The sequence below is a fragment of the Capnocytophaga sp. H2931 genome (assembly GCF_002302535.1).
Taxonomy (GTDB): Bacteria; Bacteroidota; Bacteroidia; order Flavobacteriales; family Flavobacteriaceae; genus Capnocytophaga; species Capnocytophaga canis.
This window is the reverse complement of record NZ_CP022381.1, coordinates 2513709-2571379: the sequence shown is the minus strand read 5'-3', so window position 1 is coordinate 2571379 and position 57671 is coordinate 2513709. Positions and strand designations below refer to the sequence as shown.

Below are 57671 nucleotides of genomic sequence, written 5' to 3'. Positions count from 1 at the left end.
CGCGGTCACCTGCATTGAGCATAAAAGCTACCTCTTCAAATAAATATTCTCCTTGAAATGAGACAGATAAATCATGGACATTCAACATAGTAGTTTTTGTTAAATAGTTATCTTTCAGTGAATGCAAAGATAAAAAAAATTGACGAACCTATCTTGACTTTTTGAAAACAAACAAGGAATTATGATTTTTGTGGTGTGAAACATAAAAACCTAAGACCTTGTTTGTAGTACTGGACAAAGATACGATAGTAGAAGAAATTATCCCACATTTACCTAAAAGAAAAAGAGGGTTTAAACCAAAATCACCTATTAGTGAGATAATTAACTGTATTTTATACAAATTGAAAACAGGTATTCAATGGGCACTTTTACCAATGGAACAATTGTTTTCAGAGGTAGTTCCGAGCTATAAAACCGTGTTTGGGCATTACCGAAAATGGTGTGAAGAAGGTGCTTGGCAGACTTGTTGGGTAGAAATTTTGAAGAAAAACAAATCGAAAATAGATTGTTCAAGTTGCGATTTTGACGGTAGCCAAACACCCGCAAAAAAAGGCGGCGAAGAAGTCGGTTATCAAGCTCGTAAAAAAGCAAAAACAACGAATAGTTTGTTCTTGTCCGACAGGCAAGGTTTGATGTTAGCAATGTCTCAGCCTATATCCGGAGAACATCACGACTTGTATAATATAGAGACTCATTTTCAAGAAATTACATCCGTTTTGAAAAAAGCTGAAATCTCCACAGAGGGTTTATTTGTGAATTTTGATGCAGGTTTTGACAGTGAAAATCTTCGGAAAATAACCGCCTCAGAAGGTATCATAGCCAATATTTGTGAAAACAAAAGAAACCAAAAATCACCCTCTGAAACGGAACATTATTTCGATAAAAAACTCTATAAAGAGCGTTACGCCATTGAAAGAAGCAACGCTTGGATGGATAGTTTTCGTTCGGTTTTAAATCGTTTTGATACTACCGTAAGTAGTTGGATAGGTTTCAATTACCTTGCATTTATCGTCTTAGGACTCAGAAAATTTAAACAAAAGAGAAAGTCGAGATGAGTTCGACGTATAAAAAAGCTCTTAAAAATTAATTAGAAAGAATCGTCTCAGGTTTTTAAATAATAAAAAAAACGATACGTTATGAAACATTTTTGTACCTAAAAATCCCTAAATGTCATTTAGTTACAAAATAAGTTTGGATTTTACCCGTGTAACAAAAGTATTTTGAGAACAAATTTACTGATCATTAATCAAACTCAAAATAAGCTCTACCTGGACAATGACAGTATTTTTCGGATAGACATCCTGTTATAGTCCTTTCTGTATCTTGCACTTTAACTTTATTGTGATTGACTATTTCTGGTAGTATGGATTACTTTCTCAAACGGGGTGAATTTTGAGTTTTATATTAATTATCAATAATTTAAATGGAGTAAATTGAAAATCTAAAAAATTAAACTCAATCCTATGCGTTTACGCTGTTCATCTACTTCAACTACTTTTACCGAAAGATGCTGATGCATTTTAACCACCTCGTTTACATCTGAAACGTACCCATCCTTAAGTTGGGAAATATGAATCAATCCACTTTCTTTAATACCTATATCTACAAAGCAACCGAATGCAGTAATATTGTTGACTATCCCAGGGAGAATCATTCCTACCTTAACATCATTAAAAGACTTTACATTCGGGTCGAATTCAAATATTTTTGCTGATTTTCGAGGATCTATACCAGGTTTTTCCAGTTCTTTGAGTATATCTTTCAAATAAATAACTCCAATTTCTTCGGTAATGTATTTTTGTATATCAATCTTGGCAATAGCCTCCTTATTTCCGATTAATTTTTCGGAAGAAAGTCCCAAGTCTGTCGCCATTTTTTCTACTATGGGATAGGCTTCAGGATGAACGGCAGAATTATCCAACGGATTTTTACCTTCATGGATTCGTAAAAAAGCTACTGCTTGTTGATAAACCTTTTCCCCTAATCGAGGGACTTTCAATAAATCTTTACGCTGAGTAAAGGTTCCATTTTCAGAACGATAGGTAACTATGTTTTCTGCCATCTTCTCTCCTACTCCAGAAATATAAGACAACAACGCCTTTCCTGCTGTATTGAGGTTTACACCTACAGAGTTCACACAACGAACAACCACATTGTCCAATTCTTCTTTAAGCTTACTTTGGTTAACATCGTGTTGATACTGCCCTACTCCGATTGCCTTGGGTTCAATTTTCACTAATTCCGCCAAAGGGTCGGCTAAACGTCTTCCGATAGAAACCGCTCCTCGTACTGTAACATCATAATTCGGGAATTCTTCTCGTGCAATTTTAGATGCGGAATATACCGATGCTCCTGCTTCATTCACAACAAACACTTGTACAGGTCGGTCGAACCCTATTTGTTTGATGAACAATTCTGTTTCGCGAGAAGCCGTTCCGTTACCGATGGCAATAGCTTCTATTTTATAAGAATTAACTAATGACTTAATTTTCTTACTTGCAATGTGTAACTCCTTTTGAGGCGGATGCGGGAAAATAGTTTCGTTATAAAGCAAATCACCTTTCTCGTCTAAACAAACAACTTTACATCCGGTTCTAAATCCTGGATCTATGGCTAAAATACGTTTTTCACCCAAAGGAGAAGCTAATAACAATTGCTTTAAATTTTCAGCAAAAATACTGATTGCTTTTGCATCCGCCTGTTCTTTAGCCTCTTGTAATGTTTCATTGGCAATGGAAGGAGCTAATAATCTTTTGTAACTGTCAGTGATAGTATCTTTGAGAAAATCAGCCACTTCTCCCTTGGAATTAATAATTGTTTTTTCTATAAATTCGAGAGCTTCTTCAGTATCTATTTCTACTTTCAATCGTATGATTCCCTCGTTTTCAGCCCGAAGTATTGCCAACAATCGGTGCGAAGGTGCTTTCATCAAATTCTCTTGCCAGTCGAAATACATATTGAACTTTTGAGCCTCTTGCTCGTCTTCCTTAGTTTTAATGACTTGTGAAACGATGGTAGATTTACGTTGGAACATACGCCGTAAAGTCTTTCGAATAAAAATATGTTCGCTAATCCACTCGGCTATAATATCAGATGCTCCTTGTAAAGCCTCTTTTTCATCGGAAACATCTTTAGTAATATATTTTGAAGCCGCATGTTGTAAATCACTCACCCGTTGAGACATAATAATTTTAGCCAAGGGTTCTAATCCTTTCTCTTTTGCTAAATCAGCTCGTGTTTTCTTCCGTTTCTTATAAGGTAAGTACAAATCTTCTAATTCGGTGATAACAAAACAACTAGCTATTTTATTTTTGAGTTCATCCGTAAGTCTGCCTTGTTGCTCAATGGCACTAAGGATAGTTTCCTTTCGTTTGATAATATTCTCATAATCAGTTTGTGATTTAGCAATTTGCTCAATACTCAGTTCATCCAAATTCTGAGTTTTATCCTTTCGATAACGAGCAATAAAAGGAATGGTACACCCTTCCGCAAGTAGTTGCAAAGTATTTTGAATTTGGTTAGCTTGTAAAGTTGCATTTTGATTTTGAATGTACTGAATGTTTGTCATCGTGATAAAATATGTTTAATGAACTGAAGTATATCATAAAAACGAAAAAGGCTACCCTTTTATGGATAGCCTCGTTCTGAGCCGATAGAGGGATTCGAACCCACGACCCCGAGATTACAAATCACGTGCTCTGGCCAACTGAGCTATATCGGCGATTTTGCGGTTGCAAAGGTAAAACTTTTTTTTAAATCTGCAAATCTTTTCGAAAAAAAATTACAATTGATTTAACTTTACAATAAACTCACCCGCTTTTTGTTCAAACTCTTTTCTAACTTGCTTTAAGTGAACTGCTCTATTCTCCACTTTCTTATCAGAAATTTTATCCATTACTCCGTCATAAGTACTTATAATTTCTTTGATGAGCTCTGAACCTTTTTGTGATTCGGTATTGTCTGTTGCATATTCCCAATGCAAAACTGCATCTATGATATCACCAAAAACATAGTTGACATCCTTCTTTAAATTTCTAATACTTGCCATATCTAATTATATTTGGGGCAAAGATACGATAATATGCCGTAATTACAAAATTCTTTTTCCGTTTATCAAAAGATGGCTAAAACTGCCCATTACATAACTAATTATTTCAAATAATTTTTTAAAATATCTGTCCACAACCAATAACCTCGGGTATTGATATGTAAGTTATCACTTTCAAAACAATCATCCTTAATATTCCCGTTTTCGTCAAAAAGAATCTGAGCAACATCCACAAACTGTACGATACGTTTAGTTTGTGCAAATTGATAAAGAAGTGCATTAGCTTTATCAAACTCTATGGAAAAATGACTACGTGCTTTAGATTTTTTAATTGATAAAATTATGATAGGAGTACCGGGTAAATGTATTTCCACCAAACGGACAAAGGTTTTGATATCATCCAAAAATTGCTCTGCCGTTTGTCCAAAAGTAATGTCGTTATCTCCTTCATAAAGAACAATTTGTGATGGACGATAAGGAGTTACTATCCGATTGAAATAGAAAATTACATCTCGCAATTCAGAGCCTCCAAAACCACGATTCAGTACATTTTTATCGGGAAAATAAATGTGTAAGTTCTTCCAATTAGTAATAGATGAGCTACCAATAAATAAGATGGGATTGGAACGAGGAGGTTTTCGTTGGTCTTCTTTTTCAAAACTGCGAATAGTTTCTCGCCATATCGCGTCACGATGATAGATACTATCTTTGTACTGTGCATAAAATTGGAAGACAACAAAAAATAAAATAAAGGTAATAATACTTTCTTTCATACAACTAATAACATTCTAAAGATTAGTCCGCAAAGCTACAAAATAAAAAACATACCGAATAACTTTATTAAAATATTTTGTAGTTCAGAAAAAAGGTGTACCTTTGCGACTCTAAAAAACGGTCTTTATGAGTTTACAAACAAAAGTAATGGAGGCGTTGAAAGACGCTATGAAATCTAAGGACAGCGTAGCTTTGGAATCGTTACGAGCAATCAAGTCTGCTATTTTATTAGCTAAGACGGAATCGGGAGCTTCTGAGGAGCTATCTGAAAGTCAGGAGCTTGTTTTGCTTCAGAAATTGATAAAACAGCGTAGAGACAGTGCTACCCTGTACGCTTCTCAAGGGCGTAACGATTTAGCCGAACCTGAATTAGCTCAAATTAAGGTAATTGAACGTTTTTTACCAGAACTTCCTTCTGAAGAAGAGATTGAGGCTATCATTAAAAAAATCATCTCAGAAACAGGAGCTTCGGGCATGAAAGATATGGGCAAAGTGATGGGAGTTGCCTCGACAGAGTTGACAGGAAAAGCTGATAACAGAGTCGTATCAACAATTGTGAAGAAATTATTATCATAAAAAATAAAAAGGCTGCGTAGTTCAACTGGATAGAATATCAGATTTCGGCTCTGAGGGTTGGGGGTTCGAATCCCTCCGCGGTCACAAGAAACATATTTTTAACTCAATAAATTGGTAATTACTAGTTTATTGAGTTTTTTTGTAAGGAATATGTAGGATTTTTAATAGTAAAACATACAAAATTAATTTTTTATCATTGATATCATATTTATTACTGACGCAATGCATACTGATTATAATCATTAAACCTTATTTTATTCATATCAAGCATTGAAAAAAGCACCTTTTGGATTTCTTTTTCTTCAAATGGAAGAAGTAAAAGTAAGTCATTAAGATTTCGGCTCCCTTGGTGGAGTACTTTTATTATTTGCTCCTCAACTTGCTTATAATCAATTGATTTTTGATTATTCTGTGTTTTGCAAACTGAACAAATCCCACAAGTGGCAGTATCTTTTTCTCCAAAATAACGCAACAACTGTACGCTTTTACATTCACCGTTATTTATAATATACTCAAAAACAGACTTTTGTAAATTTATTTTTGTTTGGTTGTATTCCTTTATATTTTTTGCAACGAAAGCAATGGTTCGATTATCTTCACGAGGCATATTGAAAGTGATTTCTATATCACTTGTATCATCTTGGTAAGTAATGATACCATCTTCTTGTAGGACAGATAATTGCTGTCTAATATCCTCTGTATCCTTATGAATTTTGTTTGCAATTTTTTCTATTCTGACGGAAATTGCCTGTGTGTGAATCCCTGGATAATTACGCAATAGATAAAACACTATATCCTTAAACATCTGTTTATGTTGTAAATATTGAATAATCTCATAATTCGATGCGACAAAAAATATACTTGCTTTTTTTTGAAAATTTTGACTAAGAGAAATGACAGAAAGTCGGTCTAAAAGTTGCAGACCATTGTAAGTTTTTTGTATTTGTAAATTGTATTTTTTACAAAAATCAGCCAGCTGAAAACTCCGAGTAATCCCTACTCCTTCTCCATAAGCTATTAAGAAATAAGAATTTAGCTTCGCATATAGCAACTTAAGATCTTCGGAGGTTACTAAATTAGAAATAAATTGTTTTTTGGTAGTTTCTATATCCAAATCATTAAACAATAAAAGAGCAAGTGATTTTTGACCATCTCGACCCGCTCTCCCTGCTTCTTGAAAGTAGTCTTCCAGCGTAGGGGGAATTTCCCAGTGTATAACAGTCCGCACGTCAGGTTTATCAATCCCCATACCGAAAGCATTGGTAGCTACCATCACCTGAACATCATCCATTAACCACATACTCAGTTTTTTATTTTTCTCTTCGGAAGATAATCCTCCATGAAAGAAAGTAGCTGAAATACCAATATCTTGCAAATATTCAGCCATTCGGACAGTTCCATTACGACTGCGAATATAAACAATTGAAGTACCCGTATTTTTTTTCAAAACACGTTCCAATTGTAACCATTTATTGTCTGTTTTATGGGTAATATAGGCAATATTCGGACGTTTCAATGAAGTAGCTATAATTTCTGCCTTTGGGATACCTAATTGCTGTAAAATATCCTGTTGTACATTTGGAGTCGCCGATGCGGTCAAAGCTAAAATTGGCACTTGGGAAAAATTCTCTTTCAGCCATTTACACTCCAAGTAGGCAGGACGAAAATCTTTCCCCCAATGCGATACACAATGAGCTTCATCAATAGCTATTAAATTAATTTTCATTAACTTAATAAAATAACGAACCGTTTCTTGCTGCAATCGTTCGGGAGACAAATACAGAAATTTATAATCTCCCAAAACAGCATTGTTCAGTAATCGTTCTAAATCATCCTGAACCATACTTCCCGCTAAGGAAATTGCTCTAATACCTCGATTTTTAAGGTTCTCAACTTGGTCTGAAATTAACGCAATAAGGGGAGACACTACCAGACAAATACCCTCATTAACCAATGCGGGTACTTGAAAAGTGATTGATTTTCCACCTCCTGTAGGCATCAGCGCCAACACATCATTCCCTTGCAGAACGGACTCAATAATAGCATCTTGCGGATGACGAAATGAATCATATCCCCAATGTTTTTTTAGTATGTGAAAAACCGATGCATCCATTAGTTGTAGGAACTAAAAAGGAAGTATATTATCTTATTTCATTTTTTCAATAATCAGCGAAGCTAACTCCAAACTGATTCTATCTTGTGCCTCTTGGGTTGCAGCTCCAATATGGGGAGTTAAAGAAATATCAGGATGCATCAAAATTTGGATAGATGGAGTTGGTTCATTCTCAAATACATCCAAACCTGCAAAACTCACTTTTCCTGATTCCAATGCGTTAAACAAAGCAACTTCACTGATAACACCTCCTCGTGCTAAATTTAAAATAGCAACACCTTCTTTCATCATCTCAATTTCCTTTTCATCGATGATATATTCCTTCTGAGCTGGTGTATGTACCGTAATAAAGTCCGAGTTTTTCAATACTTCTTCTTTGCTTACCATATCAATTTGGAAAGAAACCGACGTACCGTCGAAGAAGGAAAGTTCAATATTAGTATTCTTAACAAATAAATCACAAGCTAAAACTCGCATTCCCAAAGCAATCCCCATTTTTGCCACTGCTTTACCGATGCGACCAAAACCTATAATTCCTAAGGTTTTACCTCTCAATTCAGAGCCTTTCGCATAGTTCTTTTTCAGTTGATTGAACTGAGTATCACCATCTAAAGGCATGTTTCTGTTGGCATCATGTAAAAACCGTATTCCTGAAAGTAGGTGAGCAAATACCAACTCCGCCACCGCATTTGAAGAGGCTTCAGGAGTGTTTATGACGTGAATATTACGTTTTTCTGCTTCTTCTACATCAATGTTGTCCATCCCTACACCACCTCGCCCAATGAGTTTCAATGACGGACACGCTTCAATTAATTCTTTACGTACCTCAGTGGATGAACGCACCAAAAGTATCGGAATCTGATGCTCATTAATATAGTTGACAAGCTGATTCTGAGCTACTTTTATTGTAAGTACCTCAAAACCATGAGCCTCTAATTGACGTTTTCCTAACTCGGAAATACCATCATTTGCAAGTATTTTCATTCGTTTTAAGTATATCTTAATTTCCCGACAAAGATACAAAAAACCTTGATTTTATACTCCTATCTCAACATTTTATAACAAAAAAAACTTTGATAAAGCACTTTACACCTTATCAAAGTTTTTATATCAGAAGTTGAAAATCCTACCAGAACACTACGTACAAAGTAGCCGTAATCAATAAAATAGCATATGCTGCTGTATTAAACGTTGCATTAGTTGCAAAGGTTTCCTGCGTAAGAGGAATACCTTTCTCGTCATCGTCACCTTTTCCTGTTACTAATGACACTCCCATAATCACTACAATAGTGACTAATAAGGTGTAAAGCATTTGATCCATAAAAGGTAATTCCACACCAGGCAAAAACTTAAGCCCCAAAGCTACTGGAATTGAAAGCAAAACACCAACTACAGCTCCTGTCGGATTGGTTTTTTTCCAAAATAATCCCATTAAAAATACTGCCAAAATTCCTGGGCTTACCAAGCCTGTCCACTCTTGAATGTATTGGAACATCTGTGGCAAAGCTCCCAAAAATTGAGCAAAATAAGTCGCTACAGCTAAAGCCACTAATACAGTAATACGCCCCACTGTAACTAATTTAGAATCTGACGCTTTTGGATTAATAAACGGTTTATAAATATCCATCGTAAAGATTGTTGAAGTAGAGTTCAGCATGGAAGCTAATGAAGAAACAATCGCAGCAGATAGGGCGGCAATCACCAATCCTTTCAATCCTGCTGGGACAAACTGGTTAATCAGCCAAGGGTAAGAACGATCAAAATCGATACTACCATCTGCTTTAGTAAATGCCTCTTTTACTCCTTCAATAGCTACCGTTCCTGCAGGTTCGTAGTACATCACGTAAGCTATAATTCCAGGTATTACAACAATCAAAGGCACTATCAATTTCAAAAATCCTGCAAAAGCAATCCCTTTTTGAGCTTCAGCTAATGATTTTGCAGCCAAAGCACGTTGAATAATATACTGATTGAATCCCCAATAGTACAAGTTTGCTACCCAAAGTCCACCAATAAGTACAGCAATGCCCGGTAAATTATTAAATTGAGGATTATCCTTATCAAGAATCATCTTAAACTTATCTCCTGCTACGTCATAGATATGCTGTAATCCATGGAGAGCTCCTCCTTGTGGAGTTACATTGTCCAACGCTATATAGGTTGTAATTAACCCTCCAACAACAAGCAATACCACCTGAATCACATCCGTCCAAGCAACCGCTGAAAGTCCTCCCCAAACAGAATAAGCCGCTGAAAACAAAGCTAATCCAATCATAAACAACATCAGATTTTCACCCGTAGCACCACCCAAAACAGTGTCTAATGCTTTAGCTCCTAAAAACAAAACTGATGTTAGGTTTACGAAAACAAACAAAGCTATCCAGAAAACAGCTAAAATGGTCTTCAAAGAAGTATTGAACCGTTTTTCAATGAATTGAGGAATGGTATAAAGACCTTGTTTAATGAAAACAGGCAAGAAAAATTTACCAACGATTATAAGAGTAATAGCGGCCATCCATTCGTAGGAAGCTATGGCAAGTCCAATAGCAAAGCCGGAACCTGACATCCCGATAAATTGTTCCGCAGAAATGTTTGCTGCAATTAGCGATGAACCTATTGCCCACCACGGTAAAGTTTTTCCAGCCAAAAAATAATCTTCGGCAGTTTTTTGAGTGTCTTTCTTGCCTCTGGAAACAAAAAGACCTACCGACAAAATGACAACCGCGTATATCACAAATACGACGATGTCCAGCGTTGTAAATGAATTCATATTGTTTTATTTTTTATAAAATCGGTTAGTTTATTTTTGAATAAATTAAGATTTTTGAGGTGCTAAGATACGAAATAAAACATTACGAATACGTTTTTTTAAGATATTTTTTTGATTACAAAAAGCGATTATGCCAACTTTCTTCCATAGGAATTTCCCAATCGGTTTCATATTCAGATTTTGTATTTACTAAATTATTGAAAACGATTGTTTTAGCAGATACAGCCTTTTCTTTTACCATTTTTTTGAAATCGGCTAATTTTTTATAAGCTATATGTTCTCCTTGACGATAACTTACGTTCATCCGATCGAATAAATCTACTTGATAATTCCTTTCCAATTCTTGAATAAAACGTGCTAAATCATCCAACGAACAGCCTGAAACAGGGTGAATTTCTTGATTTACACCTATAACAATGAAACGGTTGTAACGAATTTCAAACGAGGTAGTTAGTCCAATTCCGTGAGCTGACCACTGATCTAAATAGACTTTAATTTTTTGTTCTAAATCTACTAATTCCTCTGGAGTGAAACTACGGTTACTTTGGTATATCCAAATCCGAGAGGTTTCTGGCAATTCGTTAAAAGGTATGTACATTATTGTTTATTATTTTGTAATTATTTTTAAAAATCAAATTTTGTGAGACTACCTCACTTTGTAAATCTATTGTAAATACATAGATCTGCAAACTGAGGTAGGCTAATGAAACGAATTTTATGAATTCATTCCTAAAAATATAACAACGAAATTGAACTACAACAACGATTTAATTTCGTTTACGATTTGTAGCTCTTCATTGGTTGGAATGACCAATATTTTTACTTTACTACTATCTTTCTGTATTTCAACAGTTTGTTTGGGTCTATTTCGAGTTTTGTTTTTCTCTTCGTCTATTTCAATACCCAAAAACTCTAAATTTTGACATACTAACAAACGAATTAAATCGTCATTTTCGCCCAAACCTGCTGTGAAAGTAATACTGTCAAGTCCATTGAGAACTGCGGCATAAGCACCTATAAATTTCTTGATACGATAGGCGTATAATTCGTAGCACAAAACGGCATTAGGGTCGTTTGCGAAATATTTATCGGATACGTCACGAGCGTCTGAACTTCCCGTAAGTCCCAACATCCCGCTTTTTTTATTCAAGACGGTATTGATTTCATCAGTAGTCATTTGCAGTTGATTCGCTAAATAAAAAATGACTCCTGCATCAATCGTTCCACAACGGGTCCCCATCACTAATCCATCAAGTGGCGTAAGTCCCATCGTAGTATCCATACATCGACCTTCCTCATTTACTGCTGCCATACTGGAACCATTACCCAAGTGAATCGTTATATTCTTTATATTGTTATTTTTCAAATAATTACGAGCTTGAGAGTCTACATATTTATGACTTGTCCCATGGAAGCCATACACACGAACTCCATGTTTCTCATAGTACTCATTTGGAATGGCATAACGAAACGCCTTAGCAGGTAGTGTTTGATGAAAAGCAGTATCGAAAATAGCAACATGTTTTGCTTTTTTAAACATTTTCTCAGCACTGCGAATACCTTCCAAACATGCTGGGTTATGAAGAGGTGAAAGGGGAATTAATTTCTCTATTTGCTGCTTCACTTCTTCGGTTACAATGGTTGGCTGTACAAATTTTTCACCTCCATGTACCACACGATGCCCAATCACTTGAATAGCATCCGCATCAGAAATAACACCAATTTCGGCATCTGAAAGCACATCTGTTACCTGTTTCATTGCCTCCTCATGGTTGCGAATTGGCACTTGTTTCTTAGTTTCGTATTCTTTCCCGTCTTTAAATGCTACATATTTTATTAAACTGCCTTCGATCCCAATACGGTCAACAAGTCCTTTGGCAATTGAATCACCTGTTTCTGAATTTATCAGTTGATATTTTAACGATGAACTTCCTGAGTTAATTATTAATATTTCCATTTTTGTATATTGATAAAATTATTCTTCCATAACGGATTGAATAGCTGTAATTAGCACTGTGTTGTAAATATCTGGAATCGTAGCTCCACGACTTAAATCATTTACGGGCTTTTTCAATCCTTGCAACATCGGGCCAATAGCTAAAGCTCCTGTTTCGCGTTGCACCGCTTTGTAAGTATTGTTTCCTGTATTCAAATCTGGAAAAATCAATACATTTGCCTGACCTGCTACCTTTGAATTTGGCATTTTACTTTTTCCAACCTTTGGATCAACAGCTGCATCGTACTGAATAGGGCCTTCGACCAAAAGGTCTGGACATTGGGATTTGACGATTTCTGTAGCAGTACGAACCTTATCCACATCGGCACCTGTACCTGAACTTCCTGAAGAATAGGACAACAACGCTACTCTCGGTTCAATACCAAAGGCCTTAGCCGATTCTGCTGAGGAAATTGCTATCTCTGCCAATTGCTCTGCGGTTGGATTAGGAACAATTGCACAATCTCCATAAACTAAAACTCTGTCATTCAACAACATAAAAAACACAGATGAAACTGTATTGACATTAGGTTTGGTTTTCACGAACTGCAATGACGGACGAATAGTGTGTGCCGTAGTGTTCACCGCTCCTGAAACCATTCCGTCAGCATCTCCCACAAAAACCATCATCGTTCCGAAGTAGGATACGTCCAGCATCAAATCTCTGGCCTGTGAAAGCTCCAACCCTTTTGACTTTCGAATGTCGTAAAGTTTCTGCACATATTCCTCGTACTTAGGGCTTTCAACGGGGTTTACGATAAAAATACGCCGTTCATCCCATTTTAAACCTAATTCATTAACACGTGACATGATTTTTTCAGCATCACCCAAAACAGTCAGATACACCAATTCATCAACTGCTAATTGAGAAGCTGCTGTTAGAATTCTATCGTCTGTTCCTTCAGGTAAAACAATATGTCTCTGTGCTTTACGTGCTTTCTGAACCATATTGTATTGGAACATACGTGGTGTAATAGCATCCGATTTGAATGATGAAATACGAGCATTCAAACTACTCACATCAGCATATTTTTCAAATAATTGAATTGATAATTTTATTTTCTCTGCACTTTCAGGATATATCTTAGATTTGATATTTCCAATACGAGTAGCCGTTTCAAAAGTACCTGATTTTGAAAGCATTATTGGAATAATCTTTTGTGTTCCATCCAAAATTTTGATTATTGAACGCTCAGGAACAATGCCTCCAGAAAGTACCAAACCAGCAATGCGAGGGTAGTTGGACGATATGTGAGCTGTTAAACTACCAACAATCAAATCCGATCTATCGGCTGGGATTACCGCCAAACAACTTTCTGAAACGTGATTCAAGAAATTATGCAATTGCATTGCTCCGATGATTGTTTTTTTAGTAATCATGTTGACATCGTCCCCTTTGTAAAGGAATTTAGCTCCCAACTCATCAGCAATTTCTTTCAACGTAGGACGACTCAAATCTTCCTCTCGTGGAATAAACGTAAAATGAATGTCTTTAAATTCCTTTTCGAGTCTTTGTTTCACGCTGTCATTATAATTCTTAACTTTGTTAACAAACACTCCCAAAATTTGTACCTCTTGTTCCAAAAGGGTGTTTACCTCAATTTGAATTTGATTTACAAGTTCATCCTCTGACAAAAAGCTGTCTTTTAAAACTACCAATGCAGGAATATTTAAGTTTTGAGCCAACGAAGCATTAAACTTAATATCGAAAACATTACTGTCTTCTAATAAATCTGTCCCCTCAACTAACACAAAATCAAACTTATTTTCCAATGCTTTGTAACGCTTGATGATCGTATCGTACACCTCTCCGATTTTTCCTTTATTTTGGAGATTTGTCACCTCGCTACGTGTATAGACATAAGCATCTTCATAGTCCATATCTAACTGAAAATGAGAAAGTACAGTTGTAATATGATTATCTTTTTGAGTTTTGCTCTCCAAAATAGGTTTAAAGTATCCCACTTTGGCCGTATTTCGCATAATCATCTGCATCACTCCTAAGGTTACCAACGATTTACCACTGTAGGCATCAGAAGTGATGATATAAACCGATTTGTTCATAAATTGTTATTTTGTTGTTTGGAATTATTTTTTGTCTTTTGGGTATAAATCTAACCATTCATCATGAATATGTCCCAATCCTTGAAGGTGATGAACATACTGCTGAAAAAGTTATGCAAAGGTACGGATTTTCATGGAAAGAACAATACTTAAATTTTCGATATTTTTTCCGTTCTCTTTTCATTTTAAGCTTCGGTACGATTTCTTGAACGCTCTGCCCTCTTATTTTTGTTTTGAAAATAAAACTAAACGGCAAAATTAAGCAAAAAGCTGTAATATACACATTATAAGGGGCTTTATTTTTTATCAGAGAAATGTTGGAAAGTAAGGCATAGGGTAATTTGACGGGTAAAAACAAAGATAGATTTCTAATCGTTACCTAATGGTAGCTTCAAATATTTTAAATAAAAGACTATATTTCAGTATTTTGCACTTGTTTTCATAGCGTGTGGTAACTCAATAGAAATTAATTTTGGGTCATGTTTTCCAAAAATGATGATTAAATATGTCCGAAATTGATGTAAAAAAGGCAATTTCAAAGGCTTTAAAATGATTTTCAAGTTTCTTTGAAATCAAAACATTTTGGTAAATCATTGATAAACAAGCTTTACAGGTCAAATTATGGTCGCCGATGAATTGGTGATGACAATCTTTGCAAAATATTTTTGCTTTCCATAAGATTTTTCCCGTTTTTCACTATCTTCGTGCTTTGACAATCAGGGCGATACAGTATAATTCTTATTTGCATTCAACAAAATAACTACATTTCCCTGATTATCATTTTTTATATCATCATACTTTTTACAATACGACCAAAAGGAAATGTGTCTTACCGTATTTTTTTGATTCTATCCAGATTACGCTTATTGTCACGCTCTTTAATTGTTTCGCGTTTATCATATAGCTTTTTACCGCGAACCAAAGCAATCTCCACCTTTGCTAATCCTTTGTCATTGATAAACATACGCAAAGGAACAATGGTAAGACCTGTATTTCGAACTTCTTTGTTTAGTTTTTTTAATTCACGTTTTTGAAGAAGTAATTTGCGTTCACTCTTTGGTTTGTGGTTGTAATGTGTTCCGTAGGCATATTCTTCAATATTCATGTTGATGACAAAAAGTTCATTTTTGTCGTTAAATTCACAAAAACTTTCAGCAATGGACGCCTTGCCCAAACGAATAGATTTAATTTCGGTACCTACAAGCACTATTCCTGCTAGATATTTATCCAATATCTCGTATTCAAATTTGGCTCTTTTGTTAAGTATGTTGATGACTTTCTGCACAATTTCTATTTCTTTTGTTTTTTTCTTCGGTCGTATTCACGCTTAAGGAGCGTCAATTCGCGTCCTGTTTGTCCTGCGACTGAAGTATTTTCTTGAGCACGACGAATCAGATAAGGCATTACCTCACGTACAGGGCCAAATGGTAGGTATTTTGCTACGTTATATCCCATTTTAGCTGCATTGAAACTGATATGGTCGCTCATTCCGTAAAGTTGAGCCAACCAAATGCGTTTGTCATTATGTTTTAAGCCTTTTTCCTCTACCAAATCCATTACTAATCCCGTACTTTTCTCATTATGAGTTCCTGCAAACAGAGAAATTCGGTCAATATGCTCTAAAATGTAGACAATTGCAGAGTTGTAATTGTCGTCTGTTGCTTGTTTTGAAATACAGATGGGTGAAATATATCCTTTTTCTTGAGCTCTTGCATTTTCCTTTTCCATATAAGCACCACGAACCACTTTCACTCCGATGTAAAAACCGTTTTCAATTGCACGTTGGTGTAGCCCTTTCAGGTAATCCAATCGGTCATGTCTGTACATTTGCAGAGTGTTGTAAACGACAGCCTCCTCCTTATTGTATTTTTGCATCATTTGTTCAATGAGCTGATCGGCAGCATCTTGCATCCAACTTTCTTCAGCATCAATCATTATTGGTAGTTTGTAGCTGGCTGCTTTTCCACAGGCTTGGTCAAAACGCTCTACGATACGCTCCCATGCTTGTTGCTCTTCATCTGTAAGTTGTTGTTTTTCGGATATTTTTTGATATATATCAATTTTTCCAAATCCTGTTGGTTTGAATACAGCGAATGGAGTTCCTTGTTTTCTGTTTTCGTGTACAAAATCAATGATTTCCATTGTTTTCTTAAATGTAGCTTCGAACGAAGCCTCGTCTTCTTTACCTTCAACAGAATAGTCTAAGATGGAACTAACTCCCTTTTCATACATTTTTTGAATAACTGGTTTGCAATTTTCTTCAGAAACACCTCCACAGAATTGGTTAAAGACTGTTTTTCGGATGAGCCACTCCACTGGAAGACGTAATTTTAAAGACAAATTAGTCATAGTTGTACCGATACCAATAAGGCTATTATTCCCAATAAAACGAAAAAGCCAATAAGCTCTTCCTAATTCAAAATTATCTTTCAGTGCGAATGCAGTTTGAGTGTCGCTAAAACGTGTAGCCATTTTTTCTTTAAAGTATTTTAAATAGTTGATTTTTAATAAATAGATGAAAGGTTTAATGATTTTAGATCATTTTTTCCACCGAGGGCAAAGGTATGATTTTTTTTTTGTCTTTTACTCATTTTTAGTCGTGTTTTTTTTATTTATAGTAAAGTTTGTTTTACTTAAATTTTAAGAGTATATTTGTCCTCTTCATACAAAGTTAATGTATCAAAAACGAGAAATGAATATACAATCACAAGGTTATTCTGTTTATTTTAGCGAAAGTAGTTTTTATTTTCTGAATAAACTTTTGCAAGAGAAAAAATATTCTAAAATTTTTATTTTAGTAGATAGTAATACCAACACTTATTGTTTGCCGTTGTTTTTAGCGGATATGGCAACAGAAACACCGATTGAAATCATTGAGATTGAGGCGGGTGAGGAGTTTAAAAATATAGATACTTGTTCTCAAGTGTGGTTTGCACTGTCGGAATTGGAAGCTGATCGCAAAAGTTTACTCATCAATTTAGGCGGAGGTGTTGTTACGGATTTAGGCGGTTTTGTAGCATCGACCTATATGAGGGGAATTGATTTTGTGAATGTTCCAACGAGTTTATTAGCGATGGTAGATGCTTCCGTAGGCGGAAAAACAGGAGTGGATTTAGGAGCTTTAAAAAATCAAATAGGAGTGATTAACAATCCGAAGGGAGTGATGATTGATACCCGATTTTTGGCAACGCTTCCCGCTGATCAGTTGCGTAGTGGCATGGCTGAAATGTTTAAACATGGCCTTATTCAGTCCGAAACGTATTGGAAAAAAATGCTTAAACTGGATGAATTAACGATAGAGGATTTGGAGCAACTCATCTACGAATCAGTCGAAATTAAAAATAATATTGTCAAGCAAGATCCAACTGAAAAAGGTTTGCGAAAAACTCTCAATTTTGGACATACATTAGGACATGCTATCGAATCGTATTGTTTGCAAAATTCGTCTCGACAAGCACTTTTGCATGGAGAAGCAATTGCTATTGGTATGATTTTAGCCACATATCTATCCTCCGAGTTGTTGTATTTTCCAAAGGAAAAGGCTCTAGAAATCAAAAATGTATTCAATCAATATTTTGAAAAACATACGTTTAAAAAAGAAGAAATAGATCAAATAATAGATTTGTTAAAATTTGACAAAAAGAATTCATATGGCAATATTAATTTCGTGCTGTTAGAACAAATTTCACAACCAAAATTGGATTGTAAGGTAAGTAATGAATTGATTTACAAAGCATTTGAATACTATCGTTCATGAAAATTGTGGTGAGAAATATAATCTATATGTTCTTTATTTTGTTCTTTGGTAGTCTTAATGCACAAAGCTATTGGCAACCCAATAATACCACAGGAAAACAGGAACAAAAAGAAGGGAAATTTTATTATAGGCTTGATAAAGAGGCTTTTGCAAAAGCTATTTTAAAAAATGTAAGACAAACCAGTAAATCAATAGCGGAGGTTTATATACCCAATGGAGAGGGAGATATTGAATCTTTTCGTTTGCAGGAAACACAGGTACTTTCGTCCGTTTTACAGGAAAAATATCCTCATATAAAAACTTTTGCGGGGGTTTCAGTAACTAATCCTTTGAGGAGCATCCGAATTACTTGGTCGCCTCGTGGGTTAAATGCAATCATGGAAGAAAATTTTCACTACTCTTTCATCGAATCTACTGACGATGAAGGTTTTCTTTATGAAGTATATCACCGTGACATGACCGAGAAAAATCCCATAAAATGTACTACTCAAGCATTTGCCTCAGAAAAAAAACTTACAAAAAGAGCTACGTATAGCACTGAAAATAAGGTACGTACCTTTCGGATTGCCATAGCAGCGACACATGAGTACACACAATATTTTGGAGGAAAATCCAATGCTTTGATTCAGGTTGTAAACACCATCAATCGGGTTAATCAAGTTTATGGTTCGCAAATGTCAATTCAGTTTCAATTGGTTTCCGACCAAAATATTCTGTTTGATACAGAAGCTGCGGATCCTTTAAAAAATATCAATTATGACCAATGGTTGAATGAACAGGGCAATCTAAAAGAAGCTAAGATTCTACAAGAATTATTTGATAATCAGGTGGGTTCTGTGAATTATGACGTAGGACATCTGTTTCATCATGAGAATGTAGGTGGAAATGCAGGTTGTATAGGTTGTGTGTGTGAAAGTGGTAAAAAAGGAGCAGGCTTTTCGGCGATTAATTTTTCTAAAGTTTCTCCAGATTATTTCGAAATAGATCTTTTTTGTCATGAATTGGGACATCAAATGGGAGCATACCATACCTTTTCGTATGATAATGAAGGTACAGATTCACAAGTTGAGCCAGGGAGTGGTTCAACAATTATGGGATATGCAGGGGTGTTGATGAGCCAAAATTTACAACAACGGTCAGATGCCTATTTTCATCATCGGAGTATTTATGACATCATGCAAAACGTCAAAGAAAAACGATGTGCTATTATTACAGATTCTGGAAATACTGTTCCTGAAATTCACGATATTTTGAGTTATACAATCCCCAAAGGAACAGCTTATTTGTTAGAAGGAACAGCTTCTGATGCCGATGAAGATACTTTGCTTTACAGATGGGAACAAGCCGATAGTCGAACAAATTCGTATAGTTTTTCGCCTAATGCAAAGACCGGTGCAATAGCACGTTCGCTACCTCCTTCAATAAATTCAAAACGCTATATTCCGCGATTGAGTCGCATCGTTTCGGGAGAGCTAACTCAAACGCACCCTGCCCAAAATAGTGCTTGGGAAACTGTTACTAATGTGGGACGTACCTTGAACTGGTCATTTGTGGTTTCCGATAGGAATACTTCGGCAACCACTGTTGGGAATACAACTTACAAAACGATACAAGTAGTGGTGAATGACAAAGCTGGGCCTTTTTCGGTACTTTCTCATACTACTCCATCAAATTGGTACGTAGGGCAAACCGAAACTATCCGTTGGGACGTGGCCAATACTGATAGTGATAACATCAACGTAAAAACAATATCAGTTCTGTTTTCCGAAGATGGAGGAGCTACTTTTTCTCATACTTTAGCTACAGGTATTCCTAATAATGGAACTGCAAAAATTACAATTCCGAATATTCCGATAACAAATCAAGGGAAATTTATGATTAAAGCCGAAGGGAATATATTTTTGGCTGTTAATAAAAGTACGATTACCATCAAGGAAAACGATGATGTTGATGGAGATGGCATTATGTCAAATGCAGATAATTGCCCTGAATTGGCAAATCCGAATCAAGAAGACTTGGACAGAGATGGAATAGGAGATGCTTGTGATGATGATTGGGATGGAGATGGGGTTCATAACGATAATGATAACTGTCCACGACAATCCAACTCCAATCAATTGGATTTGGATAGAGACGGTATTGGTGATGTTTGTGATGATGATTTGGATGGAGATGGTGTGCCGAACGACAGTGATAATTGTCCAGAAATCTACAATCCGAATCAAGCAGATCTGGATAACGATGGCATAGGGGATCTGTGCGACAATGACATAGATGGTGATGGCATAGCTAATGATATTGACACGTTTTTGGATTATGTTTTGATTTCCAATGCTTTTTCGCCTAATAATGATGGTATACACGACTATTTTTCGATTCTCAGGGCAGAGGAATATCCGAATAGTACCCTACGCATCTACAATCAATTAGGACAATTGGTTTATGAAACTAAAGGTTATAAAAATCAATGGAGTGGCATGGGAAGCAATGGAAAGAAAGTACCTCAGGGGTCTTATTTTTACATTTTTACATTAGATAATACAGAAATGTATACCCGCAAAGGTTGGATATTTATAAATTACTAAATACGATGAAAAAACAAATATATTACATAATACTAATTGGATTTATATCGGTGATAAACATATATGCACAAAATCCTACACACATATTTTATAATCAACATAAAAACTTGGTAAATCCTGCGGCTACAGGCCAAGAGAAAGGACATACCATTTCAGTGGACATACGCAATCAGTGGCAAGGAGATACTGAAGCGCCTCAAAGTCAGACTCTTTTGACTACACACCGAATCAATGAGCGTGTAAGTGTCGGTTTTTCAATTCAAAATAATAAAGTTTTTATCCAAAAACAAGCAGGATTATATGCCGATTTTGCATATGCCATACCCATAAGTGAATACAGCAAATTGTACGGAGGATTAAAATTTGGAGGTGATTTTTTTAATATAGACGGAAGTCGGATCAGAACTTATACCTCTCCTCATAACACCTACTACGATCCTTATTTACAGACTATATCAGGGAAATTCCAAATAAATATAGGGACAGGAGTTTACTATGAGCATCGTGATTTTTATGTTGGATTATCTGTTCCCAATCTATTGGCATCGGAAGAAGTTAAAGTAAAAGAAGACGTAATGACTTCAGTAGCCCAACGTTTTCATATCTATGGTTTGGCAGGATATTTTTGGAAACTCTCTCCAGAATTTACTCTAAAGCCAATGTTGCAGACTCGTTTTGTGAAAGATGTCAGTCCGTCATTTGATCTGACTTTAGCAGGAGTTTACCTGAAAAACAGTGAATTAGGATTGACCTACAGAACGGATAAAGCGTTTAATGCCTATATTATGTTCCACATACCAAAGTATTATGTAGTTGTGGGATATGGCTACGAAAACAATTCACAGCCACAGCTGAACATCTATGCACGAAGCTCTCATGAATTTTTGGTACAATTCAAATGGTAAATCAATAAAATTAGAAAAGTAGTCTGACTATCAGCATATAGCCTTGAAAAGCTATCTTCGATATGTCACACAAAAAAAGAGTTATGTTCGAAAAAGGGTCTCTAGACAGGAGCAAATAATGAAAAAACACACTAAAAACCTTTGTAAAACGAATAAAAAGATTTACATTTGCACGTTCAAATTTTTGAGATGATTCAAAGAGTACAAACAATTTATATGCTATTTGTCTTCATAATTGGAGGCATTCTGCCGTTTATATTTTCGTTATATGTGCAAAATCAGCAGTCTGTTTATGCATACTTAGACGATGTTTTGAGTGGTATCTTTTTTGGAATATCAGCTGTTTTAGCTGTATATGCCATATTTAAATATAAAACAAGGCAACTTCAGTTTGTTTTGAATAGACTGAATATCCTTATAAATCTTACTTTACTAGGAATATTTGTATATCGAGTGCTAAGTTCATCCGGAGAAAGTGGAATTTCTGAGAAGGGTGTTGGGATTTTCTTACCCGTCCTTTCTATCGTTTTTTTGTTTTTAGCTAATAAAGCTATCCGACGGGACGAAGATCTGGTAAAATCAGCAGATCGATTGCGATAAAGCCTATAATCTTAGTAGTGTTAGTGCGTTAAGAGAACCTAAGTTTTTACTTAGGTTTTTTTATTGATAAAGTTTTTTTAGAGGCAATTTCTAATTTTTCGCCTTTTTCTGAACAGAAAAAAGATAGAACATGTTCCATAATAAAAAAATTAGCCCCAATTAAGGGTGTTTGAAATTATGACTGAACAGGCAATGTCATTTTTTCAATTTCTTTAATTTCAATCATAAACTCATCTCCTAATTGTAAGTTTTTTTTACACCAATATTTTGTTATATCTCCATTATTGGAGTGATTAGTTGCTAAAAAATCTAAATCAATTTCTGTTTTTTCTTCTTTATTCAACACAGTTACAATTAAATGAATACTTCCTTTTTCAACTACTGCCGATAGTTTCTCTTCTTTTAAAGTTAGTTCAACACCAATGTTCTTAGGATGCTCAAAAAAATGACTTTCAATTTCTGGAGCTCGTTGTATTATTGGAGAATTTACAGTGATTTCTTCTACCTTTACAGTAAATTTAGCCCCTAAAAATAATTTTTGAAGAAGCCAAAGTGGATAAGTTTCCGTTTGCATATCATATCCACCAAAATTTACGCTGACACAATTTCGTGTATCTCGTATCATTCTACTGATAATTAATCCAATAGAACCTTCTTTGAGAGAGGCAAAGAAAGTTTTATTATCTGTTGTTAATTTTAATCCTATCATATTTTTGCATTATTAGTAATCCAAACATCTTTGGGCTCTACAAAAATGTAGGCAGTCATCGTATTTTTTATATTTCAAAGTTATTTTTTCTTGAGGAATCTATACGTTCTTCGCATCTTCGTATGATTTTAAAAGAGTCATAATATCCAACAACAACAACAATTCTTCTATAATGTCCGAGACAGATTTTTCTGAGTGGGTTAGCTCTGCAATAGCTATTGCCTAAATTGTTCCTAATAAAGTCTGGTTATTACATCAACTTCATCAGTTACTACATTTTCCGAATTCTCATCTTTATCAATTTACCATAATAAATCTTTTTCTAAACGAGCAAGTGTAAGTCTATTTCCAACTCCTTTTGGTCTTCATATAATTAGCTCTTCTTTTACCTTCTCATTTATTTCTCTTAATGCCATTAGTATAAAACAGAAGTAATATACAATAAATCGTTTTGTTCGGACTTAATAAGGGTTAAAATTTCTTTATTGATTTCGGTTGTTTTACAACAAAAAATCAACACGCCTTTTTGGCTTTTAATTTTTCCTTTTTGAGTCCTCTTTTGAAGTAGTTTTTTTAACAACTTTCTTTTTTGTTATTTTTTTTCGTTTGGCAGGTTCACCCTTGTAATAATACATGCTCTTTTCAATATACAAATCACCTTGATTACGGAGCATTCCCGCTGTATTATCATCATACCAAATTTCAGCTAAACTTGCTTTCAGATATTTGGATATATCATCTCTATTTTTTTTGAAGTCAATAAATATTTTTCGTTTAGACAGAAATTTAGAGAATGCATTCAGCATTTCTTTGGAGATTTTGTAATCCTTAATAAAGCTGCTCTTCTCGGGTTTTACGTTAACTTTCGGATAAGTATCCAAATACTCAAATAAAAAGAAATTTGTCAATCCTGAATTAAGTAATTCATTGACCAAATAGGTTTCAGGCTTGATGTCAGAATGCAGATACACATCTGGATATATCCCTCCTCCTCCGTAAACTACCTTACCTTTAGGCGTAGTAAACTTCAGTGAATCAGGCATTTTAGAGCTATTTAGTTGGAAATTACGAATTTGTTTTCTGCTGTAAGGCTTTTGAATAGACCTTCCTGTTGGAGTGTAGTAACGAGCTGTGGTCAATCGTATGGCAGACCCGTCAGGTAGAGGCATTTCACTCTGTACTAACCCTTTACCAAAAGTGCGTCGTCCGATAATTACACCGCGATCGTTATCCTGCAAAGCTCCTGAAACAATCTCACTTGCCGAGGCTGTTTGCTCATTTACCAATACAAAAACAGGCTGTTCTTCAAACATACCTCCATCAGTTGCATAGGTTTCATCAATTTCCTGACGATTGTTTTTAGTGAAAACAATCATCTTATCTTCTTTTAAAAATTCATCACTAATATCGATTCCTACATTCAGTAGTCCTCCGGTATTATTTCTTAAATCTAAAATTAAGCTGTTAATTCCTTTATCTATAAGTGTTTGTAAAGCAGACCTAAACTCTTGATGAGTAGTTTCAGCAAAGCGATTCATACGAATATACCCCAAGGTATCGTTCACTTTATAAAAGCAATCTACACTTTTAATAGGAATATGTTTTCGAACTATTGGGAGCGTAAAAATACTATCATTGGATTTACGATAGATGGTTAAAAGTACTTCTGAATCCTTTTCTCCCTTGAACGTATTGCGAACCATCTCTGAAGTTAATTTTTTACCAAAAAGAGTGTCATTGTCAGCTTTTAAGATACGATCGCCTAATTGAATGTTTTTACTGAAAGCGTCACTCTCCTCGATAGGTTTCATTACCGCAATAGTGTCTTTATACATATAAAAACTAATGCCTACACCTACAAATTTACCACTGATGTTTTCTGAAATTTCTTGAATATTTCTCTTTGAGATATAACTTGAATGTGGATCCAATTTTGATAAAATCCCATTAACAGTCAACTCAACAATACTGTCAGGATTTATTTTATCTACATAATCATTTTCTATGTAATCAATCAGTGTCCCAAGTTTTTTTTTACTTGGACTTTCAACAATAGAGTCAATATCTACCACAGGAGTTGGTGTGGGAAGAGGTTCTTGGATATAAAAATCGGACAGAACGCGCCCAAGAAAAATGCCTATTCCCAAAATGACACTTATGATAATGGGCAATATGTATGTTTTTATTCTCATATACTAAAAGAGGTTGTCTGAAAAGTGGTTCTTACATGATTTTGGGATTCCATCGCACGAAAAAGGAACTCCTACACACGATTTCTCAGAATTTTAAATACGAAGGAAAACTAACAGGCAAAGTCATGATGCCAAACTCAACTTCTCGGACAACCCTTTATCTATATACAAATTTCATTGTTCCGAGTGGCTATTTGAAAGCCCCCACTCCTTTCGTTAACCATTGATGAAACTCATCAACATCAGGCGTGTAGCCAATCGGATCAATAAGGTTACTTTCATCGTGGTTCATCAGCACGTAAAAAGGTTGTGAATTAGCTTTATAACGAACTGTTTGAAACTCACTCCATTTTTGACCTATGTATTTAATTTGCTTACCTGGTTTTAACTTTGATTCAACTATTTGATTTTCAGGAAGTGGTCGTTTATCATCCACGTAAAGGGAGATTAACACCACATCGTTTTTCAATATGTCAAGTATATGCGGTTTAGCCCATACGTTTTGTTCCATTTTACGACAATTTACGCATGTCCAACCTGTGAAGTCTAACAAAATAGGTTTATTCACTTTTTTTGCATATGCTATTCCTGTTTCATAATCGTCAAAAGCTAAAATATTGTGAGGTTCCAACAGATGAGCTCCTTCGGGTAGCCTGTCCTCTTGACTTGATACGATGCCTCCTGTTTTAGTATATCCTACTCCATAGGGCGACTCACTATAGTGTTGTGGTGGAGGAAATGCACTAATTAAGTTCAGTGGAGCTCCCCAAAGTCCAGGTATCATATAAATCGTGAAAGTTAAGGATAATAGACCCAAACTCAAACGTCCTACCGAAATTTTGTCTACGGGAGAATCGTGAGGTAATCTGATTTTTCCGAATAAATACAAGGCTAATGTTCCAAAAACAGCTATCCAAATCGCTATAAACACCTCTCTCTCAAGCCAATGATATTGATAAGCTAAATCTGCGTTCGACAAAAATTTGAAAGCTAAAGCCAATTCTAAAAATCCTAAAACGACTTTTACAGTATTCAACCATCCGCCTGATTTTGGCAATGAATTCAACCATCCTGGGAAAGCTGCGAAAATAGCAAATGGCAATGCAATGGCTAATGAGAAACCAAGCATACCAATAATAGGAGCTATACCACCCTTGGAAGCTGCTTCTACCAATAATGTACCTACGATAGGCCCTGTACAAGAGAATGAAACAATAGCCAATGCCAAAGCCATAAAGAAGATACCCACCAAACCACTACGGTCGGCTTGCGCATCCACTTTTGTACTCCACGAACTGGGTAAGGTTAATTCAAACGCTCCTAAAAAAGAAGCTGCAAAGAAGATCAATATCAAGAAAAATATAATATTAAACCAGAAATTACTCGCCAAAGCGTTCAAAGCATCTGCACCGAAAATTGCAGTTACTACTGACCCCAACACAACGTAAATTACGATAATTGATAGTCCGTAGAAAATAGCATTTCTGATACCTTTGATTTTCGATTTACTTTGCTTTGTAAAATAACTTACAGTCATTGGAATCATCGGAAATACACACGGAGTGAGCAAAGCAGCGAACCCAGAAAGGAACGAAATAAAGAAAATACTCCAAAGTCCCTTGTTTGCAACATTTTTATTGTCATTTTCTTCCACTTTTTGTGTTTCCTCCTTAACTGTTTTGTCGTTTGGAGTTTTATCATCTCCTTCTAAAGAAAAAATGCCTGCGTTGGAATTGTCCACAGATTGCGTTTGGTTAGCCTCGGTTGAACCTGTGTTTTCACTAAAGATAAACATCAAATCAACCGTATCAGGAGGCAAACAGTTAGCATCATCACATACCATAAACTCCACACCAGCTTTAATGGAAGATAAAGGTTTTAAGATTTTTATACGCTGTTTGAAAGTTGCATTTTTATAGAAAAAGCCGATTTCCATATCAAAAACAGCATCGTGCTTCACTACCGAACCCGTTTCAACTGTTTTACCAACCAATTCAAAAGTACCATCGTTGATGTATTCAAAAGTTGTAGGAACAGGACCATTTGGTGGAATTGTTTGTGAATAAAGTTTCCATCCTTGGTCGATTGTAGCAGTAGTTACCAAGTCATATTCTTGGTCATTAATTTTTTCTACTTTGGTATCCCATTTGACAGGATCAAAAATTTGAGCATTTACCAAAATAAAACTAACTGATAATAAGAAAGTTAATATTTTTTTCATCGTATCACAAAAGTTTTTTTAATAACAAACGACAAAATTAGTTTTTTTGTGGAAAAAAACAAAAATATTCTTTATTTTATTGAAGTGGCTACCACTTAACAAAATAAAGTTTTGATTTGTTTCGAAAAATTTTTACATTTGCTCCAATGAATAGTTTCTTTTTGAAAGAAATTAATTAGATTCTATGGATAATCAAACTCACAAAAATTGCGTATTTAACGAATAGTCATATAATTACTGTCGTAAAACTTTTTTTACGGCAGTTTTGATTTTATATTATGAAAAAGAATATTTTTATACTTTTTTGTTTAGTTTTTTTCTCTTGCCAACAGAGTAAAAAAGGAACAGTTGTAGTCTGGAATAACGAAGGGGCAGAAACGTTTGTAATAGATGCTGTGAATAAAAAAAGTAATCAAACGACTGATTTGAATGATTACATTGAAAGTTGTAGAGTTGTTCCCTTAGAAACAAGGAGAGATGCTTTGGTAAATAAAATTGAGAAAGTAATTGTAGCCAACAATAAGGTTTATCTACATTGTGATAGAGATAAGATATTAATATTTGAAGCAGATACAGGGAAGTTTATAAACAAGATTCATGCCGTTGGTCAAGGTCCAGAAGAATATACAGAGATTACTGATTTTGCAATAGAAAAAAGAACAAACAACATTTGTACATACGATGAACGCAAGCACAAAGTGATTAAATATACAGCAGATGGACGGTTTATCAATGCAGTTAGGACAAAATTTCATGGGTTGAACATTTATAGCGTTAATGATTCCATCTATGCGGTATATGATGATATTAATATTTTGACATCTGAGAAGAGTGACTTGCTGTTGGTAAATAATGATTTTTCAAAACTTGAAGAACTATATTTTCCACACCAAGAAAAATTTTACAACAGAGCTCCTGAAAAATCTAATTATTCAAAACATCACTACTTTAACACGTATGATGATAGAACTTACATAACCCCTTCAATTTATCATTATACGTACGAAATCATTGGAACAAAATTGAAACCTAAATATAATTTTGATTTTGGAGATAAAAATATAGAGCCTACTGACGATATATTTTTCACAGAGGATTTGGTTGACTCAGGAAAGGTTTTTGGTGTTAACTATTACGAAAATAGTCGTACTCTTTTTGTTGAATATGGTCTAAATATGACCAGGCATTTTCTATATATTGATAAAGAAACAAAAAATCAAGTCTTTATGTTGGGTAAAGATTGGAAAAATATGCCTTTGCTGTACTACATTTTTACAGGCAAAATAGTAAGAGCTGTAAATGAAGATGAGGATACATTTATGACTTTAACTTGGTTTGGGGAAGATGATTTTATAAAAAATAACGAACATTTTCTAAATGCAACAGACAGTCTGTACCTACCCGAAATTGATAAATTGAGAAAAGTTAAAAGTGACGATAATCCTGTATTGATTTTTTTTAGAATGAAAAAGTTTTAACATTATGAAAAGTCACGAACACATGTTTTTATCGTTATATCAATCTATTTTCAGAAATCCAAAAAAAATGAAGAAAATAATACTATCTACCATCGGTTTAATTTTTTTATTATCTTGTAAAACAGATACTACGAACGCAAAAGAAGAAAACGTACAGCAGTTGCTTCCCGAATCGCCTACAGAAGTAACCGTTATGCCATTACAATCTAAGCCATTTACGCACGAACTTGTTAGCAACGGTAAAATACACGCCTCGCAAATGGTAGGTCTCAAATTCAAAGCTAACGAAAAGATTGCTCGTATTTTGGTTAAGAATGGTGATAACGTAACCCAAGGTCAGATAATCGCTGCTTTGGATGGATTTTCTTTTGAAAACAAATTACAACAAGCCCAAGACGATGTGAGTCGTGCCCGTTTGGAGTTACAAGATATGCTTATCGGTCAAGGGTTTAAGCTGAAAGATTCCGCAAATGTCCCTCTGCAAACAATGGAACTTCTCAAAGTAAAAAGCGGTTACAACAAAGCATTAAGCCACTACAAAATGGCTAAAAACGAACTTCAAGGTGTTACTTTGTACGCACCCATCAGCGGAACAATCGCCAACCTGAATAGTAAGCCCAACACATATCCTGATATGTCAAAAGACTTCTGTAATATCGTGAATCTACACAGTATGGAAGTCAGCTTTCCTATTATGGAAAGTGAATTAGGGTTTGTACAAAAAGGCGGCGAGGTGGAAGTGATACCTTTTTCAATCCCTGATGTAAAAATCAAAGGAAAAATCACCGAAATCAATCCGTGGATTGACCAAAACGGAATGGTACAACTGAAAGCCTCTGTGGCATATCATCCGAAAATGGTGGAAGGAATGAGCGTTCGTGTAAGTATTTTCCGAGCATTGGAAAAACAGTGGGTAGTTCCCAAATCGGCAGTCGTTCTGCGTACCAATCGAAAAGTTCTTTTCACATTGAAAGACGGAAAAGCCTTTTGGAACTACGTTCAAACAGGTTTGGAGAATGCCACCGAGTACACCATAACAGGCGAAACCCTCAAAGAAGGCGACCCGATTATCGTTTCAGGAAATATTAATTTGGCTCACGAATCGCCTGTGGTGGTGAAAAAATAAGTTAAGATATTGGCATTTTTAAAGTTACGCTTTAAAAATGCCTGAAAATTAAATACGAGAATCTTGTATATATTTGTGGAATATATTATTTTTGGACAAAATTAAAGTTGTGCTTTAAAAATGTCGAATATTAATATACATATTAGAAGAGAATTATCCAGTGAGCTCATAAGATTGAGTGATTTTTACTCAGTTTTGGTAGTTACAGGGCCGAGGCAGTCGGGAAAAACAACCCTTTGTAAGGTGAATTTTCCTTCCTATCACTATGTGAATATGGAAGATATTGCTTTACGAGAACAAATTATGCTCAATCCGAAAGCATTTTTGAAACAATTTCCAAAAGGGTTAATCATTGATGAGGTTCAAAATGTTCCTGAATTGCTTTCGTATATTCAAGTAGTTGTAGATGAGGATAATTCACGAAAATTTGTTCTCACGGGGAGCAACAATTTTTCATTGATGCAAGGTATCACACAATCTTTGGCAGGTAGAGTTTCCGTTTTTACGCTGTTGCCTCTTTCGCTACAAGAATTAGGAGATATTCCATATAGAACAGACACTAACACATTGATTATCAATGGTGGGTATCCAGCTGTTTGGGCGAAGAAAATCCCTGTCCAAGACGTTAGCCGAAATTATTACAACACTTACATAGAGCGAGATGTGAGGCAATTGATGAAAGTCAAAAACTTGTCTAACTTTCAAACTTTTATGAAGTTATGTGCTGGACGCATAGGCACAGAATTGAACATAAATGCTTTATCGAACGAAATAGGGATTTCATCGCCTACACTTAAAGAATGGTTTAGCATTTTGGAAGCATCGTACATTGTTTTCCGTTTGCCTCCATTCTTCAAAAATATAGGTAAAAGATTGGTGAAATCACCTAAAATATATTTTTACGATACAGGGTTGGCGTGTTTTCTTTTGGGAATAGAAACACCACAACAATTGGCGGTGCATCCGTTACGGGGAGTATTGTTTGAAAATATGGTAGTTTTAGAGTTTTTTAAAAATAAGTTTAATAAAGGGGTTTTACCAAACTATTATTTCTATCGGGATAAAAACCAAAAAGAAGTGGATTTGATAGAAGAAAAAGCCAATGAAATCAAGGCTTATGAAATAAAATCAGCACAGCTTTTCAATAAGAATTTTATAAAGAATTTAGACTATATCAAGAATCTATTAGGAGAAGAAGTGATTTCTACCCAAGTGATTTACGATGGAGAATTAACAGTCCATTCATCTGAAAACGGAATGGTTAATTTTAGAAATATTCATTTTTGAAAATAGGATAAAAACCAATAAATTACAGAAACATGACAAAAAGAATTTTACCAATGTTGTTGTTTGCAATCGGATTGTTTTCTTGTAAAGACAAAGAGCAAGATCAAACAAATGGAATACGTATTTTAAAAATTCAAGATTCTGAAAAACAAGAAGTTATTGATAAAATAACGTATCTTCCTATTCAAGAAGATGAACAATTTTTGTTTTCTGAATTATCGAAGGTAATCATTAAAAACGATTGTATTTATATCTTGGATTTACATCAATCCAACTCGCTTCTATGTTTCTCAAAATCAGGGAATTTTATAAGAAAAATAGGCAATCAAGGACAAGCATCGGATGAGTATATTCGTTTACAAGATTTTGATGTAGATGATTCGCATGTATATTTATACGATAGAAGACAAAAGAAAATGTTGACTTATGATTTGGAGGGAAATTTTATCGAAAGTAAAAAAACTCCTTTTGTAGGTAAAAATTTTAAGGTATTGCCAAATCAACAATTTCTTTTTGCTTTGGCGAAAGGGGATGGAAAAGAGCCTTTACTTGTGCAGACATCCGCTGATTTTGCAGATCAGAAAAATATACTAAATTTCCAAAAAGAATACGTTGACGACAACGGAACGCCTACCGTTTTTCAGCCTTCACAAGAGCATATTTTATTTAACAGAGCGGTCAATGACTCTGTATTTGTGTTGAATAAAACTGGTGCGATAGCTTCTACTTATGTCTTTGATTTTGGAACTAAAAAAGTACCTAATGACTTAAAAAACAGCTATGAGACCTTGGTGGAAGTTAGAAAAGAAAATGATTTTGCTTATCTGATAGGTGCACCATTGCTGATTCATAATAGATATTTGGTAAGTGAAATTTTTTATGAGGGTAGTAAAGCTACTTTACTATATGATTTGAACGAAGATAAATGTGAAATAACTCAATGGTTGCCTGAAAAAATGTATTCAACAGACATCATTCTACCAACAGTTGCTTTTGATAATGGGGTTGTTGGCTGGATGGATATCGATGTTTACGATGTTTTGAAAGAAAAACCAACACTTTCTGGTGATTTGATGAAGCATTTAGAAGAAGGGGGTAAAATACTTACGTTTTACCATTTTAAAAAATAAATAGGAATAATCTGTCAGAAAAAGTAACATGATAAAATTCTTACTTACGCGTCCGATAGCAGTACTGATGAGCTTTTTAGGGCTTATCATCGTAGGAGCCATTACTTTTGGTTCGTTGCCTGTTTCTTTGTTGCCTGATATTCCCATTCCCGAAATTACGGTACAGGTTACGGGCGAAAATGTATCGGCACGTGAGTTAGAAAACACAGTCGTTACTCCCATTCGTCAGCAACTGCTACAAGTGGGAAAGTTGCGTGATATTACAAGCGAAACCCGTGACGGAAACGCCATTATTCGTCTGAAATTTGATTATGGCACGAATACCGATTTGGCATTTATTGAAGTGAATGAAAAAATCGACGGTTCTATGAGTCGTTTGCCACGCAATACCAAGCGTCCGCAAGTGGTGAAAGCGAGTGCTACCGATATTCCTGTCTTTTACCTAAACCTTTCTCTTAAAGACGAAAAAAGTTATTCCGAACCCGATGAACAGCGTTTTTTGGAACTGTCGGAATTTTCTCAAAACATAGTAAAACGCCGTGTTGAGCAACTTCCTGAGGTGGCAATGGCGGACATCACGGGATATATGCAACAACATATCCGTATCACCCCCAATATGGATTTTTTGGAAACCATTGGATTGCAACTTTCGGATATTGAAAATACACTACAAGCCAACAACGTAGAGCCTGGTAGTATGGTGGTTCGTGATGGCTATTACGAATATAATATCAAATTTTCATCGGTGCTTCGCACCATAGAAGATGTTAAAAACATTTATTTCAGAAAGGGTGACCGACTTTTGCAACTCAAAGATTTTGCCCAAGTAGAATTATCCAAAAAAGGGGAAACGGGTCTTTCAGTTACAGATGGCAAACGCAGTGTAACATTGGCAATCATCAAACAGTCCGATGAGACAATGCAAAATCTCAAAGAAAGCCTGTACCAAACTCTTGACAATCTTGAAAAATCATATCCCGATGTTCAGTTTTCAATTAATCGAAATCAAACAGAATTACTTGACTACACTATCAGTAATCTGAATCAAAACCTGTTTTTAGGCTTTGTTTTGGTGTTTTTGGTGGCTATCTTCTTTTTGGGAGATGCCAAATCGCCTATGATCATCGGGCTGAGTATGTTTTCGGCTTTGATTATTTCCTTTGTCTTTTTCTATTTGTTTGACAAATCGCTCAATATCATATCTTTATCAGGAATGATATTAGCTTTGGGAATGATGATTGACAGTGCCATTATCGTTACGGATATCATCACCCAACATCGAGAAAAAGGCGAAACTTTGTTTGATGCTTGCGTAAAAGGGACTAATGAGGTAATTACGCCCATTTTGAGTTCTACTTTTACCACCATTGCCGTTTTTTTACCTCTGATTTTTTTAAGCGGAATTTCGGGAGCCATCTTTTTAGACCAAGCCTTTGCCGTAAGTGTGGGGCTGTTAGTTTCGTATTTCACGGGAATTATTCTGCTTCCGATTTTGTATCATACTTTTTATCACAAAAAATGGCTTTCCAAAATTACTATTTTCCAAAAAACTCAACAAAAAATCGATAAAATATTGTTTTCGTGCTATGATAAAGGCTTCAAATTTATATTTTCATACAAAAAACCATTGTTTTTGACAATTATTTTGATGATTCCGTTATGCGTTTTGTTGTTTAGGATAGTTCCGAAGACCAATATGCCTCATTTAGACCACATCGAACTCATCGCTAAGGTAGAATGGAATGAAAATATCCATATTGACGAAAATAAAAAACGAACTGACAAACTATTTCAGTCTGTGGATGAGTGGACAGTAGAAAGTGCTGGATATATAGGTAATAAACAGTATTTGTTAGAGAAAGAAAACAACCTATCCATCACGGAATCAGAGGTATATTTCAAAGCAAATTCTCCAAAAGAAATAGAAAAAATCAAAGAAAATCTAAGCCAATGGATGCACGAAAACTATCCGCAGGCAGTGTTGACTTTTGCTCCTCCAAAAAATATTTTTGAAAAGATTTTCGATACCAATGAAGCAGACATAATAGCTCAGTTGTATTCAAAAAATCGACAAAAAACTCCTTCCATTGCCGATATTAAGCAAGTACAGACACGCATCAAACAGAGTTCGGGTGTCTCTTCAGTAGATATTGCCTTTGAAGAGCAGTTTGTCATCACGGTAGATAAAGAAAAACTGTTACGTTACAAAGTAGATTACAGCGAGGTACATCGTGAGCTTAAAACAGCCTTTAAGAACAACGAAATAGCTACCCTGCGTTCATACCAACAATATTTACCCATAACCCTTTCAGGAAACTTACAAACCATCAATCAGGTACTTCAAAACACAATGGTTCGCACCAACTTACGAGACGAAAACGAACAATTTATAAAAATCCCGTTACAATCTTTGCTCAGTATTTCGAAAGGACAAGATTTAAAAACAATCGTTTCGGGTAAAAACGGGGAGTATATTCCGCTTGTATATCCAAGTTTGGAAAATGCAGAAAACTTTATACAAGCCACTGAAAACGAACTTAAAAACGATTCACAGTGGGAAGTACAATTTGCAGGTGGGTTCTTTTCGAGCCAAAAAATGCTCGGTGAATTAGTCGTTGTGCTTATTATTTCCGTACTGCTGATGTATTTTATATTAGCTGCTCAATTTGAGAGTTTTACCCAACCCCTTATTGTCCTTGCCGAATTGCCTGTTGATATTGCTTTTGCACTGTTGCTTCTGTGGGGTACAGGGCATACACTTAACTTGATGAGTGCCATCGGGATTGTAGTTTCGTGCGGAATTATTATCAACGACAGTATTTTAAAAATCGATATGATTAACGAACTTCGCAAAGCCAATGTACCTTTGATGGAAGCCATACACACCGCCGGACAAAGGCGTTTGCGTTCCATTATGATGACTTCTTTAACCACAATTTTGGCAATGACACCGCTTTTATTTTCGTTTGATATGGGTTCAGAATTGCAAAAACCTCTTGCCGTGGCAATGATAGGTACAATGATGATGGGAACATTGGTAAGTTTGTTTATTATTCCGCTGATTTATTGGTTGATTTATAGAGATAAAAACAAATAGTTCACTCAGTCGAAAATTAAAGACAATGTGGTAAAAAATGGTGCTTAAAAACCTTGTAAAGTATTGTTTTTTTTAAGACTTATAAGGGTTATAATGAAATCACTTCGATTATAACTCCTGCAAATATATAAAAATAAGCAACTATGATTTTTAAAAGACTTTTTTACCACATTGCCAAAAATAAAAGAAGCTGTCTAAAAAACATAGAACAGCTTCTTTATTATAAATTATTTCCCTATAAATTACAAACTAACGCGTTTGAATGTAGTGATTTCAACTCCTTTTGAAGCCACATACTGAGACACTTTCTTAGTTTCATCAGAGATATATACTTGATCTAATAAAGCCTTCTCTTGGTCTAATGAAGTGTTATCACTAATGAAGCGTTGCAATTTTCCAGGAAGGATTTTGTCCCAAATTTGCTCTGGTTTTCCTTCTGCTTTCAATTCAGCTTTCGCATCTTCTTCCGCTTGTTTCAACACTTCGTCCGTAAGTTGAGCATACGATACATATTTAGGAACATTTTTCAAAGGTTTCCCTAAACGCACTAATTCCTCATTCTCTTTTTCAATAACAGCGATACGAGCCTCTGTTTCTTTCGCAATATAGTCAGCAGAAAAATCTTTGTAAGACAATGTTTCGGCACCCATAGCAGCGATTTGCATAGCCAAGTTTTTAGAAACATCATTAGCGTCAGCGACATTAGCTGACAAACCTACCAAAGCAGCAATCTTATTACCGTGGTGTATATACGCACCTACAAAAGGAGCCTCTATTTTTTCGAAAGCCCCTACTTCGATTTTCTCACCAATAACTCCTGTTTGTTCAGTCAATTTTTCAGCAACTGTTATTCCCTTATAGTCAGCTGCCAACAATTCCTCTTTTGAATTCACAGAAAGAGCCATCTCAGCCAAATCTTTTGCCAAAGCAACAAAGGATTCATTTTTAGCTACGAAATCCGTCTCACAATTCAATGAAACGATAGCTCCTTTAGTGTTATCTCCGTTTACTTTTGCAATAACAGCTCCCTCGCTTGAATCACGGTCAGCTCTTTTTGCAGCAACTTTTTGTCCCTTTTTACGTAGGATTTCAATAGCTTTGTCGAAATCTCCTTCTGCTTCAATCAAAGCACCTTTACAATCCATCATACCAGCTCCTGTGGCTTGTCTCAATTTGTTTACATCTGCGGCTGTAATATTTGCCATAATTTTGTGTTGTATTTTATATTAATGAATTCGTTAAAAAAGAAGAAGTAATTACGTTTTGAAAGGCATATTTCGCAAACATAATTACTTCGTTATCTGATTTTAGAGAGTATCTGAAATATTAAAACTTGAAAAACTCTGTCATTGTTTCCCTATTTGGTCAGAATGGCGTTGAACGAGAGAAAAGAATCTTTGACAAATAAAAAAATCAAATTCTCAATGACTCCGTTACACTACACTCTGAATGACATTCAAACAATCTCTCAAATAGTGTAATAATTATTCAGCAGTTTCTGCCTCTTTATTGTCTGACGTTTTTCCTGCAAGACCTTCGTTAATAGCCTCTGTCACGTACGAGAGAATTTTTTCGATAGATTTTGAAGCATCGTCATTTGCTGGGATAACATAGTCCACCTCACGAGGGTCTGAATTGGTATCCACCATAGCAAAAATAGGAATGTTTAATTTTTGAGCTTCTTTAACTGCAATATGCTCACGCATTGTGTCCACAACAAACAACGCTCCTGGAAGGCGAGACATGTCAGCGATAGAACCTAAGTTCTTCTCTAATTTTTCTCTTAAACGTTCGATTTGTAGTTTTTCTCTCTTTGAAAGGGTTTCAAAAGTGCCATCTTTTTTCATTTTATCAATTGAAGACATCTTTTTAACCGCTTTGCGAATAGTAACAAAGTTAGTTAACATACCTCCTGGCCATCTTTCAGTGATGTAAGGCATCTTAACTGATGCTGCTTTTTCTGCAACAACATCTTTTGCTTGCTTTTTAGTTGCAACAAAAAGAATTTTTTTACCTGATGCTGCAATTTTCTTCAAAGCCTCATTAGCTTCTTCAATTTTAGCTGCAGTTTTGTATAAATTAATTACGTGGATTCCGTTACGCTCCATATAGATATATGGTGCCATATTAGGGTTCCATTTTCTAGTCAAATGCCCAAAGTGAACACCTGCATCTAGTAAATCTTTAATTTCTATGTTATTTGCCATTTTTTTAATAGTTTACGTTCCGTTGAAATTTAGCAATACTGAAGTGGAAACCATAACGTTTGCCAACAATATTTGGATGCTAAACTAAATTCCTTCTGAAAAGGAACAACGACAACAATGTTTTTAAATTCTTTAATAAGTCTAACGTATTAACGTTTAGAGAATTGGAATCTCTTACGAGCTTTTTTCTGACCGAACTTCTTACGTTCCACCATACGAGGATCTCTCGTTAATAGCCCTTCCGGTTTCAATGTAGCTCTATTTTCAACATCAACTTCGCATAAAGCTCTTGATATTGCCAAACGAATAGCCTCAGCTTGTCCTGTTACTCCACCTCCGTAAACATTCACTTTCACATCATAAGTATCCTCTGTTCCTGTTAAAGCGAAAGGTTGTCTTACTTTGTACTGAAGTGTTGAGGTTGTAAAGTAATCATTTAATTCTCTTTTATTTACACTAATTGCACCATTACCTGGTTTCAAATAAACACGTGCAACCGCTGTTTTTCTTCTTCCAATTTTGTGAATTACTTCCATTATTTCAAATCGTTTAAGTTAACGGCTGTAGGTTGTTGTGCTTCGTGTTTGTGCTCTGTACCTACATACACTTTTAAATTACGTAAAATCGCCACACCCAATTTATTTTTTGGCAACATACCTTTAACTGCTTTTTCAATTAAACGTTCAGGGTGTTTCGCTAAGACGTCCTTAGCTGTTTGCACTCTCTGCCCTCCTGGATAACCTGTGTAACGAAGATATTCTTTATCGTTCCATTTGTTACCAGTTAAGTTGATTTTTTCAGCATTGATAACAATCACGTTATCTCCGCAATCAACGTGTGGTGTAAACTCGGGCTTGTACTTACCTCGTAGCAATTTTGCCACTTTTGAAGCAAGACGACCCAATGTCTGTCCTTCAGCATCTACCAAAACCCACTTTTTGTTAGCAGTGTTTTTATTTACTGAAATTGTTTTGTAGCTTAATGTGTCCACATTTCTAATTTTAAATTAAACATTCCTTTTCCTTATCAAAATACATACGTATCTGAAATTGGGGTGCAAAGTTACAATTATTTACGTAATATGCAAATTTATTGATGCTTTTTTATTTCAGGAAATCATTTCTACTAACACTTTGTAATAGCAAAACTAAATTTAAGGAAGAAAGACTTTCTAACGTAACACACTAAACACTTCCTTAACAAAGAAAGTTATCTATGTTTATTCTAATTTTATCTATTTTGCTAAAAATCAACTCTCATAGGCAAACATTTTTTTTCGGTATTCACTCCTAAAAACTTGGGGAATAAGCAACGTCTTTGTGCAGTAGTAAGAAAAACTCAAGAGTAATTCAAAATACTATCGCTATGATGGGATATCATACTTTGATTAACATAGATTTTAGAATGTTTCTAAAAACAGAAAAAAAACTCTTCGAAAAAACTATATATTTTTGAGAGTAATTATGGTTGTCATATTCAAATTGACTCAGGATTTGTTTGCCACTAAACCTGATACATTTGAGTAATATTTTTGAGTACTAAAGTCTAGCTTTAATTGTTTTTTTTCCTGAAAAATTAACTATATACTACCAATTACCACGCAGCATTTGATCTGTTTTGGTTACTTACCCATTCTTTTTATTTGGTGTGGATTTTCACGACCTTTAAATTATTCAATGGTACCGCTTAAAAGAAAAATCTTTTGGAATGCAATTTGTGTTTTATCTCCTCTAATATTGAAAAAAAATAGAAGGTTGTTTAAAAAGCGTTTTTCTATATATTACTCTGAGTGTAGAAATGTTTTTTAATAACTCATTGTTAGATTTTGCTTCTTATCTACAAAAGATAAGGATTATAGATTAAATCTTTTTAAACAACCTTATTGTATTCTGCTTAAGAGTTATGACTCTTTTTCTTATCCGTTCCTGATTTTCCGTTGTTATCTCTTGGTGGACGAGGTAATAAAGCCTTACGAGACACACGTGTCTTTTTTGTTTTAGTATCAACGCCTAAGTATTTCACTTCGATGATATCACCCTCTTTCAATGCATCAGAAACTTTTTCAATGCGTTCCCAAGCGATTTCAGAAATGTGGATAAAAGAATCCTTACCTGGCATAAATTCAACAATCGCACCAATTTCCAACAATCGGATTACTTTCACTTTGTAAGTTTCTCCTTCTACGGGTTCGAACGAAACAGCATGAACAGCATTAATTACTTCTTCAATACCTTCAGAATCAGTCCCTAATATTTCAACTATGCCCAATTCCCCCACTTCCTCAATAACGATGGTGGTGTTAGTACGAGATTGTAGGTCTTGGATATTTTTTCCTCCCGAACCGATGAACGCACCGATATATTCTTTCGGCATTTCCATTTTAACAATTTTCGGAGCATGAGCTTTAACTTCCGACTTAGGTTCGGCAATCGTATCAGTAATTTTGTTTAAAATATGCATACGTCCCTCACGAGCTTGTTCCAAGGCTTTCTCTAAAATTTCATAGGTCAAACCTTTTATTTTGATATCCATTTGACAAGCAGTAATTCCATCTTTGGTTCCTGTAACTTTAAAGTCCATGTCTCCCAAGTGGTCTTCATCACCTAAAATATCCGAAAGTACAGCATATTTATCCCCTTCGGTAATCAATCCCATTGCAATACCCGAAACAGGTTTAATCATCTGAACTCCTGCGTCCATTAACGCCAAAGTACCAGCACAAACAGTCGCCATTGACGATGAACCATTCGATTCTAAAATTTCGGAAACTACCCGAACAGTGTAAGGACAATCAGCTGGAATCATACGCTTCAAAGCACGTTGAGCTAAGTTTCCATGTCCAATTTCTCTTCGTGAAGTCCCTCTAAGTGGACGAGCCTCACCAGTAGAGAACGGTGGGAAGTTATAATGCAGGTAAAAACGTTCTTCACCTTGTTCTGTTGGAAGGTCAATAACGTTTGCTTCACGTGATGTTCCCAAAGTAACCGTTGTCAATGACTGAGTTTCACCACGAGTAAAAATAGATGATCCGTGAGCAGATGGTAGATAATCAATTTCGCACCAGATTGGACGAATTTGAGTTGTATTTCTTCCATCCAAACGGATATTTTCATTTAAAATAAGGTTTCTAACAGCTTCTTTATGAGCCTTTCCAAAATATTTGCTGATTAAAACAGCATATTCTTCCTGCTCTTCTTCCGTAAACAGAGCCATACATTCCTCTTTTACAGCAGCAAATTTGTCGCTACGCTCATGCTTTCCTGTATCTTCTTTAGCAATGGCGTAGCATTTTGGGTAAGCATAGTTATATACTTTATCCTTAATTTCCTCATTTTCAGATTCAGGTTCGTAACTACGTTTTTCAGTTTTTCCAACTTTTTCTGCCAAACGAATTTGAGCATCAATTTGTACTTTGATAGCTTCGTGAGCAAATTTGATGGCTTCGGTCATTTCTTTTTCAGAAACTTCGTCCATCTCTCCTTCCACCATAGCAACGAAATCTTTGGAAGCTCCTACCATAATGTCTATATCCGACTGAGCCAATTGCTCTTTGTTCGGATTTATGATGAATTTTCCATCAACACGACCTACCCGCACTTCGGAAATTGGCCCATCGAACGGAATGTCGGATACAGCAATACAAGCAGATGCTGCTAAACCCGCTAAAGCGTCAGGCATTACACTTTCATCGTGTGACATTAATTGAATCATTACCTGAGTTTCAGCATGATAGTCTTTTGGGAATAAAGGACGTAACACACGGTCAACCAATCGCATGGTTAATACCTCTTGGTCGCTTGGACGTGCCTCACGTTTGAAAAAACCACCGGGGAAACGTCCTGCAGCGGCAAATTTTTCACGATAATCCACCGTTAAAGGTAAAAAATCCGTATCTGGGTTAATTTCTTTGGCAGAAACTACTGTTGCAAGCAACATCGCATTGCCCATCCTAACAACAACAGAACCATCTGCTTGTTTAGCTAATTTTCCCGTTTCGATGGATATTTCTCTACCATCTTCAAGGGTAATAATTTCCTTTTTTACTTCTGGAATCATAAATTCTTTTTTTAATTAAACAATGGGTTGTGTTGTTGTTTATGTTATAATCCCAATGGCCAGTTATGCACCGACAGGCTTAAAAAGATTAATAGAATCTATAGTTGTATGTGTATTTTTCTGTTTTTCTTAGTTTTAAAAAATCTGTCCATGGAAAGACAAAAACACAAAAAGTAAAACACAAAAATATTTTGTCATTTTAAAGGAGAATATAAAAAACGTTTAAAAAAAAAGAGGCAAAAAGCCCCTTTTTGATTATTTTCTAATACCAAGTTCTTTGATTATATTACGATATCTTTCGATGTCGTTGTTTTTCAAGTAGTCAAGCAAACTTCTTCTTTTACCTACCAATTTAACCAACGCACGCTCTGTGTTATAATCTTTACGATTTGCTTTTAAGTGTTGCGTTAAGTGGTTGATTCTGTGTGTAAAAAGAGCTATTTGCCCTTCTGATGAACCTGTGTTCGTTTCTGAACCTGCGTACTTTTTGAAAATTTCCGCTTTAATTTCCTTTGTTAAATACATTCCAATATTGTTTTAAATGATTATTATGTACTGATTTTTAGGTGGCAAAGATACATAAAAATATGTAACCTCCAAATTTTTTATAATTTATTTTTCATCGTTCTGAATTGTAGGAGAAGCCATGCATAACAGTTCCACTACGTCTAAAATTTCGATAACATCCTCTTTTTTCTTACTTTTTATACCGTCTGTGAGCATTGTGTTACAAAAGGGACAAGCTGTAGCAATTACCTCTGGTTGTACTTCCAGAGCTTGTTCTGTGCGTAAAGCGTAGATCTCTTTATCGCCTCTTTCGGATTCTTTGAACATTTGGGCTCCACCCGCACCACAGCACATTGAGCGACTTTTACTTTTTTTCATTTCAACTAATTCGACACCCAATTTTTTTAACAAGTTGCGTGGAGCATCATAAACATTATTGCCTCTCCCTAAATAACAAGGATCGTGAAATGTCACACGTTTACCTTTAAAAAAATCTTTGTCAATATGTAGTTGATTCGATTTGATGAGCTTCTCAATATATTCTGTATGATGCCAAACCTCATAAACACCCCCCAATGCAGGATATTCATTTTTGAGAGTATTAAACACATGTGGACATGTAGTTACGATTTTTTTGACGTTATAAGCTTCCAAAAGCTGAATATTACTCATAGCTTGGATTTGGAAAAGAAACTCATTTCCAGCTCGTTTAGCAGGGTCTCCAGTATCACTTTCTTCAGCTCCGAGTACTGCAAAATCTACGTTAGCTTGATTTAGTAGCTGAACAAACGCCCGAACGATTCGTTTAGCTCGGTCATCGTAACTGCCTGCACTTCCTACCCAAAATAAAATTTCAGGAGATTTACCTTGTGCCATAAGTTCGGCCATCGTAGGTACGTAAAGCGTATTTCTGGTCATAGTCATATGCCGTTAGTAATCTTCAAAGACTTCAATAGAACGTTGTTTCGTCTAATCAGAAAAATATGTTGTACTTTTATTTTTAATCGTTTTATTATTAGGTTTTTAACTGTTTTGTAAAAATGTTTTTTTGAGACTTGAAATTGTAATTTTTCTACCTTTATCTAGCTCACCCTCTTTAGCTTACGCAACTTAAAAATGATTCTTTTTCCTACAGCTTTTAAACCCAAGATGTTTTTATACCTTCTAGAATTAAGATTCATTCACCCAATTCAGGCGGTCAGCTTGGCTATATGCCCATGGAGCTCCGTTATTTTCGATGTTGGTCATCATTGTATTTAACTCGGCAGGAGCTGCCGATTCTTCCATTACTAGGTATTGACGCATATCCATAATTATTGACAAAGGGTTGATACTAACCGGACACGCTTCCACACATGCATTACAGGATGTACACGCCCAAAGTTCTTCGGGAGTGATGTAATCATTCAACAGTTGTTTGTTATCATTCTGAAATTTACCTTTATTGGTATCAATATTTTTACTAACCTCCTCCAGTCGATCGCGTGTTTTCATCATTATGTTTCGTGGCGATAGTTTTTTCCCCGTTAAATTTGCAGGACATTCATCGGTGCATCGTCCACATTCGGTACAGGTGTATGCATTCATGAGTTGTACCCATGTTAGGTCAAAAATGTCCGAAGCACCAAATTTTTCAGGAGGTGTAGCGCTTTCAACAGGTACAGCAAAAGGATCAGCCGTAGGGTCGAGCATTAGTTTTACTTCCTCCAAAACCCGTTGGTTAACTTTTAATGCTCCTTGCGGACGCGTTGAAGCAAAATACGTATTGGGGAATGCTAAAACTATATGTAAATGTTTCGAATAGTACAGATAATTCAAAAAGAATAGTACTCCAATAATGTGTAACCACCAGCAACAACGCTCAATGGCTATTAGTGTTACAGCTGAAAAATTGGTAAAAAGTTTTGATATCCAACTGCTTATAGGGAAACTCCCTGCCTGGATATAGCCTTCAACTCCTAAATCCTGTAGTCGTAGATCCGCAGCATTCATTGTTAGGAAAAGAAGCATTAAAATGGTTTCGATGTAAAGAATATTATTACCGTCTTTTTTAGCCCAATTTTGAAGCTCTTCTTTTTTGAATCGACTTATATTCAACAGATTACGACGAATCCAAAAAACACCTACCGAAATGAGAACTAACAACGCTAACACTTCAAATGAAGCAATTAAAACATCATAAAAACTGCCTAAAAAAGCAAACACACGGTGCGTACCAAAGATGCCATCTATCACAATTTCAAGCATTTCGATATTTATGATAATAAATCCAAGGTATACCAGAATATGCAGAATTCCCGATATGGGACGAACGGTCATTTTTTGCTGTCCAAGTGCAATCCAAAGCATGTTTTTCCACCGCTGTGCTTTGTTGTCAGTCGTATTTTCGTCCTTTCCTAAACGGATATTCCGAACGAGTTTACGAACATTTTTTACAAAAAAAACGATAGCAATCGCAAATAGTAAACAGAATAGTATGTTAGGTAATATACTCATAATCATTTCTTTACTCTATAATAGAGTTCTATTCATTCGTGTAGGACTGGAAAACGCTAATAGAACTCTATCAAAACCAATCTTATATGTAACTTAGTAGAGATACCAATTTCATTTCTGAAAATTAGTAAAATCTGCGAAGAGTAGATTGATAGAAGCTAATTTTTAGGATTAGCTTATTCTTTTTCAGAAGATTTATTTTCTTGGTAAGGTTGCTGTTTTTTCCCAAAAACTGAAAAATGCATGTAGCGTTTTGGATTTAGCCGTAAATCTTCTAATAATAATTCCAATTGCTTACTGCTGTTGCTCAAATTGTTATACAAAATTTCGTCTTTCATCAGTTTCCCTAAACTACCATTACCTTTTTCCATATTAGCAAGTACCGCATTGAGATTTGCTATAGCTGATTGTGTTTCTTTAATAGTTTTATCTATGTCAGCGTTTGCTAAATTATTTGAGACTTTAGCTAAATCAGCGGTAATTTTATTAGTATTTTGTAGACTTGCGTTCAAATGCTCTTGATTGGTTGCTAACATTTTATTCAACATTATGGTTGATTTGTTCAAATGTTGCATTGTACTACTTAAATCCGAAATAGCTTTTTTTAAATCAGCTACTGTTTTTTCGTCTAATAGCGTATTTATGGAATTGATTGTTGCGTTAGAATCCGTGAGTAAACGGTTGATTTTCTCTTGTGTAGGGTCAATTTTTGAAGATAAGGATGTCATCATGTCTTCTTTAATTGAGCTTGTAAGTACTTCGCCCGATTCGGCAAGTGGAGCATCGTCAAATACAGGTACAATCTGCATTGAAGTTCCCCCTAAAAGACTGCTATAAATTTCAGCTTTACTATTTTTTGAGAAAAGAAAATCCTTTGAACAAGATAGAGTTACTTTAATTTTGGCCGTTTTTTCTTCCAAAGTTACAGCATCAACATTACCGATTTTAACCCCATTGACTGTTACAGGTGTTCCTGATTTTAATCCATTGGAATGATCAAAATAAGCATAGTAAGTATTAGTTCTGCTGAACATTGTTTTGGATTTCAAAAAGTTAAATCCAATGAAAAAACAAGCAATACCTGCAATGACGATGACAGCAGCTTTAAATTCTTTTGATAATTTCATTATGTACTTTTTACGATTTTATGTTTAGTTTCTAAATGTGCAAAGGTACGGATAAAAAAATGAAACTATCTTAAAAAAATATCAAAATCATTCATTTTTTTCAGCTACACTTAATTGTACGGGTTTTCCATCCAAATATGCAATTATGTAAGCATCCTTGTATCCAACTTTTTTTGCATTGGCTAACAGTACGTTAGCCTCTGAGCGTTTGGAGGCTGCTCCATAGAGATAACAGTATAAGTTTCCACATTTTACGGATGAAATTGGAGACAATTTTTTGAAGTTGTAAGGTTTAGCCTCTATTTTTTTGGCACTGGATGACAACTGTATTTTATAGACAACCTTTGATTTTTTGATATTTCCTTTTTTCTGAGTGGTACTATTATTCTTTTTGGTTGTATTACTGCTTTTGGAGGTCGTTTTGGCTGTTTTTTTTATATTATTTGTCTTTTTAGGGCTTGATGCTTTCTTTTCTGATGACTTAGCAGGTGTTTCTTCTATAAAATTTTCTGGAACAATATGCGAACTACGTGATTGTACCCATGTTTTATAAGACAGAATAGCATCGGCGATGTTTTCTGCAAAATCTGTTTGTCCCTTTTTGGAGGCTAAAAATTTCAACTCATCATTATTTGACAAAAAACCAGTTTCAACCAGTATACTAGGCATATAGGTTTGGTGTAACACAATAAACGGTGCTTGTTTTACCCCTCGATTGTTACGTTGCATCACATTTGTGAAATTATCCTGTACATATTTTGCCAACTGAATACTCTGCTCTAAAAACTCCTCCTGCATGATCGATAAACCGATGAACGATTCAGGTGAGTTTATGTTGTAGGCAGCATATTTGGTTTTGTAGTTATCTTCCAAATAGATTACGGCGTTCTCGGTTTTTGCGACTTCCATGTTTCGGTCGTTAGCACTCAAACCTAACACAAAGGTTTCAGAACCAGCGGCTTGTGTGTGATGGGCATTGCAATGTACCGAAACGAACAAATCGGCTTTAGCTCTATTAGCGATGGCTCCACGCTCATACAAATCGACAAAAACGTCTTTTTTTCGTGTGTAAATAACCTGAATATCAGAGTGTTGTTCTAGTATTTTTCCTACTTCTAAAACAATATTTAGTGCCACATCTTTTTCGTATATCTTTCCTTTCCCAATTTTCCCCGGGTCTTTACCACCATGCCCAGCGTCTAAAACAACGTTGAAAGTAGGAGTTTTTTGTGAAAAAATTAAATTCGACACTAAAAGTGCTAAAAATAATAAGATGTTTTTCATTTCTGTTATGATGTTTTTTTAGTAAGAGATTGTGATTGAATTTTTTATTTATGCTGATTAGTGTATTTAGACATTTTCGAAAATCTCGGGTATATTTTTTTGATATGATGAAATTCTAAAGGTAAAGTTTATTACAATTAGAAATCAATGCTTTTGAACGTCATTAGGTTACTCCTCTTTTTCGATTTCTTTCACGACAACAAATTGAGCCTTTGAGCCTGTTGCCAAATTCCACTGATTCTGAGCAATTATCTTTCCTTTGTCGTCTAATACTTTGAAATCGGCTGTATTGGGCCCGGATTCTCCTTGGTTGAGTGCTAAAAATTCGATTTTATTAAATCCTGGTTTAAGTTGAATTTGAAATCCTTTGTAATCTCCTACTAAAAGAATATCGTGAATTTCGACTTTGTCATTGACCAAAATACTTACTCTGTCTCCGTCAATTGCTTGAAAGTCACGGCAGTATACGTTTACATGCCCTCCATTACTCAAAAAATCACCAAAAAATTGATTACCTTTTGGAGCATCATACTCTTCTTTTTGTTGGTAATTATTCAAATAAGAACGATTTTCCGTGAATTTTTTGTGTACTAAGTTACTTTTTCGCGTGAAATCAATCTGTTTTTCAGGCGTTTTCATAAATGGATTTTCTTTTGTTTCCACTCCCATCGGTAGGGTGTAAGTATCACTCGGAAGTTCCAAAGTAGGAGCTTTCTCCAATGGAATCACCACAGGTAATTCCCTCTTTTTGTTTTCAAAAGGCTGTGCATTTGCAAAGAAAACAAATCCGAAAAGAGATATTATTAAATAATGTACTTTCATAGTCGTAAAATTTTAAAGATAAGCCAAGAGCAATAAAAAGGCTATTTTTCGTTACACAAATAGTATGCCTTACATAAAAACTTACTCAAAATTTTTAGAGAATCTACTGAAATATAATTTTTTACAGATAAATTATCATCGTATGAATTCATAAATTTTTTCTTCAGGTCGCCCGATGATGGCTTTATTACCTTGCACTACAATAGGACGCTCAATGAGTTGAGGATGTGTAACTAATAAATCTATTATTTCGTTATCTGTCAATGCTTTATTTTGATAGTTTTCCTTCCATATACCTTCGTTTTTACGAACCAACTCCATGGGAGGAATCCCTAATTTTTCAAGTAGAGTGATAATTTCTTTTTTCGTCAGCGGATTTTTCAAATATTCCACCACCTCAAATTGTTTTTCTGAATTTTTGAGTATGTCCAGACCACATCTTGATTTGGAACATCTTGGATTGTGATAAATCGTAATCATTTAATCATGTTTTTGATTTGTTATAACTATATAATAAGTCCAGAAAGATGCTGTTTTTCCTATAATGGATTCGTAGTCTTGATTTATGTCTATCAACTTATATTATTTGCGAATAACAAATCCATAAAAGAGATGACATCCTTTGTAAATCAATTCATTGTGTTTTTTGAACTATTCGTTTCATAAGTCTGAGTTTGTGGGTATAATTTCGTAGTTCGGAATTGAAAATACCGATATGGTCTAACCTATCAATACGTACTTTGCCGTATGAATGGATGATATGATTATCACCCAACAGAATTCCAACATGAATTATATTTCCCTCTTCATCATCGAAAAAAGCCAAATCGCCTGGTATAGTTTCCTCAATGAAATCGACCAAAATCCCTTGAGAGGCTTGTTTTTCAGGAGTTCGTAAAAGCTTGATTCCATTAAGTTTATAAACAATTTGAGTGAATCCAGCAGCATCAATCCCAAACGGAGTGCGTCCACCAGCCAAAAAGGGAACGTTTAGATAGTCTAACGCAAGAGCAACAATACCTTTTTCAGTAGGTTTTTGTGTTGATTGAGAGGTGTTTATAAGGTGATTGTGTGAAAAAGTAGCTCCACGAGGAATTTGTAAAAACACGTTATTTGCATTTTTTACTCGCAGTTTTGTTATCCAACGATGGGCGTATTTTTCCTTTTTTTTCAAGCATTTACGATATTCTTTGTCGGAAATCAGCTGAATTTGATTTGCTAAAATCCAACCTTCACTGCCGTCATATAGGACAAGTATTTGATACCAATCTTCTTGTTTATCAATTACTTGCAATAATTCACCAAATAGCAACTGTGTTACCATTCCTGCTTCTTCACACGGATGTAGACGAACAGGCACCACACTCAAATGGCATATCCCATAAGGCATATTTATAATTTTCATATATAACTACTTGCAGCGTACGTATTTAAGCTACAAAAATAGCAACTATTTTTTAGTAAATCACAAAAAAAGTTATGTTTATTTTGAAAATAATCGGATTAACAGGATAATTATTTTTTATTTCACTGATTATCAGTAGTTTATTTATTCATGAGTTTTGTTATATAGTTTCACAGAAATCTTTATTATATCAGTCTGTAACATAAAGATTTTACTCATGAATCATTATTTTAAGTCGTATTATTTCCTTTGTAGAGCCATTTTATTAGGTTGGGTGATATGCTTTAAAGCTCTCTAATGCAGTTTTTTAGAATATGGAATACAAACAAAATCCGACTTAATAGAAATCAAGTCGGATTTATTTATGTTTCTAATATACAGTGTATTAAATTAGAATTTTACGTTTAAAACGGCTGAAAATCTGATAATAGGTTCATTAGAACTTATGTTTGAATTCCAAGATGTTGCAATACCTGTTTCAATATTATTGAAGCAGTACAGGAAATCAACTGCGATTTCTGGCTGAACAATACCTAAGAAAATCCCACTCGTTTTTTTGTTATCGATAATATATACTACTTCCTCTCTTTTATTTTCTCTCTCATAGGCAGCTGTAATACTTTGATTTTTAATTTCATACAAAGGAATGTACATACCTACTCTGATTTTAAAATATTCACGATCTAACAGAGAATAAAATATGCTACCTCTAAACAGTTTAACATCCGTGTGCGAAGAAAAATCTTTTCTGACTAATCCGATGCGTTGTAAAGATAAACTGTAAGGATTAATCTTATTAAACGCATTAAATCCATAGAAATCAACTCCTAATAAGAAACGAGAGCTTATTTTTCTTTGATAAGAAATATTATAATCCGAGTATGTTTCGTTAAATAGATGTGATGTTGGTTTTGATTGGTCAAAAATAGAGCTATCACCATCTTCGAGCAACAGGGTATTCAAAACACCTTTTTTAAAACTGATAAAATTTTTACTTTCCGCGTCTTGTGAGTAAAGCTGATGGGTTATTCCTATCACCAAAAGTAGCGATAAAACTTTGATTTTTTTCATGTTATTCTAATAAATTGATTAAACGGCGCTAATGTATTTTTTTTTTTTTGAATATCAAAATAATTTGTTTTTTTATTGAATTCGTTTCTTAATAGTTACATTTTTAAAGGCTCTACTTCGGCATGAGGTTGAAAGACATAAACCTTTTTGGTATTTATTTCAATACATTCAAAACATTTAACACGTTTGCGTCCTTTTTGAAACACACGTCCGTCTGCGATACGAAAAATGCTGCCTAACGGTAGCTCAAAAATAAAACATATATCCTGATTTTCATCATATTTTTTAAGAGTAACCGCTAATAGAGAATCAATATCACTGCTGGATTTTGGGTTTCTGAAATGATTGGCAACCACTTTTAGCAAATCCGTAGGAAAGATAGAGGGAGAAATGAATGGAATCATCAGTTGTTGGAAAGTGTATTTCCATTCGTTCCCGTGAGGTTTTATGTTTCTACCAAATTTTTCAAACGCCACTAAATGAGCAATTTCGTGGATAAGTGTGATTAAAAAGCGGTATTTATTTTCACCAGCATTTACTGTGATAAGATGTTGTCCATCAAGCAGTTGCCTGTAATCCCCATGTCTTGTTTTTCGTTCATTGACAATTTTAAGATGAACATTATTCCGTTTGATAAGTTCAAAACAGGGCATGACAGCATTTTCAGGTATGTATTTTGCGAGTATGCGTTCCATTCGGCAAATATAAGAAATTTATTTTCTCCTAAAATAGTTTAATTGTCCATGTTTATTGTTGTGAATAACTTTAATTTTAATAAAAGTTTAACATTTTTAAAGGGATATTATTCTCTTTATTTTCCGTACTTTTGTCGAGAAATAACCAATACAGATTTTTGCATATGATTAAGGATTATCGAGACATCGAATTGACAGTTGAAAGACCCACTCCTATTGATAAAGAAGTGGTTTGGGATAAATCAAAAGTTATTATAAGTGAGACAGATGTGTACGGTCGTATTACCAACGTGAACGACATTTTCTGTACGGTTGCGGGATATACTCCAGCTGAGATGATTGGTCAGCCACACAGCATCATCCGTCACCCAGATATGCCAAAGGTAACATTCAAAATGCTTTGGGACAACTTGAAAATGGGGAATAATTTTGCAGGTGTCGTTAAAAACTTAGCAAAATCAGGCGAATATTATTGGGTTATTACCGATTTTGAGATGCGTCGTGACGCTTTGGGGAATATCACACACTACATCGCACGTAGAAAATCTGTACCAAAAGGAGTGATTGATAATTACGTAGCCCCCTTGTACGAAACAATGGTGAAACTTGAAAAAATTGGTGGTATGGATTTGAGTGCTCGTTTTTTCAAAAATTATTTGGACAAACAAGGAAAAGACTACATTGATTTTATCATTGATGTAATGGCTGAAAATAGAGAAAATGTAGCGTTCCAAGACATTCCAGTGACATCTATTGATACCAATAAAATGGTTTCCGATGACATCTATACTGTGAGTGATGAGATGAACGAAAAACGTAAAAGTTTCTTTGGTAGATTATTTTCTTAATTAATTTTTACAATATTAATGAAATAATTATTACCTTTGCATTTTAATAACCTAAAATAGAAAGAACTATGTCTGATTTTAAAAGAGTGGAGCCTACAATTCAAAGACCGACTCCGATTGATAGAGAAGTAGTTTGGGACAAATCAAAAGTCCTAATCAGTGAGACAGATAGTTTTGGAACTATCACTAACGTAAATACCGTGTTTTCAGAAGTTTCTGGATACTCGATGGCGGAGCTTATTGGGCAACCTCATAATTTGATTAGACACCCCGATATGCCAAAATTGATTTTCAAAATGCTATGGGAGAATTTGAAAAAAGGAAACAACTTCGTTGGAGTTGTTAAAAACTTAGCAAAATCAGGAGAGTACTATTGGGTGGTTACAGATTTTGAAATGCGTCGTGATGCAATGGGTAATATTACACATTATATCGGTAGAAGAAAGGCTGTACCTCAAAAAGCTATAGATAATTACTTAGCTCCGTTTTACGAAACACTGTTGAAGTTAGAAAAAATTGGAGGAACTGAGTTAAGTAGTCGCTATTTCAAAAACTACTTAGCAATGCAAGGTAAAGATTATATCGACTTTGTTATTAGCGTTATGTCAGAAGGAGAAAACAAAACATTTTCAGGACAGGCTGCAGGTGCTATGGATAACAATACTGTGGTTTCTGATGACATTTATGACGTAAGTAATGCTATGAACGAAAAACGTAGAAACTTCTTCGAGAGATTGTTCTCATAGTACAAAAAAGCAAATACAATAAAAAAGACTATCCAAAAAAAGAGGATTTTGTGTATTTTAGACACCGTTACCATTTATTAATGACGAACCTCTCTATTCGGATAGTCTTTTTATTTTCTCTTTTCAGGACAATGTGGTAAAAAATGGTGCTTAGATGAAAAGAACCAAAAGTGCGAGCCGCACGGGCATTAAAAAATAAAGCAGTCGGCTTCCGACAAATTTTCCAAACTTGCTTCCTGCGGTCACTTCGAACAGTGGAAAAAATTCCACATACTAAGCTCCAAGTTTTCGCTTACTTTGCTTTATTCGTTGATTTTCTTAAAGCCAAACCTCCAATGCCAATGAAAAGCGGTCAAAATACTGAAAAATCTGTGTTGAACCATTAAAAAGTATATTCAATTAAGTACTGAACTCAAAAAAATAAATATGAGACTCAAAAATTAAGGAATACCCTTAATAATTTTCTATGCTAACCAAAAGCCAAAAGTACTACCTGAAATAAAACTGTCTGAAGAGTTTTACTTAATCACTACCCCTTTAATAAAATAAGCACTTATTATCTTGCAGATTTTATTTTACTAACCAAAACAGTGCGATCATGATTTTTATATTTAAACTCTTCAGACATTATTTGAGTTTTTACACTCCGAAAGCCTCTTTAATTTTATCGACAAAATCCAACTTTTCCCAAGTAAACAACTCAACCTCAACGGTTTTAGTAGCATTATAAGGAGAAGAAAACTCTTTTGTAACAATCTGTGGCACTCGTCCCATATGCCCGTAAGCAGCTGTTTCACTATAGATTGGATTTCTCAATTTCAATCGCTGCTCAATATCGTATGGACGAAGGCTAAAAATTTGCTGTATTTTTTTTGCAATCTCTCCATCAGTTAGGTTTACCTTTGACGTACCATAGGTGTTGACATACACCCCAGTTGGTTCTGCCACTCCTATAGCATAACTTACTTGAACCAAAATTTCATCTGCTATACCTGCAGCTACCATGTTTTTTGCAATATGTCGCATAGCATACGCTGCACTTCTGTCCACTTTACTTGGATCTTTACCTGAGAAAGCTCCTCCTCCATGAGCTCCTTTACCTCCATAAGTGTCAACAATGATTTTTCGTCCCGTCAGCCCTGTATCGCCATGAGGCCCTCCAATAACAAAAATTCCTGTTGGATTGATGTGATAAATAATATTATCATCAAAAAATGGGGCGTACTGCGGATATTTTTTTATTACCCTCGGAATTAGAATAGTAATAATATCGTGTTTAATTTTTTGTAGCATTTCAGCCTCTGAAGCAAAATCATCATGTTGAGTCGAAATCACGATAGTATTGATTCGTACAGGCTTGTTATCATCACTATACTCCAATGTAACTTGACTTTTTGCATCAGGTCGTAGATAGGTAATTTCCTTATTTTCACGTCTTAAATCAGCCAATTCTCTCAAAAGGGTATGTGATAAATCCAATGCTAACGGCATGTAATTTTCCGTTTCGTTTACCGCATATCCGAACATCATCCCTTGGTCACCTGCTCCTTGCTCTTCGGGTTTTGCTCGTTCCACACCTTGATTAATATCAGGTGATTGCTCGTGAATTGCTGAAAGAATACCACACGAATTCGCCTCAAACATATATTCACTTTTGGTGTAGCCTATTTTCTTGATAACATTGCGTGTAATTTGTTGAACATCAATATAAATATCCGACTTCACTTCCCCTGCCAATACCACTTGTCCAGTAGTTACTAAGGTTTCACACGCCACTTTTGAACTTGGATCAAAAGCTAAAAAATTGTCAATTAGAGCATCGCTGATTTGATCAGCGACTTTGTCAGGATGTCCTTCTGACACGGACTCCGATGTAAATAAATACCCCATTTCTTAATAGAATTTAGAAAGGATAACTTTGGAAATTGCCTTGTTTTTGGATAGAATATCCTTATGTAAGATAGTATAAGTCACTGTTTTAGCATTTTTTCGGAAGTTCCAAAAAGAGGTTGCAATCAGTCCAAATTTTTCCTCTTGTTAATGATGGTGCAAAGGTAGAATTTATTTATATAATGACAAATTTTTAATGCAAAAAGTTTTTATATCCCGTTTGCTTAAAGTACAATTACCGGTACATGGGTACTTGACAATCAGGATCAGCTTTAATCATCAAGTTCATATTAGATGGAGATAAATAAGGGATCCCCAAGCCCAATCCTCGTAAAATAAACAATGCTCCGATAAGGATAATAAAAAAAGGTATAATCTTTTGGATATAGATTTTCGTTTTTGTTTTTAAAAAATTACCTAAATAAATGGTTGCCGTTAGTAAAGGAACTGTTCCCAATCCAAAAAAAAGCATATACATTGCAGAATTTGTTATGCCGGTTTCAGCTAAAGCACCAAACAACGCCATATACACCAATCCGCATGGAAGAAAACCATTAAAAAAACCAATGAGAAAAACGGAAAAAGCTGTTTTATAACGAAGTTGCTGTCCTAAAGCTCGTTTGACAAATCCTATTAAAAAATAAATAGGCTTCGTAAATACGTTTAAGCGAATTTTTACCAAAGAAAGCACAACCACAACTATCATCAGTACTCCTATAATAATAGATAATTGTTGTTGATACTCTCTAACGAATAAACCTTTACCTAAAACTCCGAAAAGCACTCCCAATAGCACGTAAGTCAACGTTTTACCTATGTGATAGGTAGCCACTTGAATAGCCTTTTTGAAAGGATTATGATGTCTCAAAGGTAGTAGTAAGGTCAAAGGCCCACACATTCCTACACAGTGAAAACTTCCTAAAAGTCCTAAAATAAGTGCTGTATAAAGCATTTCTATTTGATGTCTATTTTTTCTGTAGATATATAATCCTGACTATCAAACTGATAGTTAACTTCTACTACCCAACGCCCCTTTGAAAGCACATTCATAGGTACAAGCATTTGATTATCTTTAATTTGCAATGGTATTCTGAAATCTCTTTTTTGATCCGAAGGTCTGTAAAAATATACAGTTCCAACAATAGCATCAGTAGTTTTTTGTGGAAATGTCAATGTAACACCTGCCTCTGAACTCTGAATACCTACTCCCATTTGCTCTGAAGCAGTTTTTTTTGCTTTTTCCATCATATTCTGGAAAGCTAATTCTTTTTTGTAGTAATCCTCAGTAACAAAATCGTGATCATATTTTTTGTTTATAGACATATTGAGAACAAAGTACATGATAAACGTAATAAAAAATGCAAACGCAATAACAATACCTGTCCCCCACCCTATTTTAAATTTCTTCTTTTCTGTAATCATTTTAGTGATAATTTATATTCTGCAAAGATACGTAAATCGAAGCAAAGCACAAAAAAAGAGTCCGAAAATCGGACTCTTACTTAAATTTCTTTTATTGATTCGCCAATTTGAAGTTGATAGGATATTGGTACACTACCGCTGCTGGTCTTCCACGTTGTTTACCTGGAATTAACTTAGGTAGTTTTTCAATAATTCTACGAGCTTCAGCTTCCAACGATTTATCAGGACCTCGGGTTCCCACAACAGATACAGTACCATCTTTGTTGATACGGAACGTTACCGTTACTTTCCCTTGAATGTTCATCTCCTGTGCTGATTGAGGGTATTGGAAGTTTCGTTTTACGTGTTTATCCAACGATGACTTGAAGCAATCTTCTTGTTCTTTTTTAGTTTTCAACTTCTCACACCCTTCAAACATAGGCTTGTCTTCAATGATGGTAAACGGTACATCTATTTCCTCATCAGGTTCCTCAACTACTTCAATTTCTTCTACTTTCGCAACCACTTCTTCCTTGGTTGTTTCAGTTGAACTAATAATAGTTTCTTCAATCTGTTCTTCATTCTCAACCACTTTTACGTCTTCCACAACTGGTGGTGGCGGTGGTGGTGGTGGCGGAGGCGTAAACTCCTCCATTGCGAATTCTTCCTGATCTTCATCAAGATTTGAATTGTCTAAGTCAGACAAACGACTTTCGTGTTCTTTTCTGTCATACGATTTCATTTCAAATCCTGCATAGGACAACGCAGAAATTAAAGCAAAACCAATAGCAAAAAACAATCCACTACTTTTAGTCAAGTCTGCTTTTGGATTCTTTTTTGGTTGCATAACTTAAATCTTTTTAAAAGGTAATTAAACATTTATTTAACATTAATTAAAAGCTTTTTATTAATGTACTTCATACCGATTAGAGCAACAACTGTGCCAAAAGTATTGAATAAAACATCAAATAAATCTCCACTTCTGTCTTGTGTTATAGTATTTTGCAACCATTCGATACAAATTCCTAACGAAAAAGCAACAACAAATGATAAAATGTAAATATTAGCTACTTTTTTAACATTTTCTTTATTATTTTGAAATGTCAAAAAAAACAGTATTGTAAATATAAAATAAAATACGAAATGAACAACTTTATCCAAATGAGGGATTTTCGGTAATTCATCTACATTCTTTGGAGGCATTAGACTCAAAACCAGAATAACAATCACCCAAATTAGCAACAAAATGCCAAACGTCTTTTTATTAAGCACCTATCAACTCTTTATAATCGTCAGCAGACATAAGTTCATCTAATTCAGAAGCATCGCTGAACTTCACCTTAATCATCCAACCATCTCCGTAAGGGTCTGTGTTTACTTTCTCTGGTGATTGTTCCAAAACTTCGTTAAAAGAAACGATTTCACCACTGACTGGTAAAAACAAATCAGATACTGTTTTTACAGCTTCAACAGTTCCAAAAACTTCCTCTTTATCAAGAGTTTCGCCTTCTGTTTCAACTTCTACGTAAACGATGTCGCCCAACTCTTTTTGAGCAAAATCTGTAATACCTACAACGGCTAAATCACCTTCAACACGAACCCACTCATGGTCTTTAGTGTACTTTAATTCTGATGGAATATTCATAATGTTTTAATATTTTATTAACAGACTTCAAAGGTACTATATT

Annotated in this window: 49 protein-coding genes and 2 tRNA genes (1 of these 51 only partly in view); 14 read left to right on the top strand and 37 right to left on the bottom strand. The window is 35.0% G+C overall.

The window, feature by feature from the left end; all coding sequences use genetic code 11:
• Positions 1 to 88, bottom strand: the 5' portion of a protein-coding gene (abc-f, locus tag CGC52_RS10875; RefSeq protein WP_042345141.1) for a ribosomal protection-like ABC-F family protein. 1805 nt of this gene lie to the left of the window's left edge; 88 of the gene's 1893 nt are visible here — the first part of the coding sequence; the start codon lies at positions 86 to 88; its stop codon lies beyond the left edge, outside the window.
• A 130-nt stretch (positions 89 to 218) separates the two neighbouring features.
• On the opposite strand from abc-f, the gene CGC52_RS10870 reads away from it, so the two are divergent.
• The gene (locus tag CGC52_RS10870) at positions 219 to 1055 is read left to right on the top strand and encodes an IS5 family transposase (RefSeq protein ID WP_095894369.1); all 837 of its coding nucleotides are present in this window, start codon (positions 219 to 221) and stop codon (positions 1053 to 1055) included.
• A gap of 386 nt (positions 1056 to 1441) precedes the next feature.
• Here the strand turns inward: CGC52_RS10870 and CGC52_RS10865 are convergent, their stop codons facing one another.
• The 4 genes from CGC52_RS10865 to CGC52_RS10850 all read right to left on the bottom strand — a co-directional run bounded on the left by CGC52_RS10865 (position 1442) and on the right by CGC52_RS10850 (position 4821).
• Positions 1442 to 3568 (bottom strand): Tex family protein, encoded by a 2127-nt coding sequence (locus tag CGC52_RS10865; RefSeq protein WP_095894368.1) that lies wholly within the window; start codon positions 3566 to 3568, stop codon positions 1442 to 1444.
• A 79-nt stretch (positions 3569 to 3647) separates the two neighbouring features.
• Positions 3648 to 3721 (bottom strand) — tRNA-Thr (locus CGC52_RS10860).
• Between the two features lie 60 nt (positions 3722 to 3781).
• The gene (locus CGC52_RS10855; protein ID WP_042009014.1) at positions 3782 to 4048 is read right to left on the bottom strand and encodes a hypothetical protein; all 267 of its coding nucleotides are present in this window, start codon (positions 4046 to 4048) and stop codon (positions 3782 to 3784) included.
• A 101-nt stretch (positions 4049 to 4149) separates the two neighbouring features.
• A complete protein-coding gene (locus CGC52_RS10850) occupies positions 4150 to 4821 on the bottom strand; it encodes a GDSL-type esterase/lipase family protein (RefSeq protein ID WP_052458234.1) in 672 nt (223 codons plus the stop codon).
• A 127-nt stretch (positions 4822 to 4948) separates the two neighbouring features.
• On the opposite strand from CGC52_RS10850, the gene CGC52_RS10845 reads away from it, so the two are divergent.
• A complete protein-coding gene (locus CGC52_RS10845; RefSeq protein WP_095894367.1) occupies positions 4949 to 5398 on the top strand; it encodes a GatB/YqeY domain-containing protein in 450 nt (149 codons plus the stop codon).
• Between the two features lie 10 nt (positions 5399 to 5408).
• Positions 5409 to 5482: transfer RNA gene (locus CGC52_RS10840), tRNA-Arg, on the top strand.
• 127 nt (positions 5483 to 5609) lie between these two features.
• Here CGC52_RS10840 and CGC52_RS10835 read toward each other — a convergent pair.
• From CGC52_RS10835 to CGC52_RS10800, 8 genes are all read right to left on the bottom strand, one after another.
• Complete coding sequence (locus tag CGC52_RS10835; RefSeq protein ID WP_095894366.1) at positions 5610 to 7511, bottom strand: ATP-dependent DNA helicase RecQ; 1902 nt, start codon at positions 7509 to 7511, stop codon at positions 5610 to 5612.
• Positions 7512 to 7544: 33 nt separating this feature from the next.
• Positions 7545 to 8495 carry a D-2-hydroxyacid dehydrogenase gene (locus tag CGC52_RS10830; protein WP_042009008.1) on the bottom strand — a complete coding sequence of 317 codons (951 nt, stop codon included), beginning with the start codon at positions 8493 to 8495 and terminating at the stop codon, positions 7545 to 7547.
• Positions 8496 to 8637: 142 nt separating this feature from the next.
• Positions 8638 to 10281, bottom strand: a complete 1644-nt coding sequence (locus CGC52_RS10825; protein WP_042009006.1) for a sodium/sugar symporter — start codon at positions 10279 to 10281, stop codon at positions 8638 to 8640.
• Positions 10282 to 10396: 115 nt separating this feature from the next.
• A complete protein-coding gene (locus CGC52_RS10820) occupies positions 10397 to 10879 on the bottom strand; it encodes a hypothetical protein (RefSeq protein WP_042009004.1) in 483 nt (160 codons plus the stop codon).
• Positions 10880 to 11035: 156 nt separating this feature from the next.
• Positions 11036 to 12238 carry an acetate/propionate family kinase gene (locus tag CGC52_RS10815; RefSeq protein ID WP_042345851.1) on the bottom strand — a complete coding sequence of 401 codons (1203 nt, stop codon included), beginning with the start codon at positions 12236 to 12238 and terminating at the stop codon, positions 11036 to 11038.
• 18 nt (positions 12239 to 12256) lie between these two features.
• Positions 12257 to 14341 (bottom strand): phosphate acetyltransferase, encoded by a 2085-nt coding sequence (gene pta, locus CGC52_RS10810; protein ID WP_042344339.1) that lies wholly within the window; start codon positions 14339 to 14341, stop codon positions 12257 to 12259.
• An 829-nt stretch (positions 14342 to 15170) separates the two neighbouring features.
• Positions 15171 to 15626: an SsrA-binding protein SmpB gene (gene smpB / locus CGC52_RS10805; protein WP_042008998.1), complete on the bottom strand. Its 456-nt coding sequence runs from the start codon at positions 15624 to 15626 to the stop codon at positions 15171 to 15173.
• A gap of 5 nt (positions 15627 to 15631) precedes the next feature.
• Positions 15632 to 16813 (bottom strand): proline dehydrogenase family protein, encoded by a 1182-nt coding sequence (locus tag CGC52_RS10800; protein WP_095894365.1) that lies wholly within the window; start codon positions 16811 to 16813, stop codon positions 15632 to 15634.
• Between the two features lie 220 nt (positions 16814 to 17033).
• On the opposite strand from CGC52_RS10800, the gene aroB reads away from it, so the two are divergent.
• The 4 genes from aroB (at position 17034) to CGC52_RS10780 (ending at position 22188) form a co-directional block, all read left to right on the top strand.
• Positions 17034 to 18098 (top strand): 3-dehydroquinate synthase, encoded by a 1065-nt coding sequence (gene aroB, locus CGC52_RS10795; RefSeq protein ID WP_095894524.1) that lies wholly within the window; start codon positions 17034 to 17036, stop codon positions 18096 to 18098.
• Between the two features lie 26 nt (positions 18099 to 18124).
• Positions 18125 to 20683 (top strand): reprolysin-like metallopeptidase, encoded by a 2559-nt coding sequence (locus CGC52_RS10790; protein WP_232751815.1) that lies wholly within the window; start codon positions 18125 to 18127, stop codon positions 20681 to 20683.
• Positions 20684 to 20688: 5 nt separating this feature from the next.
• Entirely contained in the window at positions 20689 to 21588 is a 900-nt protein-coding gene (locus CGC52_RS10785) for a PorP/SprF family type IX secretion system membrane protein (protein WP_095894523.1), read from the top strand.
• A 189-nt stretch (positions 21589 to 21777) separates the two neighbouring features.
• A complete protein-coding gene (locus CGC52_RS10780) occupies positions 21778 to 22188 on the top strand; it encodes a DUF4293 domain-containing protein (RefSeq protein WP_095894364.1) in 411 nt (136 codons plus the stop codon).
• A 175-nt stretch (positions 22189 to 22363) separates the two neighbouring features.
• Here CGC52_RS10780 and CGC52_RS10775 read toward each other — a convergent pair whose 3' ends face one another.
• From CGC52_RS10775 to CGC52_RS10765, 3 genes are all read right to left on the bottom strand, one after another.
• Positions 22364 to 22897, bottom strand: a complete 534-nt coding sequence (locus CGC52_RS10775; protein ID WP_095894363.1) for a hypothetical protein — start codon at positions 22895 to 22897, stop codon at positions 22364 to 22366.
• A gap of 533 nt (positions 22898 to 23430) precedes the next feature.
• Entirely contained in the window at positions 23431 to 25089 is a 1659-nt protein-coding gene (locus tag CGC52_RS10770; protein ID WP_095894362.1) for a S41 family peptidase, read from the bottom strand.
• Positions 25090 to 25279: 190 nt separating this feature from the next.
• Positions 25280 to 27310, bottom strand: coding sequence for a cytochrome c biogenesis protein CcdA (locus CGC52_RS10765; RefSeq protein WP_095894361.1), 2031 nt, complete (start codon positions 27308 to 27310; stop codon positions 25280 to 25282).
• 278 nt (positions 27311 to 27588) lie between these two features.
• Between CGC52_RS10765 and CGC52_RS10760 the strand changes: the two genes are divergently transcribed.
• The 5 genes from CGC52_RS10760 to CGC52_RS10740 all read left to right on the top strand — a co-directional run bounded on the left by CGC52_RS10760 (position 27589) and on the right by CGC52_RS10740 (position 35428).
• Positions 27589 to 28788 (top strand): 6-bladed beta-propeller, encoded by a 1200-nt coding sequence (locus CGC52_RS10760; RefSeq protein WP_095894360.1) that lies wholly within the window; start codon positions 27589 to 27591, stop codon positions 28786 to 28788.
• Positions 28789 to 28855: 67 nt separating this feature from the next.
• Complete coding sequence (locus CGC52_RS10755) at positions 28856 to 29914, top strand: efflux RND transporter periplasmic adaptor subunit (RefSeq protein ID WP_095894521.1); 1059 nt, start codon at positions 28856 to 28858, stop codon at positions 29912 to 29914.
• Between the two features lie 120 nt (positions 29915 to 30034).
• Positions 30035 to 31201, top strand: coding sequence for an ATP-binding protein (locus tag CGC52_RS10750; protein WP_095894359.1), 1167 nt, complete (start codon positions 30035 to 30037; stop codon positions 31199 to 31201).
• A 32-nt stretch (positions 31202 to 31233) separates the two neighbouring features.
• Positions 31234 to 32331 (top strand): BF3164 family lipoprotein, encoded by a 1098-nt coding sequence (locus CGC52_RS10745; RefSeq protein WP_095894358.1) that lies wholly within the window; start codon positions 31234 to 31236, stop codon positions 32329 to 32331.
• A gap of 28 nt (positions 32332 to 32359) precedes the next feature.
• Complete coding sequence (locus CGC52_RS10740; protein ID WP_095894357.1) at positions 32360 to 35428, top strand: efflux RND transporter permease subunit; 3069 nt, start codon at positions 32360 to 32362, stop codon at positions 35426 to 35428.
• Between the two features lie 242 nt (positions 35429 to 35670).
• Here CGC52_RS10740 and tsf read toward each other — a convergent pair whose 3' ends face one another.
• From tsf to CGC52_RS10665, 15 genes are all read right to left on the bottom strand, one after another.
• Positions 35671 to 36633 carry a translation elongation factor Ts gene (gene tsf / locus CGC52_RS10735; RefSeq protein ID WP_042344361.1) on the bottom strand — a complete coding sequence of 321 codons (963 nt, stop codon included), beginning with the start codon at positions 36631 to 36633 and terminating at the stop codon, positions 35671 to 35673.
• 279 nt (positions 36634 to 36912) lie between these two features.
• Positions 36913 to 37635: a 30S ribosomal protein S2 gene (gene rpsB / locus CGC52_RS10730; protein WP_042006018.1), complete on the bottom strand. Its 723-nt coding sequence runs from the start codon at positions 37633 to 37635 to the stop codon at positions 36913 to 36915.
• A gap of 149 nt (positions 37636 to 37784) precedes the next feature.
• Positions 37785 to 38171, bottom strand: coding sequence for a 30S ribosomal protein S9 (rpsI, locus tag CGC52_RS10725; RefSeq protein WP_042006020.1), 387 nt, complete (start codon positions 38169 to 38171; stop codon positions 37785 to 37787).
• Positions 38171 to 38626, bottom strand: coding sequence for a 50S ribosomal protein L13 (rplM, locus tag CGC52_RS10720; RefSeq protein WP_042006021.1), 456 nt, complete (start codon positions 38624 to 38626; stop codon positions 38171 to 38173). The genes rpsI and rplM overlap by 1 nt, the downstream gene beginning before the upstream one ends.
• 902 nt (positions 38627 to 39528) lie before the next feature.
• Positions 39529 to 41691 (bottom strand): polyribonucleotide nucleotidyltransferase, encoded by a 2163-nt coding sequence (locus CGC52_RS10715; protein ID WP_095894356.1) that lies wholly within the window; start codon positions 41689 to 41691, stop codon positions 39529 to 39531.
• A gap of 255 nt (positions 41692 to 41946) precedes the next feature.
• Entirely contained in the window at positions 41947 to 42216 is a 270-nt protein-coding gene (rpsO, locus tag CGC52_RS10710; protein ID WP_042344363.1) for a 30S ribosomal protein S15, read from the bottom strand.
• 87 nt (positions 42217 to 42303) lie between these two features.
• A complete protein-coding gene (locus CGC52_RS10705; RefSeq protein WP_042005584.1) occupies positions 42304 to 43116 on the bottom strand; it encodes a (Fe-S)-binding protein in 813 nt (270 codons plus the stop codon).
• Between the two features lie 252 nt (positions 43117 to 43368).
• The gene (locus CGC52_RS10700; protein ID WP_095894355.1) at positions 43369 to 44694 is read right to left on the bottom strand and encodes a (Fe-S)-binding protein; all 1326 of its coding nucleotides are present in this window, start codon (positions 44692 to 44694) and stop codon (positions 43369 to 43371) included.
• Positions 44695 to 44870: 176 nt separating this feature from the next.
• Positions 44871 to 45821, bottom strand: coding sequence for an MlaD family protein (locus CGC52_RS10695; RefSeq protein ID WP_095894354.1), 951 nt, complete (start codon positions 45819 to 45821; stop codon positions 44871 to 44873).
• An 87-nt stretch (positions 45822 to 45908) separates the two neighbouring features.
• The gene (locus tag CGC52_RS10690; protein WP_042344367.1) at positions 45909 to 47105 is read right to left on the bottom strand and encodes an N-acetylmuramoyl-L-alanine amidase; all 1197 of its coding nucleotides are present in this window, start codon (positions 47103 to 47105) and stop codon (positions 45909 to 45911) included.
• A gap of 168 nt (positions 47106 to 47273) precedes the next feature.
• Positions 47274 to 47927, bottom strand: coding sequence for a hypothetical protein (locus tag CGC52_RS10685; RefSeq protein WP_042005591.1), 654 nt, complete (start codon positions 47925 to 47927; stop codon positions 47274 to 47276).
• A gap of 135 nt (positions 47928 to 48062) precedes the next feature.
• Entirely contained in the window at positions 48063 to 48407 is a 345-nt protein-coding gene (arsC, locus tag CGC52_RS10680; protein ID WP_042005593.1) for an arsenate reductase (glutaredoxin), read from the bottom strand.
• A 154-nt stretch (positions 48408 to 48561) separates the two neighbouring features.
• Positions 48562 to 49332: a C40 family peptidase gene (locus CGC52_RS10675; RefSeq protein ID WP_095894353.1), complete on the bottom strand. Its 771-nt coding sequence runs from the start codon at positions 49330 to 49332 to the stop codon at positions 48562 to 48564.
• Positions 49333 to 49722: 390 nt separating this feature from the next.
• Positions 49723 to 50403 carry a hypothetical protein gene (locus CGC52_RS10670; RefSeq protein WP_095894352.1) on the bottom strand — a complete coding sequence of 227 codons (681 nt, stop codon included), beginning with the start codon at positions 50401 to 50403 and terminating at the stop codon, positions 49723 to 49725.
• Positions 50404 to 50498: 95 nt separating this feature from the next.
• The gene (locus tag CGC52_RS10665; RefSeq protein WP_042005597.1) at positions 50499 to 51098 is read right to left on the bottom strand and encodes a SprT-like domain-containing protein; all 600 of its coding nucleotides are present in this window, start codon (positions 51096 to 51098) and stop codon (positions 50499 to 50501) included.
• 164 nt (positions 51099 to 51262) lie between these two features.
• Between CGC52_RS10665 and CGC52_RS10660 the strand changes: the two genes are divergently transcribed.
• Both CGC52_RS10660 and CGC52_RS10655 read left to right on the top strand, forming a co-directional pair.
• Entirely contained in the window at positions 51263 to 51946 is a 684-nt protein-coding gene (locus tag CGC52_RS10660) for a PAS domain-containing protein (protein WP_042005600.1), read from the top strand.
• Positions 51947 to 52014: 68 nt separating this feature from the next.
• Positions 52015 to 52692: a PAS domain-containing protein gene (locus tag CGC52_RS10655; protein WP_042005602.1), complete on the top strand. Its 678-nt coding sequence runs from the start codon at positions 52015 to 52017 to the stop codon at positions 52690 to 52692.
• Between the two features lie 639 nt (positions 52693 to 53331).
• On the opposite strand, the gene metK is transcribed toward CGC52_RS10655, so the two are convergent.
• The 6 genes from metK to gcvH form a co-directional block, all read right to left on the bottom strand.
• On the bottom strand, positions 53332 to 54582 hold the full coding sequence (gene metK, locus CGC52_RS10650; RefSeq protein ID WP_042005604.1) for a methionine adenosyltransferase: 1251 nt from the start codon (positions 54580 to 54582) through the stop codon (positions 53332 to 53334).
• Between the two features lie 235 nt (positions 54583 to 54817).
• On the bottom strand, positions 54818 to 55534 hold the full coding sequence (locus CGC52_RS10645; protein WP_095894351.1) for a sulfite exporter TauE/SafE family protein: 717 nt from the start codon (positions 55532 to 55534) through the stop codon (positions 54818 to 54820).
• Between the two features lie 2 nt (positions 55535 to 55536).
• A complete protein-coding gene (locus CGC52_RS10640; RefSeq protein WP_095894350.1) occupies positions 55537 to 56004 on the bottom strand; it encodes a FixH family protein in 468 nt (155 codons plus the stop codon).
• 91 nt (positions 56005 to 56095) lie between these two features.
• A complete protein-coding gene (locus CGC52_RS10635) occupies positions 56096 to 56830 on the bottom strand; it encodes an energy transducer TonB (protein WP_042005609.1) in 735 nt (244 codons plus the stop codon).
• A 32-nt stretch (positions 56831 to 56862) separates the two neighbouring features.
• A complete protein-coding gene (locus CGC52_RS10630) occupies positions 56863 to 57255 on the bottom strand; it encodes a VanZ family protein (protein WP_232751814.1) in 393 nt (130 codons plus the stop codon).
• The gene (gcvH, locus tag CGC52_RS10625) at positions 57248 to 57628 is read right to left on the bottom strand and encodes a glycine cleavage system protein GcvH (RefSeq protein WP_042005613.1); all 381 of its coding nucleotides are present in this window, start codon (positions 57626 to 57628) and stop codon (positions 57248 to 57250) included. The genes CGC52_RS10630 and gcvH overlap by 8 nt, the downstream gene beginning before the upstream one ends.
• Positions 57629 to 57671 lie beyond the last annotated feature (43 nt).

Bases quoted from the DNA above. Each gene is read 5' to 3' on its own strand.
- CGC52_RS10865 (WP_095894368.1), bottom strand. From the start codon at position 3,568: ATGACAAACATTCAGTACATTCAAAATCAAAATGCAACTTTACAAGCT.
- CGC52_RS10855 (WP_042009014.1), bottom strand. From the start codon at position 4,048: ATGGCAAGTATTAGAAATTTAAAGAAGGATGTCAACTATGTTTTTGGT.
- CGC52_RS10850 (WP_052458234.1), bottom strand. From the start codon at position 4,821: ATGAAAGAAAGTATTATTACCTTTATTTTATTTTTTGTTGTCTTCCAA.
- CGC52_RS10845 (WP_095894367.1), top strand. From the start codon at position 4,949: ATGAGTTTACAAACAAAAGTAATGGAGGCGTTGAAAGACGCTATGAAA.
- CGC52_RS10835 (WP_095894366.1), bottom strand. From the start codon at position 7,511: ATGGATGCATCGGTTTTTCACATACTAAAAAAACATTGGGGATATGAT.
- CGC52_RS10830 (WP_042009008.1), bottom strand. From the start codon at position 8,495: ATGAAAATACTTGCAAATGATGGTATTTCCGAGTTAGGAAAACGTCAA.
- CGC52_RS10825 (WP_042009006.1), bottom strand. From the start codon at position 10,281: ATGAATTCATTTACAACGCTGGACATCGTCGTATTTGTGATATACGCG.
- CGC52_RS10820 (WP_042009004.1), bottom strand. From the start codon at position 10,879: ATGTACATACCTTTTAACGAATTGCCAGAAACCTCTCGGATTTGGATA.
- CGC52_RS10815 (WP_042345851.1), bottom strand. From the start codon at position 12,238: ATGGAAATATTAATAATTAACTCAGGAAGTTCATCGTTAAAATATCAA.
- pta (WP_042344339.1), bottom strand. From the start codon at position 14,341: ATGAACAAATCGGTTTATATCATCACTTCTGATGCCTACAGTGGTAAA.
- CGC52_RS10800 (WP_095894365.1), bottom strand. From the start codon at position 16,813: ATGGCTACACGTTTTAGCGACACTCAAACTGCATTCGCACTGAAAGAT.
- aroB (WP_095894524.1), top strand. From the start codon at position 17,034: ATGAATATACAATCACAAGGTTATTCTGTTTATTTTAGCGAAAGTAGT.
- CGC52_RS10790 (WP_232751815.1), top strand. From the start codon at position 18,125: ATGTTCTTTATTTTGTTCTTTGGTAGTCTTAATGCACAAAGCTATTGG.
- CGC52_RS10785 (WP_095894523.1), top strand. From the start codon at position 20,689: ATGAAAAAACAAATATATTACATAATACTAATTGGATTTATATCGGTG.
- CGC52_RS10780 (WP_095894364.1), top strand. From the start codon at position 21,778: ATGATTCAAAGAGTACAAACAATTTATATGCTATTTGTCTTCATAATT.
- CGC52_RS10775 (WP_095894363.1), bottom strand. From the start codon at position 22,897: ATGATAGGATTAAAATTAACAACAGATAATAAAACTTTCTTTGCCTCT.
- CGC52_RS10770 (WP_095894362.1), bottom strand. From the start codon at position 25,089: ATGAGAATAAAAACATACATATTGCCCATTATCATAAGTGTCATTTTG.
- CGC52_RS10765 (WP_095894361.1), bottom strand. From the start codon at position 27,310: ATGAAAAAAATATTAACTTTCTTATTATCAGTTAGTTTTATTTTGGTA.
- CGC52_RS10760 (WP_095894360.1), top strand. From the start codon at position 27,589: ATGAAAAAGAATATTTTTATACTTTTTTGTTTAGTTTTTTTCTCTTGC.
- CGC52_RS10755 (WP_095894521.1), top strand. From the start codon at position 28,856: ATGAAGAAAATAATACTATCTACCATCGGTTTAATTTTTTTATTATCT.
- CGC52_RS10750 (WP_095894359.1), top strand. From the start codon at position 30,035: ATGTCGAATATTAATATACATATTAGAAGAGAATTATCCAGTGAGCTC.
- CGC52_RS10745 (WP_095894358.1), top strand. From the start codon at position 31,234: ATGACAAAAAGAATTTTACCAATGTTGTTGTTTGCAATCGGATTGTTT.
- CGC52_RS10740 (WP_095894357.1), top strand. From the start codon at position 32,360: ATGATAAAATTCTTACTTACGCGTCCGATAGCAGTACTGATGAGCTTT.
- tsf (WP_042344361.1), bottom strand. From the start codon at position 36,633: ATGGCAAATATTACAGCCGCAGATGTAAACAAATTGAGACAAGCCACA.
- rpsB (WP_042006018.1), bottom strand. From the start codon at position 37,635: ATGGCAAATAACATAGAAATTAAAGATTTACTAGATGCAGGTGTTCAC.
- rpsI (WP_042006020.1), bottom strand. From the start codon at position 38,171: ATGGAAGTAATTCACAAAATTGGAAGAAGAAAAACAGCGGTTGCACGT.
- CGC52_RS10715 (WP_095894356.1), bottom strand. From the start codon at position 41,691: ATGATTCCAGAAGTAAAAAAGGAAATTATTACCCTTGAAGATGGTAGA.
- rpsO (WP_042344363.1), bottom strand. From the start codon at position 42,216: ATGTATTTAACAAAGGAAATTAAAGCGGAAATTTTCAAAAAGTACGCA.
- CGC52_RS10705 (WP_042005584.1), bottom strand. From the start codon at position 43,116: ATGACCAGAAATACGCTTTACGTACCTACGATGGCCGAACTTATGGCA.
- CGC52_RS10700 (WP_095894355.1), bottom strand. From the start codon at position 44,694: ATGAGTATATTACCTAACATACTATTCTGTTTACTATTTGCGATTGCT.
- CGC52_RS10695 (WP_095894354.1), bottom strand. From the start codon at position 45,821: ATGAAATTATCAAAAGAATTTAAAGCTGCTGTCATCGTCATTGCAGGT.
- CGC52_RS10690 (WP_042344367.1), bottom strand. From the start codon at position 47,105: ATGAAAAACATCTTATTATTTTTAGCACTTTTAGTGTCGAATTTAATT.
- CGC52_RS10685 (WP_042005591.1), bottom strand. From the start codon at position 47,927: ATGAAAGTACATTATTTAATAATATCTCTTTTCGGATTTGTTTTCTTT.
- arsC (WP_042005593.1), bottom strand. From the start codon at position 48,407: ATGATTACGATTTATCACAATCCAAGATGTTCCAAATCAAGATGTGGT.
- CGC52_RS10675 (WP_095894353.1), bottom strand. From the start codon at position 49,332: ATGAAAATTATAAATATGCCTTATGGGATATGCCATTTGAGTGTGGTG.
- CGC52_RS10670 (WP_095894352.1), bottom strand. From the start codon at position 50,403: ATGAAAAAAATCAAAGTTTTATCGCTACTTTTGGTGATAGGAATAACC.
- CGC52_RS10665 (WP_042005597.1), bottom strand. From the start codon at position 51,098: ATGGAACGCATACTCGCAAAATACATACCTGAAAATGCTGTCATGCCC.
- CGC52_RS10660 (WP_042005600.1), top strand. From the start codon at position 51,263: ATGATTAAGGATTATCGAGACATCGAATTGACAGTTGAAAGACCCACT.
- CGC52_RS10655 (WP_042005602.1), top strand. From the start codon at position 52,015: ATGTCTGATTTTAAAAGAGTGGAGCCTACAATTCAAAGACCGACTCCG.
- metK (WP_042005604.1), bottom strand. From the start codon at position 54,582: ATGGGGTATTTATTTACATCGGAGTCCGTGTCAGAAGGACATCCTGAC.
- CGC52_RS10645 (WP_095894351.1), bottom strand. From the start codon at position 55,534: ATGCTTTATACAGCACTTATTTTAGGACTTTTAGGAAGTTTTCACTGT.
- CGC52_RS10640 (WP_095894350.1), bottom strand. From the start codon at position 56,004: ATGATTACAGAAAAGAAGAAATTTAAAATAGGGTGGGGGACAGGTATT.
- CGC52_RS10635 (WP_042005609.1), bottom strand. From the start codon at position 56,830: ATGCAACCAAAAAAGAATCCAAAAGCAGACTTGACTAAAAGTAGTGGA.
- gcvH (WP_042005613.1), bottom strand. From the start codon at position 57,628: ATGAATATTCCATCAGAATTAAAGTACACTAAAGACCATGAGTGGGTT.